Source organism: Acidobacteriota bacterium (assembly GCA_016196035.1).
In the GTDB taxonomy this organism is placed as follows: domain Bacteria; phylum Acidobacteriota; class Blastocatellia; order RBC074; family RBC074; genus JACPYM01.
In genome coordinates this window covers 1-57,671 of record JACPYM010000076.1, presented here as the reverse complement: position 1 = coordinate 57,671, position 57,671 = coordinate 1, and the positions used below count along the sequence as shown (strand labels likewise).

45 protein-coding genes (1 of these 45 running past the window's edge) are annotated in these 57,671 nt (G+C 58.5%); 29 read left to right on the top strand and 16 right to left on the bottom strand.

Annotated elements, in window-relative coordinates; all coding sequences use genetic code 11:
- Together HY011_23195 and HY011_23190 are read right to left on the bottom strand one after the other, a co-directional pair.
- The coding region annotated (locus HY011_23195) for a right-handed parallel beta-helix repeat-containing protein (protein ID MBI3425845.1) crosses the window boundary (this coding region is incomplete at its 3' end): on the bottom strand, positions 1-171 show 171 of its 1,734 nt. 1,563 nt of the annotated region lie to the left of the window's left edge.
- A 106-nt stretch (positions 172-277) separates the two neighbouring features.
- Complete coding sequence (locus HY011_23190; protein ID MBI3425844.1) at positions 278-619, bottom strand: hypothetical protein; 342 nt, start codon at positions 617-619, stop codon at positions 278-280.
- A gap of 261 nt (positions 620-880) precedes the next feature.
- Between HY011_23190 and HY011_23185 the strand changes: the two genes are divergently transcribed.
- Complete coding sequence (locus tag HY011_23185) at positions 881-1,462, top strand: sigma-70 family RNA polymerase sigma factor (GenBank protein ID MBI3425843.1); 582 nt, start codon at positions 881-883, stop codon at positions 1,460-1,462.
- Positions 1,452-4,193: a protein kinase gene (locus HY011_23180; GenBank protein ID MBI3425842.1), complete on the top strand. Its 2,742-nt coding sequence runs from the start codon at positions 1,452-1,454 to the stop codon at positions 4,191-4,193. Before HY011_23185 ends, HY011_23180 begins: the two co-directional genes overlap by 11 nt.
- A gap of 131 nt (positions 4,194-4,324) precedes the next feature.
- Here the strand turns inward: HY011_23180 and HY011_23175 are convergent, their stop codons facing one another.
- The 5 genes from HY011_23175 to HY011_23155 form a co-directional block, all read right to left on the bottom strand.
- Complete coding sequence (locus HY011_23175; protein ID MBI3425841.1) at positions 4,325-6,739, bottom strand: VCBS repeat-containing protein; 2,415 nt, start codon at positions 6,737-6,739, stop codon at positions 4,325-4,327.
- 44 nt (positions 6,740-6,783) lie between these two features.
- On the bottom strand, positions 6,784-7,302 hold the full coding sequence (locus HY011_23170; GenBank protein MBI3425840.1) for a hypothetical protein: 519 nt from the start codon (positions 7,300-7,302) through the stop codon (positions 6,784-6,786).
- Positions 7,303-7,483: 181 nt separating this feature from the next.
- Positions 7,484-10,612, bottom strand: coding sequence for a hypothetical protein (locus tag HY011_23165; protein ID MBI3425839.1), 3,129 nt, complete (start codon positions 10,610-10,612; stop codon positions 7,484-7,486).
- A 104-nt stretch (positions 10,613-10,716) separates the two neighbouring features.
- Complete coding sequence (locus HY011_23160) at positions 10,717-13,419, bottom strand: hypothetical protein (GenBank protein ID MBI3425838.1); 2,703 nt, start codon at positions 13,417-13,419, stop codon at positions 10,717-10,719.
- Positions 13,420-13,501: 82 nt separating this feature from the next.
- Entirely contained in the window at positions 13,502-16,477 is a 2,976-nt protein-coding gene (locus HY011_23155; GenBank protein MBI3425837.1) for a hypothetical protein, read from the bottom strand.
- Here HY011_23155 and HY011_23150 point away from each other — a divergent pair.
- Positions 16,467-16,721, top strand: a complete 255-nt coding sequence (locus HY011_23150) for a hypothetical protein (GenBank protein ID MBI3425836.1) — start codon at positions 16,467-16,469, stop codon at positions 16,719-16,721. The genes HY011_23155 and HY011_23150 overlap by 11 nt on opposite strands.
- Positions 16,722-16,750: 29 nt before the next feature.
- Here the strand turns inward: HY011_23150 and HY011_23145 are convergent, their stop codons facing one another.
- The 4 genes from HY011_23145 to HY011_23130 all read right to left on the bottom strand — a co-directional run bounded on the left by HY011_23145 (position 16,751) and on the right by HY011_23130 (position 22,742).
- Positions 16,751-17,182, bottom strand: a complete 432-nt coding sequence (locus HY011_23145; protein MBI3425835.1) for a hypothetical protein — start codon at positions 17,180-17,182, stop codon at positions 16,751-16,753.
- Positions 17,183-17,387: 205 nt separating this feature from the next.
- Positions 17,388-18,083: a response regulator transcription factor gene (locus HY011_23140; GenBank protein ID MBI3425834.1), complete on the bottom strand. Its 696-nt coding sequence runs from the start codon at positions 18,081-18,083 to the stop codon at positions 17,388-17,390.
- Between the two features lie 126 nt (positions 18,084-18,209).
- Positions 18,210-21,512: a hypothetical protein gene (locus HY011_23135; protein ID MBI3425833.1), complete on the bottom strand. Its 3,303-nt coding sequence runs from the start codon at positions 21,510-21,512 to the stop codon at positions 18,210-18,212.
- Positions 21,513-21,791: 279 nt separating this feature from the next.
- Positions 21,792-22,742, bottom strand: coding sequence for a hypothetical protein (locus HY011_23130; GenBank protein MBI3425832.1), 951 nt, complete (start codon positions 22,740-22,742; stop codon positions 21,792-21,794).
- 423 nt (positions 22,743-23,165) lie between these two features.
- Here HY011_23130 and HY011_23125 point away from each other — a divergent pair, with 423 nt between their 5' ends.
- From HY011_23125 to HY011_23110, 4 genes are all read left to right on the top strand, one after another.
- Positions 23,166-23,366, top strand: coding sequence for a hypothetical protein (locus HY011_23125; protein ID MBI3425831.1), 201 nt, complete (start codon positions 23,166-23,168; stop codon positions 23,364-23,366).
- 209 nt (positions 23,367-23,575) lie between these two features.
- Entirely contained in the window at positions 23,576-24,544 is a 969-nt protein-coding gene (locus HY011_23120) for an ankyrin repeat domain-containing protein (protein ID MBI3425830.1), read from the top strand.
- Positions 24,545-24,583: 39 nt separating this feature from the next.
- On the top strand, positions 24,584-25,147 hold the full coding sequence (locus HY011_23115; GenBank protein ID MBI3425829.1) for a hypothetical protein: 564 nt from the start codon (positions 24,584-24,586) through the stop codon (positions 25,145-25,147).
- Between the two features lie 84 nt (positions 25,148-25,231).
- The gene (locus HY011_23110; protein ID MBI3425828.1) at positions 25,232-25,780 is read left to right on the top strand and encodes a hypothetical protein; all 549 of its coding nucleotides are present in this window, start codon (positions 25,232-25,234) and stop codon (positions 25,778-25,780) included.
- A 97-nt stretch (positions 25,781-25,877) separates the two neighbouring features.
- Here HY011_23110 and HY011_23105 read toward each other — a convergent pair whose 3' ends face one another.
- From HY011_23105 to HY011_23095, 3 genes are all read right to left on the bottom strand, one after another.
- Positions 25,878-26,942 (bottom strand): SMP-30/gluconolactonase/LRE family protein, encoded by a 1,065-nt coding sequence (locus HY011_23105; protein ID MBI3425827.1) that lies wholly within the window; start codon positions 26,940-26,942, stop codon positions 25,878-25,880.
- A gap of 81 nt (positions 26,943-27,023) precedes the next feature.
- A complete protein-coding gene (locus HY011_23100) occupies positions 27,024-27,398 on the bottom strand; it encodes a four helix bundle protein (protein MBI3425826.1) in 375 nt (124 codons plus the stop codon).
- A 69-nt stretch (positions 27,399-27,467) separates the two neighbouring features.
- Positions 27,468-29,060, bottom strand: a complete 1,593-nt coding sequence (locus tag HY011_23095; GenBank protein ID MBI3425825.1) for an acyl-CoA carboxylase subunit beta — start codon at positions 29,058-29,060, stop codon at positions 27,468-27,470.
- A 254-nt stretch (positions 29,061-29,314) separates the two neighbouring features.
- On the opposite strand from HY011_23095, the gene HY011_23090 reads away from it, so the two are divergent.
- The 3 genes from HY011_23090 to HY011_23080 all read left to right on the top strand — a co-directional run bounded on the left by HY011_23090 (position 29,315) and on the right by HY011_23080 (position 33,847).
- Entirely contained in the window at positions 29,315-31,954 is a 2,640-nt protein-coding gene (locus tag HY011_23090) for a hypothetical protein (GenBank protein ID MBI3425824.1), read from the top strand.
- Between the two features lie 239 nt (positions 31,955-32,193).
- On the top strand, positions 32,194-33,315 hold the full coding sequence (locus HY011_23085) for a Gfo/Idh/MocA family oxidoreductase (GenBank protein ID MBI3425823.1): 1,122 nt from the start codon (positions 32,194-32,196) through the stop codon (positions 33,313-33,315).
- Between the two features lie 103 nt (positions 33,316-33,418).
- Positions 33,419-33,847, top strand: a complete 429-nt coding sequence (locus tag HY011_23080; protein ID MBI3425822.1) for a nuclear transport factor 2 family protein — start codon at positions 33,419-33,421, stop codon at positions 33,845-33,847.
- On the opposite strand, the gene HY011_23075 is transcribed toward HY011_23080, so the two are convergent.
- Positions 33,811-34,872, bottom strand: coding sequence for a HupE/UreJ family protein (locus HY011_23075; protein MBI3425821.1), 1,062 nt, complete (start codon positions 34,870-34,872; stop codon positions 33,811-33,813). The two genes, HY011_23080 and HY011_23075, sit on opposite strands and share 37 nt — an antisense overlap.
- A 28-nt stretch (positions 34,873-34,900) precedes the next feature.
- Positions 34,901-35,767, bottom strand: coding sequence for an MBL fold metallo-hydrolase (locus HY011_23070; protein MBI3425820.1), 867 nt, complete (start codon positions 35,765-35,767; stop codon positions 34,901-34,903).
- A gap of 160 nt (positions 35,768-35,927) precedes the next feature.
- Here HY011_23070 and HY011_23065 point away from each other — a divergent pair, with 160 nt between their 5' ends.
- The 19 genes from HY011_23065 to HY011_22975 all read left to right on the top strand — a co-directional run.
- The gene (locus HY011_23065; GenBank protein ID MBI3425819.1) at positions 35,928-36,692 is read left to right on the top strand and encodes a crotonase/enoyl-CoA hydratase family protein; all 765 of its coding nucleotides are present in this window, start codon (positions 35,928-35,930) and stop codon (positions 36,690-36,692) included.
- Positions 36,693-36,790: 98 nt separating this feature from the next.
- Positions 36,791-37,696 (top strand): PIG-L family deacetylase, encoded by a 906-nt coding sequence (locus HY011_23060; GenBank protein MBI3425818.1) that lies wholly within the window; start codon positions 36,791-36,793, stop codon positions 37,694-37,696.
- Positions 37,696-38,202: an N-acetyltransferase gene (locus HY011_23055; GenBank protein MBI3425817.1), complete on the top strand. Its 507-nt coding sequence runs from the start codon at positions 37,696-37,698 to the stop codon at positions 38,200-38,202. Before HY011_23060 ends, HY011_23055 begins: the two co-directional genes overlap by 1 nt.
- A gap of 1 nt (position 38,203) precedes the next feature.
- Positions 38,204-38,782, top strand: coding sequence for a peroxidase-related enzyme (locus tag HY011_23050; GenBank protein MBI3425816.1), 579 nt, complete (start codon positions 38,204-38,206; stop codon positions 38,780-38,782).
- 84 nt (positions 38,783-38,866) lie between these two features.
- Positions 38,867-39,790, top strand: a complete 924-nt coding sequence (locus tag HY011_23045; protein ID MBI3425815.1) for a hypothetical protein — start codon at positions 38,867-38,869, stop codon at positions 39,788-39,790.
- A 164-nt stretch (positions 39,791-39,954) separates the two neighbouring features.
- Positions 39,955-41,940, top strand: coding sequence for a hypothetical protein (locus HY011_23040; GenBank protein ID MBI3425814.1), 1,986 nt, complete (start codon positions 39,955-39,957; stop codon positions 41,938-41,940).
- A gap of 15 nt (positions 41,941-41,955) precedes the next feature.
- Entirely contained in the window at positions 41,956-42,936 is a 981-nt protein-coding gene (locus tag HY011_23035; protein MBI3425813.1) for an ankyrin repeat domain-containing protein, read from the top strand.
- A 2-nt stretch (positions 42,937-42,938) separates the two neighbouring features.
- Entirely contained in the window at positions 42,939-44,129 is a 1,191-nt protein-coding gene (locus tag HY011_23030; GenBank protein MBI3425812.1) for a YcaQ family DNA glycosylase, read from the top strand.
- On the top strand, positions 44,126-47,044 hold the full coding sequence (gene uvrA, locus HY011_23025; GenBank protein MBI3425811.1) for an excinuclease ABC subunit UvrA: 2,919 nt from the start codon (positions 44,126-44,128) through the stop codon (positions 47,042-47,044). Before HY011_23030 ends, uvrA begins: the two co-directional genes overlap by 4 nt.
- Before the next feature lie 196 nt (positions 47,045-47,240).
- Positions 47,241-48,557, top strand: coding sequence for a methyltransferase domain-containing protein (locus tag HY011_23020; GenBank protein ID MBI3425810.1), 1,317 nt, complete (start codon positions 47,241-47,243; stop codon positions 48,555-48,557).
- A gap of 7 nt (positions 48,558-48,564) precedes the next feature.
- Positions 48,565-49,335 carry an aspartate/glutamate racemase family protein gene (locus HY011_23015; GenBank protein ID MBI3425809.1) on the top strand — a complete coding sequence of 257 codons (771 nt, stop codon included), beginning with the start codon at positions 48,565-48,567 and terminating at the stop codon, positions 49,333-49,335.
- An 18-nt stretch (positions 49,336-49,353) separates the two neighbouring features.
- Positions 49,354-49,623 (top strand): DUF2277 domain-containing protein, encoded by a 270-nt coding sequence (locus HY011_23010; GenBank protein MBI3425808.1) that lies wholly within the window; start codon positions 49,354-49,356, stop codon positions 49,621-49,623.
- Between the two features lie 46 nt (positions 49,624-49,669).
- Positions 49,670-51,184, top strand: a complete 1,515-nt coding sequence (locus HY011_23005) for a DUF1593 domain-containing protein (protein ID MBI3425807.1) — start codon at positions 49,670-49,672, stop codon at positions 51,182-51,184.
- A 137-nt stretch (positions 51,185-51,321) separates the two neighbouring features.
- Positions 51,322-51,747, top strand: coding sequence for a YciI family protein (locus HY011_23000; GenBank protein ID MBI3425806.1), 426 nt, complete (start codon positions 51,322-51,324; stop codon positions 51,745-51,747).
- Between the two features lie 73 nt (positions 51,748-51,820).
- Entirely contained in the window at positions 51,821-52,471 is a 651-nt protein-coding gene (locus HY011_22995; protein MBI3425805.1) for an SGNH/GDSL hydrolase family protein, read from the top strand.
- Between the two features lie 308 nt (positions 52,472-52,779).
- Positions 52,780-53,166 carry a response regulator transcription factor gene (locus HY011_22990; GenBank protein ID MBI3425804.1) on the top strand — a complete coding sequence of 129 codons (387 nt, stop codon included), beginning with the start codon at positions 52,780-52,782 and terminating at the stop codon, positions 53,164-53,166.
- Between the two features lie 1,116 nt (positions 53,167-54,282).
- Positions 54,283-55,080 carry a DUF4097 family beta strand repeat protein gene (locus HY011_22985; GenBank protein MBI3425803.1) on the top strand — a complete coding sequence of 266 codons (798 nt, stop codon included), beginning with the start codon at positions 54,283-54,285 and terminating at the stop codon, positions 55,078-55,080.
- A 691-nt stretch (positions 55,081-55,771) separates the two neighbouring features.
- Entirely contained in the window at positions 55,772-56,926 is a 1,155-nt protein-coding gene (locus HY011_22980; protein ID MBI3425802.1) for a hypothetical protein, read from the top strand.
- A gap of 107 nt (positions 56,927-57,033) precedes the next feature.
- Positions 57,034-57,671 (top strand): hypothetical protein (locus HY011_22975; GenBank protein ID MBI3425801.1); only part of this gene is annotated, 638 nt, incomplete at its 3' end.

Below are 57,671 nucleotides of genomic sequence, written 5' to 3'. Positions count from 1 at the left end.
CGCACCGGCTGTTTTGTTCATCTGCGGGGTGGCGGACGAGGCCGTCACGTGACGCGCTTGACTTAGATTGAAGATCGCGGCGAACAGTATTGCGCTCGCGGCCAGCCCGTGCCGCCAGCGTCTCGTCGTGTGGTTTGGGTGAATCGCTTTGCCTGCATCGTTCGGTTTCATCTCTCGCTCTCCTTGGTTGGTTCTCTTTGGGCAAAAGAAAAGGGGCGCGCCCTGGGCGTCCCCCTTTTCTTTTGCTTGTGCGGTTTCAGTGGCTGGACAGTGACGCTTATTTCAACATCCAGGCTTGGCAAGACGAGCCGGAACCCGCCGTCAACGGATAGCTGGTCAGTTGGCCCGCCGCGACTTGGCTGCTGGATTTGAAGTAGCCATTCTGGTTCTTGTTGGTGCTGTAATAGATCACCTGATTGACCGGCAAAGCTTGCTGTGTGCTGTTGGTCACGAACAGCGTTGTCGCCACATCCTTGGTGATGGCTTCGCAAGGCAGCAGCACCTTTTGCTTGACGGGCGGCGCTTTGCGCACATCAATCTGGGCGTGTCCGGTGGCCACGAATAACAACCCGATAAGCAGGCTCAAAGTGGTTAGGCCCGTAAAAATTTTGTTCGTCATGATTTGTCTCCTTGGTTGCGTGTTCAATTCATTCGTCTGAGCGATTGTTTGTCCGTGCTCTCGGCATCGAGGCCGGTCATTCTTTGCCGCTCACTAAGAGAGGCGCGAACACGACACGCCAACTATCATCACGCTGAAATAATTTTTTGAGGATTGCCGCTGCCTCGCCGCCGCACGGGTTTGCCTTTATACTGCGCGCGTTTCCAATGAATGTGTTTCCCTGCAAGAGACCTGCTTGCACACACAACGAAAGAGCGCTCGATGGATTCTTCCGCAATCAATGTGACGCGACTGCTGCTGGATTGGCGCGCTGGCGACCGGGCGGCGCTCGACCGCCTGATGCCATTGGTGTACGACGAATTGCGGCGCATCGCGCGCGCCTATTTGCGCCACGAACGGCGGGAACACACCTTGCAAACTTCGGCGCTGGTCAACGAAGCGTATCTGCGGCTGGTGGATCACGAGCAGATTTCGTGGCAGAACCGCGCGCACTTTTTCTGCGTTGCGGCGCAGGCAATGCGGCGCATCCTGGTGGATCACGCCCGTTCGCGCAATTTTGCCAAGCGCGGCGGCGCGGCGCACAAAGTCTCGCTCGACGAAGCCGCCGGCGTCGCCCTTGAACGCGCCGACGAATTGCTTGCGCTCGACGATGCCTTGCAGGACTTGGCGAAATTCGACGAGCGCAAAAGCCGCGTGGTCGAGTTGCGTTATTTCGGCGGCCTGAGCGTCGAAGAAACCGCCGAAGCGCTCGGCATCGCGGCCATCACCGTGATCCGCGATTGGAATACAGCGAAAGTCTGGCTGTTGCGGGAAATGAGCAAAGGTGCAGCCGATGACGCCTGAACGCTGGCAACGCATTGACGCTATCCTGCCCGAAGCGCTGGAACGCCCGCCTGCCGAGCGCGCGGCTTTTCTCGCCGCAGCGTGCGCGGGTGATGACGATTTGCGGCATGAACTCGAATCGCTACTCGGCTTCCAACAACGCGCTGAAAATTTCATTGAAGCGCCGCCGGGGGAATTGGCCGCCGATTGGCTGGCGGGCGAAGACTCACGTACCGGTTTGACGTTGGGCCATTACCAACTCCTTCGCCAACTCGGGCGCGGCGGCATGGGCGTGGTTTATCTGGCGCACGACCGGCGTTTGCGCCGTCAAGTCGCCCTCAAACTATTGCCCGCGCGTTACACGCAGGATGCCGCGCGGCTCAGCCGCTTTCGCCAGGAAGCGCGCGCCGCCTCGGCGCTCAACCATCCGAACATTCTGACCATTTACGAAATTGGCGCAGCGGCGGGCGTCCATTTCATCGCCACCGAATTTGTCGCAGGCCAAACGCTGCGCGCCTTGCTGAAAGCGGGTCAACTGACGCTGGGCGCGGCGCTCGAAATCGTGCGGCAAACCGCCCAGGCGCTCGCCGCCGCGCATCGCGCGGGCATCGTGCACCGCGACATCAAACCCGAAAACCTCATGCAACGCGCCGATGGTTACGTCAAAGTTCTCGACTTCGGCCTGGCAAAACTGACCGACACGACTGCCGCTGGCCCGAGCTATGACACGACCACTTCTTCGGCCCTGCGCACGCAACCCGGTGCCGTGCTGGGAACCTTGACATACATGTCGCCCGAACAGGCGCGCGGGCTGGAAGTAGATGGTGGCGCGGACTTGTTCAGCCTTGGCGTAGTGCTTTACGAACTGCTGACCGGTCGCGTGCCGTTTGCGGGCGAGACGCCCAGTGACGCCCTCGCCGCCCTGCTCACCCAAGAACCCGCGCCGCTGGCCGCGCATTTGCCCGGCTTGCCCGCCGGGTTGCAACCCATCGTGCAACGCGCCCTGCAAAAGCGCCGCGCCGACCGTTATCGAGACGCCGACGAATTCGGCGCCGCCCTGGCTGCACTCAAACAGGAATTGGCTGCGCCAGTTCAACGTCCCAGCCAAGCGGCGTATTTGGAGATGTTCGTGGGCCAAGCGCAAGCGCAGGACGAGCGGCTGACTTATCAAACCACTGCGCAGCCCATTCGCCCAACGAAACAAAGTCTGATTCATCTATTCGGCGGCACGCGTCGCCGCGTCTGGGTGGTGGCGCTGGTGGTGCTGTTGTCGTTGAGCGGCTGGTTGTTTTACCGCGCGGGCGGCTGGCGCAACTGGGGAACGGCACTGCGCTGGGGCGGCGGACAGGCTGCGCAACTGCGTTGGGAGAGCGAGCAGCCTTCGGTTGCCGTCCTGCCTTTCGCCGATCAGACGCACGACGCGCAATTGCAAGACCTGCCCGACGGGTTGACCGATGGCTTGATCAATCAACTGGCGCTGCTGCCAGACCTGCGCGTGCTGTCCGGCGCGGCGGTCTTCACTTACAAAGGCCGGGCCGCCGCGCCCATGCAAGTGGGCCAAGACCTCAAGGTGCGCGCCGTCGTAAGCGGGCGTGTGCAGGCGCAGGCGGGCGAATTGCTCGTCAATGTCGAATTGACCGACACGCGCGATGGCACGCGCTTATGGGGCAAGCAATACCAGCGCCCCTTGGCTGAAGTGCAAACGTTGCCCACTGCACTCGCCCGCGACGTCGCGCAGCAATTGTCCTTGCGGCCCAATGATCCATCGCACCCGGAGTTCGCCAAGAGCTACACCACCGACCCGGCGGCTTACCGGCTCTATCTGCAAGGCAGTTACCAGTGGAACAAACGCACGCCAGATGGCCTGCGCCAGGCGCTGGCGCTCTTTCAGCAAGCCGTCGAAAAAGACCCGGCTTACGCGCTGGCGTATGTCGGTTTGGCTGACGCTTACATCACGCTCGGCACCTACCACGTGCGCCCGCCCGGCGAAGTTTACCCGGCGGCCCGCGAGGCCGTGACCCAGGCCCTGCGTATTGACGAAGGGCTGGCTGGGGCGCATACGGCGCTGGGCAAAATCATCAGCGACTATTACTGGGATTGGCCGCAGGCGGAAAAAGAATTTCAGCGCGCTCTCAGCTTGAATGCGAATTCAGCGACGGCACATGGCTGGTATGCAAGCTGGTTGGAAAATGTGGGACGCCTTAACGAGGCAGTGCACGAAACGCAACTCGCGCTGCAACTCGACCCGCTCTCGCCCGTGGCCAACACCGAAGCAGCCGTGGCGCTTTATCGGGCGCGCCGTTACGGCGAAGCCCAAGCCCTGTTGCAGCAGACGCTCAGCCGCGAACCGAATTACCTGACAGCCCGCATCTATCTGGGCTTTTGTTATCGTCTGCTCGGTCAGTACGAAGCCTCGCGGAACGAATTTCAAAAGGGCCTGGCGCTGGCGCCGCAGAGCGCGAGCCTGATCGGGCTGTATGGCAGCGCCTGCGGGCTGGCGGGCCATCGTGACGACGCGCTCCAAGCGCTGGCGCAATTGAATAAAATGGCTCAGCACACCTACGTGCCTCCAATTGCCCAAGCCGGCGTGACGGTGGGGCTGGGCGATGTGGATGCCACCTTCGATTGGTTGGCCAAGTGCCTGGCCGAACGCAGTCCGGTGCTCGGCGGGTTGAAAACAGATCCGATGTTCGACCCGGTGCGTGCGGACGCGCGTTTCGCCGCCCTCTTGCAGCAAGTGGGGTTTCAATAAGGTGGCGGCAAACCAAAGTAAAGAACTGTCGGTCGGCACGAAAGCTGCGGCTTCTCACTTAGCAATGGCGCGAGAGGCCGCAGCTTTTCGATTGAATGGCCCAAGTCTTAGTCAATGGTGCCAGACAAACATCATCTCACCCCATAGGCGGGCACAGGTACATCGCCGCTTTGCCCTTGGTTTTGAATCAGAAATGAACCATTGCTGCTGCGTTTGACGAACCACGTGCCACTGCGCCGCCACACTGCAATATCCGCCTTGCCGTCTCCGTCGTAATCGCCCGGCGTCGGAATATCAAAGTACGGCGCATAATTCGCCCCCCACAAATCCAAGATAGGCAGCCCGTCCGAGGACTTGCGGATGTACCAGATCGAATCCGCCCCGCGCCAGATCGCCAAATCCGCTTTGCCGTCGCCGTCATAATCCGCCGGCACCGGCGTGTCGAAATACGGCGCATAGCCTGCGCCCCATTGAATGCTGGTCACGGTGTTGGTCGAACTGTTCAGGATGATCCAATTGGGCGCAGGCGCAATCGCTCCAGGTCGGAAAACAGCCAGGTCGGTCTTGCCATCGCCATCGTAATCAGCGGGCACCGGGATGTCGTCTTGTTGCCCGTGCGTGACGATCATGTTCTGCCCATCGCTGCTGCGCCGCACGAACCAGGTGCCACTGCGCCGGAAGACCGCGATGTCGGTCTTACCGTCGCCGTCGTAATCGCCGGGCGTCGGGATGTCGAAATACGGCGCGTAGTTCGCGCCCCAGAATTGCAGGATGGCTTGGCCGTCGCTGCTCTTGCGGATGTACCAGATCGAATCCGCGCCGCGCCAGATGGCGTGATCGGCTTTGCCATCGCCATCGTAATCGCCCGGCACGATGTCATCGAAGTAAGGCGCATAACCCGCGCCCCATTGCTGCGTGACGGTCAGGCCATTGCTGCTGTTGATGACGCTCCAATTCGTCAGCGGCGGCGCGGCGCTGGGACTGAAAATGCTCAGATCGGTTTTACCGTCGCCGTCGAAATCGGCTTTTTTGGCTTTAGCCAGTACCGCTTGATTGATCGTCAGCGGATATGTGTGGGCGCTCAGGCAAATGTTGGCATCAGTGGCTGTGATCGTGAAGTTGAAGAGGCCCGCTGTGGTCGGCGTGCCTGCCAAGACGCCTGCGCCAGAGAGCGTCAAGCCGTTCGGCAAGGCCCCCATACTGACGCTGAAACTGTACGGTGCCACGCCGCCGCTGGCCATAAACGTCTGATTTGGATAAACCGCGCCGGTCGTGCCGCCGGGCAAACTGGCCGGATTGACCGTAATCGTGGGACAGCCCACATTGAGCGTAAACGAAGCATCGGTCGTCGCGCCGCAATTGTCCGTCGCACGAATGATGAGCGTGTGAATGGTCGCTGGCGCGGCGTTGGTGATAACGACGACGCCCGCTCCGGTCACAGTTGGCGCAGTGATTAGCGCAGGCGTCACACTGACCAGCGCGAAGCCGGTGATGCTGCCGTTGTCAATGGCGCTTGCAGGGGAAACGTTGAGCGCCCCGCCCGCACTGACTGCTTGATTGCCATAGCTCAGCGACGGTGCGCTGTTGGCCGTGACGGTGATATTGAGAGTTGCGTTGACCGAAGCTGCCGCATTGTCGGTGACGGTCAGCGTGAAGTTGGCGTTGGTCGCTGTGCAAGCGGCGCTCACGTTGGCGCTGACAACACCTGCCGCGTTGATGCTGAGGCCCGACACCGCCACGCCGTTGACGGTCGCGGTTGTGCCGCCGTTGACCGTGACGGCGAGCGTGCTGGCCGTTTGATCGGCATCGTTGACATTGGCGATGCTGGAATTGGAAAGCGCGCTGCCTTGCTGCCGGGTTGTTGCAACCGTGCTGATGGTTGGTAGCGTGTTGATCGTGAGCGCGTAGGCTTGCGTGCCCGTGCAACTGCCGGCATCGGTGGCCGTGATTGTGAAGTTGAAGGTGCCGCCTGCATTGGGCAAACCGCTCAAGACCCCAGCGCTGCTTAAACTCAAACCGCCGGGCAACGCGCCCGCCGTGAGCGTGAAGGTGTAAGGCGCGCCACCGCCGCTGGCCAGCAGTGTTTGGTTGTAGCTCGTGCCAACTGTGCCGCCGGGCAATGTCGCCGGTGAGATGGTGATGGTCGTGCACCCGCCGCTCGCGGTTCCGCCCCAGAAGCCGCCAGAGATTGAGTAACTGCCGGCGCTCGACGCGCCCAACGTGCTCTGGCCGGCAGTGCCGGTTAATTCATTGCTGCCGCCCGTGCTCGTGCCGCCGCCGCCTGGCAGGACGGCTTGCGTCAGGTTGTAACTGCCGCCGGATTGCACCGGCTCAAACGCCGTTTCAATGGGCTGGCTGGCTGCCAGTTCAGCAGCCTTAGTTGGTTTTCTGGCTGTATTGACGCCCACGTGCTGGCCGAGCGCTGCGGACAGGCTGGCCGCACGACGCGTGCTCTCCAGCATCCGGTGCGCGTAAATGGTCAAGCCGGACAGCGCCAGCAGCGCGCAGAGCAGGGCGATTCGATAACGTCTGGTTGGGAGCTTCATAACTTTGTCCTTTGGATCAAGTGCGATGATTGATCGCCTGCGGATCAGGCGGCGTCCCGCGACCGGCGCGCCAGCCGATCACTCTGGGCGGGGCCTGCGACCAGGCGCATCACGGCGTACCCCAGGGCGACTATGCCGACATACGTCGCGGCGTCGGCCAGTACGGGTGCGACGCCCGGTGCGAAGACCATCCACTCCGGGAACGCCGCCACGATCAGGTAATCACGCGGCGGGCCGATGACTGCCACCGCGCCCAGAAACACTGCCAGCCCGCGCCACCCGAACCGTCGGACCACCCGCCAGATGATCAGGTAGGTTGGGGTCATCGAGATGGCAAGCCCAAGGTACAACTGCAGCCGGAAGTACGGCACCGAGCCGGACGGCACCCGCCACCAACCTTGCGCCTCGCCGAACACAATCGCACCCAGCGCCAGCAACCCCGCCGCCGCTCCGCCGGCCAGTGCCCCCACGATGCGCCACGCCGTCGCACGCGTGAAGTAGATGACTGCGCCTAGCAAGGCCAGATACAGGCAATCCATTAAGAGAATCTGCTGCGTTGTCATACGAGGCTACCTCCACCGCCCAACTTTGTCGGTTGGGCGGAAGCTGTCCGACAAGCTGCCAGCTTGTCGCAGGTTTGGCCGTCAAACCCATTGATTCCGTAGTCGAGACCACGACAAGCTGGCAGCTTGTCGGACACTCGGCGAATTCGCCAGCAGGATTTTTGATCGCCTGCGCAGCAGCTTACTGGTTATTGGGCCGCGCGGCTGGCGCAGCGGCTTTGTTGGTTTGTTCCCGCTGTCGGCCTTCGCGCTCTTCCTTCAATCGCTTCATCAGCACGGGATCGTCCGCCCATGAAAGTCCTTTTTCTTCGGGCTGACCAAAGAGTTCGGGATGCTGATAGGTGCCCCGCTCTTTCTCCGGCTTGTCTTGCTCGACGACCATTGGGTGGGCCTTCATATACGCATCCTGCCGGATGCCGGTGACTTGCCACGAAACCTTCACACCCGGCTTGTCTGTCTTGATAGTGAATTGGTTATGCGCAATCTCACTGGCGACGATGGCCTGCGCGAACTGGCCGAGTACGGTCAACTGGTAACGGAAGTCGCGATTCAGCGCTTCAAAGTAGCTCGGCAAGGTGACAGTCGCGGTGCCGTTGGAATCGGTGGTGATGGTGCCGTCGTATAGGTTCTTCACATCCGACGACTCGATAGCCGCGTGGACCAGGTATTTATTGGCCGGGTCGAGCGGGTGATCAATTTTGAAATTCTTTGTGCCATACACATATAGCTCGGTTGTCACAATTACGGTCCCGTCGAAATAACCGGCATAATATAGCGTTGCAACGCCATGCACGCCCCTTTCGCCAACGCCAGTTACTCCGTATGCAACGCCGCCGGAATAATTTTGACCATACACACCAGAACTGTTACCGGCGTTTGTAGTGCCATAAATGCCATGATTGTTGGTGCTTTGCCCAAAAACTCCGTAGCCGCTGCTGCTGGCGCCGTATACGCCGTTACCGTTCGTGCTGTTGCCGGAGACACCGGTTGCCGCTCCTCTCCCATACACGCCCGTGCCTCCACTTGGGTCAGCGATTCCAGCCACGCCCGCACCATTCGTATTCGAAGCATTTCCCACGACACCCGTACCAGCAAAGGCTGAGTTTTCTCCCCAGACCCCGGCGATGGTCGGGCTTCCGGTTGCAGACCCACCATAAACTCCGCGGCCGGTGGTGCTGTTGCCGGAGACACCCGTTGCTGCCCCTCTCCCATAGACGCCTGTGCCCCCACTTGGGTCGGCGATTCCAGCCACGCCCGCGCTGTTCGTATTCAACGCGTTGCCCACGACTCCCGTGCCGTTACTGGCACTGTTCTCTCCCCATACTCCCGCTTGCGTCGAAGACCCCGATGAGGTTCCACCATAGACGCCGCGCCCGCTGGTGCTATTGCCGGAGACGCCGTTTACCGCTCCTCTTCCGTACACGCCCGTGCCTCCACTTGGGTCGGCGACTCCAGCCACGCCCGCGCTGTTCGTGTTCAACGCGTTGCCCACGACGCCAGTGCCGCCACTGGCGGTGTTCTCACCAAAGATCCCGGCGGTCGTCGGGCTCGCACCGCCGCTCTTGCCATAGACTCCTTTGCCAAGTGGGCTAGAGCCGATGACACTGGTAGCCGAGAGCGTCCCGCCTGCAGTGCCATTGCCGCTGATGTTGAAATCGCTAAGGGCCTGCGATGTGGTCGTGTTCTGAATGTAATTCGTACTGCTCGCGGGCACGGCCGCCACCGGAATCGTGCCGGTAATTTTGCTGCCCGCGACGGTGGCAATCTTGGCATCGGTCACGCTGCCATCGGCCAGTTTGGCGGTCGTCACTGCATTTGTGGCTAGCTCGGTAACGCTGACGCCGCCGGGTGTGAGGCCGACCGTCACGGTCCCGCTCGTGCCGCCACCGCTCAAGCCCGTGCCAGCGGTCACGCCGGTGAGCGTGCCACCAGAATTGGCATCCGCCACCAATTCAAAACTCGCTGGGTTGACGCCGTCATTCTTGTAGCGCAAGACCTTGCCGTTATCGGCCAGCACCGGCGTTGGCAACGGCAGATTCCGCAGCTTCGCCACCGTGGTCGTGCCTTGATTGCCGGTCACATCCCCAGCCAGTGCGCCGCTGAAGTTCTGGGCTGTGGTGGCGTTCGTCGCGTTGGTTGCATTCGTGGCGTTGGTTGCATTCGCGCTATTGACGGCGTTCGTGGCATTGGCTACCGCGCCGGTGATCTTGCCACCGCTCACCGCAACGATCTTCGCATCAGTGATGCCATTGTCAGCCAATTGCGCCGTACCGACGCCGCCGCTCGCAATGTTCAGGGTGACGTTGCCGCTCGCCCCGCCCCCGCTCAAGCCCGTGCCCGGCGTGACCCCCGTGATCGTGCCGCCCCCGCCCCCGCCAGAAACGTTGTCGGTATCCGGCTCCCATTGGTTGGTCGTGCTGTTGAATTTGAGCACCTGCCCGCCGAGCGGAGCCGTGCTGGCCACTGTTTGCCCTCGCAGCTTGCCGACAGTCGTTGCGCCCTGCGTGCCCGTCACATCCCCGGCCAGCGCACCGCTGAAGTTGACGGCGGTCGTAGCGTTGGTAGCGTTGGTGGCATTTATCGCGGTCGTAGCGGTCGTAGCGGTCGTCGCATTGACGGCATTGGTGGCATTGGCGACTGCGCCCGTGACATTCGCACCGGGCATCGTGGCCGTGGTGAGCACACCAGTGATTTTGCTTCCCGCAACATCCACAATCTTCGCGTTACTGACGCTGCCATCGGCTAGCTTCGGGTTGGTCACGCTGCCATCAGCCAACTTGGGCGTTGTCACCGCGTTGTTGGCGATGACCGTCGCGCTTTGCGTTCCCATCACCTCGCCCGCCAAACTCCCGCTGAAATTGACGGCTGTGGTCGCATTGCTCGCGCTCGCCGCATTCAAACTCTGCATGGCATAGGGTGTCGAGGTAATGGATTGGCATGGTGTGAGTATCGTGAATGCGCCAGTGCTCACCCCTGGACGCACACCGATTTCCAGCCAGCGATTCGCGCCGGGAAAGGCCGCCGCGCCGAAATCGAGCGTCACGCTGAAGATGCCAGTGCTCACCGCGACATCTTCGAGTGTGACGGTCGAGTTGATTTGCGCGCCGCCGGAGAGCGCATTGTAGAGTTTGAATTGCAGGTCATACGTGCCCGTAGCCGGGCCGCCGCCATCGGTCAGCCGGCCTTGATAAGTGAAGGCAGTGCTTTGCGCCAAGGCAGAGGCAGCCAGCAGCGCGAGCGTAAGCAGCAGCGTCCAGAGGCGTGAGCTGGGTTTAGTGTGGCTGTGTTTGGGTAATGCGCTTCTCAACATAATCAGTCTCCTGACTCAGTACCTTGCCGCGCTTGGCGCTTCAGTCGGCGGTCTGAGTCATCATCTTTCCGTGGCCCAATGCCGCACGTAGGCGAAAAGCCGAGCTAAGGCTTGCCGATATTTACTGTGCCGCCTTCACTCCTGACAGTGACGGCTTTGTTAAACGAAATAATCTCAGGATAATTGCCAGCGCGAATGATGATCGTGTCGCCCGCTACGGCCGCCGCATACCCCCCCGCAACAGTGCGATAAGGATGAGCAGGCGAGCCGTCTTCATTTCCAGTCGTATTCGCCAAGTCCACATAGATCGCGTTGATGGTCAACTCAAAGGCACTGCGACCGTATGTGCCAATGCGTAGCAGCATTGAGCCAGCGGTGGAGTCAAGTGCCAGCGTGGTACAGACCACGATAGGAAGGCCCGTGCCGAGGACCTGCCATGTTGCGCCAAGGTCCGCCGTGCGCAATACCCCGGCATCACTCGCCACAATGATGGTGTGAGGTGATGTGCCGGGATAAATCACCACGGAACTTAACGGCAGGTCAGGCAAATTAGTTAATTGGTTGCCGCCGTCTGTTCCGCTGATGTCATTCCACGTGCTCCCGCCATTAGTTGTCATAAAGGCGTGCTTGGTGCGATTGGTCGGGTTGATATTACTGAAGCCGGGATAGACTACGACGACTTGGGAAGTATTGGTGGGGTCAATGGTGAGCGCACCGACACTAACCGGGCCAAGACTAGTAATTGGCGCACCGGTCACGGTATGTGCTGTCCAGGTCGGGGTCGGGGCTAGAGCATTGGATGTGCTTTGTACTGTACCGTCGGCCAGCCCCACCCACAGGGTATTGGAGTCGCTCTTCACCGTCGCGATAGCGTATGGGACGACGTTCGCTGGAAATGCGCGAATGCGGGTGAAGTTTGCGCCCGAGTCCGTGCTACGCCACAGTTGATTGTTGTTGTTTGGATTGCTTGGAGTGCCGCCACTTGTTAATAGAGTTGCGCCGTTGTTTGGATCCACAATGAGTTCGAATGTCCCATTCGGCGGGCCAGTTAAAGCTTGTATAGGAGCCCAATTGGTACCCCCATTGGTTGTCATCACGGTTGTGCTGTTATAGCGACCGTAAGCCTTCTTCGCATCGAAAGGGTCAACCGCCACAGCAAAACCGTCACCACCTGTATTGAGGTGCCACTCGGTGCCGGTGTGTATCAACGGGTTGTGCTCGGATACTCCCATGTCCTGTGCTGCTCCGTAGGTGAATCCGTTATTGGCGGCACTCCCGCGACCAATATCCATGTTGAGGAAAAGAATGGTCGCGATTCCGTCATTGATATTCATCCAGTTCCCATCATTTCCATTTTGACTTTTGGCAATGCCGCCGTCCGTCCCGACGTACAGCATGGTTGGCGCGGGGCCCGCCCAATGCGAACTCGGGCTAAACACGAGCGCGTGATGATCATCGTGTATATCGTTGCCGCCGATCGGCGTAAAGTTGGCACCTCCATCGGTGGAGCGGGACATGTTCACAAACCCGAGATAGACACGCATCGCGTCTTGGGGGTCAACACCGACCGTCAAGTCGTAGGCACAATTATTACTGCCGCAACTGAACACATTGTAAGGCTGAATTTGCGACCAAGTTCCGCCTAGGTCAGTCGTTTTATAGAGACCGTTGAACTTCGAATCATTGTTCTCAACGCTCGCGTAGATCGTTTGGTTGTTCACTGCCCCGCCAACCATAGTGGACTGTGAGATAGCGATCCTCTGGTAGTTCGTTGGCGTGTTAGGCTTGGGAGAGTTCCCAGACATAAATAGATTATTTATGCTTGGGAACGTCCTGCCGCCATCCGTAGATTTGAAAATCCCTTGACCTGATACCGCCGCATAAACAGTCGAGGCGGAGGCGGTGTCCAGCTTGAGGTCTGAGATGAACACGCCGTTTGCTCCAAGGACAGGCTGATTGTTGTTGAAGAATGGCGCAATGCCGAAGTTTTGCCCACCATCTACGGAGCAAAAAAGCCCATTGCCCGTCGCCACCAGCACCACATTGGAAGCAGGCACCACGATGCGGTTGATTCCCACCCCTGTGAATATACCGCGGGGATTGGGGGGATTGATTAGGGGATTGAGGGGGGCCGACCACGTCTCTCCCGCATCGAGCGATTTGTAGAGGCCGACAGCCTTGATATTGACGGAGGCTCCATATCGCCCGGAGCCTTCAAAGATGTCTCCCGTTCCCGCGTAGACAATGGACGGGTTGCTGGGGTCAAGCGCTACTGCACCCATAGAAAGCGAGGTCTGGAAGTCCGTTTTGGGGTTCCAACTCGCGCCGCCATTCGTAGACTTCCAGATACCACCATCATTAGTCGCAATATAGATTACTTGGTCGGTCGAGCCGCGCGGGTCAATCGCGATGTCAACCACTTCGCCGGAGTTGGGACCACTTCCCATCACGTTCTGATTGCCCGCGTCGATCTTTAGTCCGGCGGGTCCAATCTGCGTCCAGCGCGTGCCAATACCATCGCCAGGTACTGCTTGGGGAGCGGCCTTCATACGCTTGAAGTGCTCGATGCCTTGCTGCCATAGATCCGGTCGTACACGACCAGATGGATCAGTGTGTTTGCGCTGGAATTCTTGTTGGTACTTCTCCCGATCCTCTTGATCATTATCGAGTGACTGTTCGCGCTTTTGCATAGCCTGCAGTACAGCCGAGGCTGTCGAAGTCCCCACAAGCACAAGCGCACTCACACCAGGCAACAGCAGCACGCCGAGCACCAAGAGCAACTGCTTAAATTTGCGTCGTGAATTCATGGCCTTCCCCTTTTCTGATCGTGACCCCGGCTATCAATAGTGTCGCTTCGTCAGCGGACGCCAGCGGCACGCCATCGTTGAGCTATTGCAGCGTGACAAGCACGAGCACTAAGCCGCGGCCAGCCTTCAGGCCAGTCATTGCTTTGCCGATGATCGCGCCTTGCGCTTTGGCGTGATTGGTGACCTTCATCGCGTGGCCGGGGATGTTGGAGGTGGTCAGTAAATCACCGGGCTGAATGGCAGCTCGAGTGGCATCGCAATAAACCCAGACGCGGCCACTGAGCGCCACGGGCAGGGAGTTTTTCGAGCCCGACAGATCAGCTAACACCATGCCCGCCTCAAGCTTGTTTGCGCCACTGATGACGCCAGCCACGCGGCGGTTGTAGGCGCGGCGGGCAATGGCGAGTTGGCCGGGGCGGTCGGGGTCAATGGTGACCACCAAGCCTGGCTTTGCCTCTGCAACGGCATCGAAGCGCTCCGCCACATCCGAGCCAGCGACCTGGAGGACATTCATCCGACCAATTCCTTCGACAAAGAGGGCGATTTCTCCCGGAGCTACGTTTTTGAAGTAACCGCCCCAGCCTCCGGTATGTCCAAAGCCGGACACACCGACCCTTCCTGTGCCGAGCACGCCGGTGCCATTCTGGCTGCTATTGCCATACACGCCGACGACTGAGTCGGCATTGCCGGTGACATTGAAGTATCCGCCTGTGCCATCGGTGCTGCTGCCCTTTACACCGATGGAGCCGCCCTCGCCTAGCACACCAATATTGCCGCTGCTGATACCATTCACACCATAGCCACTGGTGCCGCCGTCACCATACACACCGGTACCGCCGATGCCCCACACCCCGACGCCGATGCCGTTGAGGGCGGTGCCACGCACGGCGTGGACGAAGACGCCGCTATTGACATCCAGCTTCACAAATTGAGATACGTCGGTGGTCCCAATGCCGACCCCACCGTTGGTCGTATTCATTGTTAGTCCAAAGCCCGCCCCTGTGTTGCCAAACAATCCTATGTGCGTGTCATCTGCCATTCCCACGAAAGCCCGGTCATTGGCCGGGGTCGTCTGATAGAACCAAATTCCGGCGGAGTTGCTCCCGCCTTGCCTTACCCTCATCCTGTCAGCCACGTCAAGTTTATATCCAGGCGTCGGCGTCCCGATGCCGACGTTGCCGGCACTTTGTATTACCACCCGGTCAGTCCCCCCGGATTGGAAGCGGAATGCATTGGTGGATGGTGTGTAGATATTATTAAATACCGACTCCCCGATACTGTTGATGTATTTAATGTCCAACCCTTCCAATACCGCTGATCCACTTTCGGTTGATCCCAGTTCAATAGACGGATCTACTCCAGCGGTGCCGCGCACCAGCACTTGTGCAGCGGCATTGGATGTCCCTTCTACATGAAGCCTCGCAAGAGGTGGACTCACCGTCCCGATGCCGACACCGCCGCCCGCATTCAGCCGCATCACTTCCGCCCCATTGATCCTGAAAGCCAACGGTTGGTTGTCGGTCGTTCCGAGGAAGTTGAGACTCGGAGTGCTGCCGGCGTTACCAGTCAGCGACCAGTTGTTGGCCGCGCCCCCCGTGGCAATCGTCAGCGTATTGCCGGATGGTGCAAGCGTGATGTTCGACCCCGCCGCCAGTGTCACCACGTCAAAGAGTCCGTTGAGACTCTTGACCACTTGCCCGGTGGCGATCTTCGCTCCGGTCACGGCGTTGTTGGCCAATTGCGTTGTGCCCACGCCGCTGGCGACAATCTTTGTGCTTGTCACGGCGTTGTCGGCCAACTGCGCTGTGCCCACGCCGTTCGCGGCAATCACCAGCGGGGTGCCGCTGGTGCCGTTGCCGCTCAAACTGGCATCGTGCGCGACGGCGGATAAGGCACTATTGCTGGCGGTGATCTGCGTCGTACCATCGGGAAACCGCAACCCGCCAGTCGTTGTCTCGATCACACCCGCGACGGTTAGTTTCGACCCTGGGGTGATGGTTCCGAGGCCCAGGTTGCCACTGGCGCTGAGCCGCATCAGTTCCACCGCATTGGCCTTGAAGACCAGCGGCTGATTGTCGGTGGTGCCAAGGAAGTTGGTGCCCGGCGTTGTACCCGCGTTGCCGCTCAGCGACCAATTATTGGCAGCACTGGCCGCGCTGATCGTCAGTGTGTTGCCCGCTGGTGTCAGGGTGATGTTTGAGCCGGCAGCCAGTGTGACGGAGTCAAAGAGGCCGTTGAGGCTCTTGACCACTTGCCCGGCGGCGATCCTTACACCCGTGACACAACCGTTACACGCCGCCGACAACGCATCGGCGCTGGCGGCAGTGGTCGCGTTGGTTGCGCTCGTGGCAGTTGTCGCAGTGACGGCAGCGGCGGCAGTGGTGGCATTGGCCACCACACCCGTGACATTCGCTCCGGGAATGGTGGCGGTGGTGAGCGAACCGGTGATCTTGCTGCCCGCGACATCGGCAATCTTCACATTGGTGATGCTGCCATCCGCCAGCTTCGTGTTGATCACACTACCATCGGCCAGCTTCGCCGTTGTCACCGCATTGTTGGCCAGCGCTGTAGTGTTTTGCGTGCCGGTCACCGCGCCCGCCAAGGTCCCGCTGAAATTAACGGCGGTGGCGGCATTCGTCGCATTAAGCGCCGTTGCCGCGTTCAGACTCTGCAAGGTGTACGGTGTTGACGTGATGGGTTGGCGCGGCGTGAGTAACGTAAAGGCGCCGGTGCTCACGCCCGGTCGCACGGCGATTTCCAGCCAGCGGCTCGCGCCCGGGAAGGCTGCTGCGCCGAAGTCGAGCGTCACGTTGAAACTGCCCGTGCTCACCGCGACATCTTCGAGCGTGGCCGAGGTGCCGACCTGCGTGCCGCCGCTCAGTGCATCGAAGAGTTTGAATTGCAGGTCATACGCGCCCGTAGCCGGGCCGCTGCCATCAATCAAGCGACCCTGGTAGGTAAACGAAGTGGTTTGCGCGAGCGTCACACTACTGCCAAGCAGTAATAACAGCGGCAGCATGACGAATTGAGCAAAACGAGTATTAGCGATGAAGTTCATTGAACGTGACTCCTTGAGTTGCCAAGTAATCGAAGCGTCCTGGGCACGCGAGAAATTAGGCGATATTCCGCAGCGCGTGCTTTTCAGCCTTTGGTGCGCGGAGAGGATCAAGCTGAGGATGGCCGCAGACTTGAGCGCCTTTGGCGGCGGTGCATTGGTTGAGCGTCGCTTTGAACCCGGCGATTTGATTCTTCAACCAACGATCTGGCGCTGGGCGGCACGAATGTTCGTACCGCCCGCTTAGGTGCGAGTTATACCCCTGCTCCATGCCGGTTAGGCAATGGGGTGAGGAATGGGGCTAGGGATTTCGACGCAAATGATCTGCCCGCGGAAGCGGATGCAGTAGCGCCGAGCGGACTGAATCGCCTCGGCCACGTTGGCGACGTGGTCATGTTCTCCGGCGTGTTCCGTGACGTGAATCCCCAGCGCTGCCAATCGCTCTCCCGCGACCTGCGCATCCACGCTCTTGAGCGGGAACTGTTTCTGCATCGGCGCGAGCATTTGATGTAGTGCGCCTTTCGCCTTTTCGTTTAATGCTTCGGAGAGCACGGCGATAGCGTGCAAGGCGGCGCCTTCTTGTAGTTCAGTCGCCACCAACCCTTCCTTGGGCGCGGGGTCGCCGCCGTGGATCGCCAGATACAAGGCGATCAGCCACGCCGCGTCGCGCTCGTGTGTCAGACGGATGTTCTTGATGTTTGCATTCATTGTTGTTCCTCCTCCGGCTGCGCCGGATGTAAAAGTAAGGTCATTTCATTCTTCCGACTAGCTTTCAGTTCTCACACAGAACGAACCGCTCTTCGTCACGTCTTCGTCACGCCACTACAGATACTCCAAAGAGCGCTCAGCGGTCGCCACATGAATTGGTGGTAATCTTTTTTCAGGAGGCGTGAGTCAGGAGGAGAAGGACAGTCTAAGTCAGTCGCTGACGTATGGCTTTGACGACCGCCTCAGATTTGGAGTGGACTTGCAGCTTCTCGTAGATGTGCCGGATGTGAAAGCAGATGGTGTTGAAACTGACGCCCAGGTGGATTGCGGCTGTTTTGTAGTTGTGGCCTTCGACCAGCAACTTCAAGAGCCGCGTCTCGTGCGGCGTCAGGTGATAATCGGCGTGCGCGGGCGGGTGAACCTGGCGGAACAACGTGACGACGCGGCGCGCGATTTCGGGCGTCATGGGCGCGCCGCCTGCGGTCGCTTCCGTGAGACTTTCCAGCAAACGCGTAGGTGGCGTCTTTTTCAATAAATAACCGCAAGCCCCAGCGCAGAGCGCCTCGAAGATGCGGTCGTCATCGTCGTAGACCGTGAGCATCAACAGCAGCAACGTGGGATAGCGTTCTTTCAGAATACGGACGCCTTCGATGCCGGACATGCCCGGCAGGCCGATGTCTACCAGCGCGATATCCGGCAGCGCCGCGCCAATCTTGGCGAGCGTCTCTTCCATTGTCCGAAAGCTGCCTGTGCAGTGGTAGCCGGCGGTGCCGCCAATCAAGCTGGCGAAGCCTTCGCGCAACGCGCGCACGTCTTCGATGATCGCCACCCGAATGACAGTGGGGATGATCGCGGGCGATGGCGATCCGTCATTCTTCAAGGTCAGAGTTTCTTCGGCCATATTGGTTACTGCTTGTTTACGGCGTTCCGCGCGCGCCAGCCTACGCCAGCAACGCGCGTGCGTCACCGCATGAATATGTGGGAGGTGGAAAGAAAGCGAAGGACAGCAAGTGTGTGCGTCACCCTTTCAGCGGCGGCCCAATGGCGCGTTGAGCTTAACTGTGGCGCCCGCCCCCTGAGACGAGCTTATCTCCAATCTGCCGCCCAGCTTGAGCGCCCGCTGGCGCATGTTCGTCAAGCCATTGCCGTCGCTCGCCTGTTCAGGGTCGAACCCCTGCCCGTTGTCACTCACCCGTAATATCAATTGGCGGGCTTCGACTATGAACTCGATTTCGACTTTCGTACAGGCAGCATGGCGGAGCAGATTGTTGACGCTCTCTTTGAAGATCAGAAATACTTCGCGGCGCGTGTCGGCTCCCAGCTTGATGTCTGCTGGCGGGCCAGGAGCGCTAAAGTCGAAGGCGATGTCGCGCGCGGTGAAGACATCGCTGGCGAAACGGCGCATACGGTAGGTCAAATCGCTGAGACGATCGCGGGTGGGATTGATCGCCCAGACGATGTCGTTCAGCGAATCCACCAGGCCGCGCGCCAGTTCGGCAATCAGCGTGAGCGGCTCGGTCACACGCAAGTCCTGGCCGAGCCGTTGGTGGATTACTTCGCTCAGCACGGAAATTTGCGAGAGGCTCGACCCGATGTCATCGTGCAGATCAGTGGCAATGCGCGTCCGCACGCGTTCGAGTTCAATTAACCGCGCGACACGATAACGGTAGAGCGTATAAGCGGCCAGTCCACCCAGCAGCCCCGCCAAGGTGAGAAACCACCAGCGTTGCCAGAGCGGTGGCAGAATCTGGAATTGCAGCGAGGCCGGCGCAGGACTCAACCCGCCTTCCTGATTGATCGCTCGTGCTAGAAAGCGATAAGCGCCTGGTGCCAGCCGCGCATAATTGACTGAGCGCACTTCACTGGGGGCGCTCCAATCTGTATCCACACCCTCCAGCTTGTATTGGTAACGGAGCTTCTGCTCGCCTTGAAAACTCAAGGCGACATACTCGATCAGCAGATTGTTGTGCGCCGCCGGCAACGTGAACTCCGGCACGCGCAACGCTCCGGTTTCTGACAACGGCTGCTCTTCGCCAGCGACTTGCACGCGGCTGAGATAAATGGGCGGCGGGAGATTTAGGTGGCGTTCGGCGCGCGGGTCGAATTTCGACAGCCCCAGCGAGTTCGCCACCCAGATATTCCCCTTGTGATCTTTGAAGCAATGATTGATGAGATCGCTGGCCAAGCCGTCTTTGGTGTTGAAGTGGTGGATGCGCCCGGTCACCGGGTCGAGTTGATCGAGCCCCTTGCCGGTTCCCAGGTAGATGCGGCCAAAATCATCCTCGGCGATTGACCAGACCGTGTCGCTGACCAGCCCATTCGCGGTTGAGTAATTGACAAACTTCGGCGTCTCGGCGCTCGGGTCTTTGGTCATTGAGACGCCCTTGTACCGCAGCCCGATCCAAAGCCAGCCCCGGCTGTCCAGGAAGAAGGCGCGCGGGTCGGTTTCAGGCAGTCCGGCGGTCGGCTGAAGGGCCTCGATTTGCCCTTTCACAATTCTCCCGATTCCACCGTAATGCACGCCCAGCCAGAGCGCTTGCGACCGGTCGCTCGTCAACAACAATGTTTCGTTGAAGGGCGGAATAAGGCGCACGGGCAGATGCTCAAACACGGCGCGCCCTTGCCGCGCTAAATCCAACCGATAGAGATTGCCATCTGTCGTGTAGGCCCACAACTTTCCGGCCTGAACTTCATGAAGCACAACGTAAGCCTTGAAACTGGCGGCGGAGACGCCAGCCGGTGGAGCGAGTGGGGTGCCGTGGCGCAGTTGCAGATCGGCCCCCCGGAAGCACAACCAACCCTCGGTGGTGGCGATCCACCAGTCGCCGGGGCTTTCCGGAAACAAAAAGCTATTCTTGAATGGCGGGGCTTGCGAGCCGGCAAGCGGCACCGCTTTCTCTGCCCTGATCTCCACCAGACCGCCATACGAGACGCTCGCATAGATGCGTCCTTGCTGATCCTCGACGACCTGGAGGACACGGTTATTAGGCAATCCTTCGGTTTTGGTGTAGCTGACGATTAGTTCACCTGCCAGTTTGCAAACCCCGCCCCCCTCCGAGCCAATCCATAGATTGCCGTCACGATCTTCAGCCAAAGCCCGGATGAAGTTATCGCTCAGCCCCTGTGCGGTCGTGTAGACCGTTTGCCGGCCATCCTGGCACTTGACCAGCCCGTTCAAGGTGCCGATCCAGAGCGCCCCGGCGGAATCAATGTGCAGCGCAAAAATTCCATCTTCAGGCTTGAACGCTAGCGGCAGCCGCTGCCAACGCCCACGGCTCTGGCCATCTGTGGGCGCGCTGAATTCGAACACCGCGCTCTTATTGGCGACCAGCAAACGTCCCTGGCGATCCTCAATGACACATTGAATCTGATAGTGGCCGACCTCATCGGCTGGGCCATATTTGATGAGCTGATTCTGGACGACCTCGATCAACTCGGTTTCGATCCCGAACCAGAGCCGCCCGTGACTGTCAGCGTAAGCCGCCATCTCAGTAGCGACGGTCCGGTGAGGCACGACGATCTCGAACTTGAGATCGCCGGAGTTGCTCGGCATCCCGCGATAAAGCCCACCATCAGTGACGCACCAAAGATTATTGCTGGCATCAAAGACCAGCGCATTGACACGGTTTGACGCCGGCGAATCGCCAACTTGATAGCTGACAAATTTCCGTTTTGAGGGCGTCGGCGCTAGGGACAGCCCGAAGCTTTCTTGCGGCTCGTCAAGCAGGCGGGCCACCCCGCCGCCATTGGTGCCAATCCAGAGATGACCTTGCCGATCCTCGGCCAGCGCATTAATCACCGGATTTCCCAAGCCCTCGCGCGTGCTGTAATTGATGAACCGATAGCCATCAAACCGGCTCAACCCTTCGCGCGTGCCAAACCAGAGATAGCCTTTCGCGTCTTGCTGAATAGCGCTCACGTGGCTATTGGCCAGTCCGTCAGAGGCATCATAGTGACGCACAGAAAGCTGTTGGGCGTAAGCTGGAAGGAGGGCAAGCAGCAGCGCCGTTCCGCACCGTATAACGGTCAGAGTGGTGTGATTGATGAATTGCCGCAAGCAACTTTGGTTGGTTGTTCCCACGCACGGCATCATACTGTGCCAGTCATAGAGTGAGAAGGTGAGCTTGGCTACTGCGCCGCTGGCGGAGCTGACGACGAGGCGTTCGTGCGCGGTTGTCCGCATTGTCGTTTGCAAGCGTTTCGGCAGGCGTTCTATCGCCGCGGCAAAGCGCGCCTTGCTGACCGGTTTGACCAGATAGTCGAGCGCTTCGGCTGCAAAGGAGCGGAGGGCGAATTGATCGTAGGCGGTGAGAAAAATAACCTCTGGCATGCGCTCCACGCGTTCGCGCGCTTCGATGAAATAGCGAAGCGCGTGCTCAATGCCGGCGACATAGTGATAAACGGCCACTCCGAAGGGCAGGGTAGTGGAAATCCAGCCCAGCCATTGCGTGCCGGATTTTTATGACGCTGGATCATGTGCGGTACCCATATTTTACCAACGTGCCATTGGTTCGCAGGCGTCAAACAGCGCCGCAAAGATTGGTGGCTCCGATACCTTTGAATAGCTGCGGCGCAAGCCCCTCAACTTGCAACTGAATTGAAATCCGAGCTAAGGCGCGTTCACCTCAAAAACATAAAGCGTCGAGTTTTGATCTTCAGGGAGAAAGTAGGCCCGCAGCCCGCGCGCCGCCGGTTCCAGCCAAAATGGATTTTGCGTCATCGGCAAACCGCTTTCCGTCCACAACTCAAGCGGCAATTGATGGAGGGCGCGCTGGGTCGTCAGGTCAATCAACTCCAAGCCGCCCAGACTGAAGCGTAGGCCGTCTGGGCTGCGTTGGTAACTGCTCAGCCCGCCGCACAGCATTTCACTGCGCCCCAGGTATTTGCAATCCTGGTAATCAATGTAAAACGACGGATTCAAGTGGCGCTGCGCGGCGGAGTTGGTGACACGGCTTTGGGCGTCGAGCGTCCAGCGATAGAAAAACCGCGAACCCCAAGTGACAGCGTGTAAGCTGTGCGTGTCGGTGTTGTGTACGAGGCCGCCCAGGTGGTCGGCGAAGCGCAAGTCTTCGGTCGCTTTCAGCGTCGTGGGGTCAACGCGGTAGACGATGGCGCGGCTGTTAGGCCGGTATTCGGCGACGGGCACCCAAATGAATTTGCCGTCGTAATCAATGCCGCCGGGATGATAAATCGTGCCTTCGCCCAGGGTCAGATCGGCGAGCAGCTCGCCTTGCCGGTCGAATTTGAAGAGGTGCCCGACGCCTGCGCCCGTGTCGCGGTCAAAGCCATTTTGCGGACGGGCGAAGCGCTTGGTCGGTTGGGTGACTTCGACGGATGAGACATAAAAGACGTCACCAATTTTGACCAGCCCTTGCGGGTGATGGGTGTTGAAATTGATTGGCAGGGAAGCGGTCAATTGCCATTGCGAGGCGCGCGTCAACTGCTTGAAATGCGTGCTGACCAAGCGTCCCGGCAGAGTTGTTTGCGCGATAGCAAACAGGGTGAGGGAACAGCATGACAGCAGTACGCAACCAAGCCAGCGGGGCGAAATCTGATGCATAATTTCACCGGCAAAAATAAAGGGGCTAGACCAGAAGTGTTCGGCACAGTTGACTCGCGCCGCGGCGATCAAAACAGACCCGCTGCCTTTTGACAAGTGTTACGCAGGCGAAGAATTGCAAGAAAGGTTGACACCCTCTGTGTGCCGGAGGCACAGCGGATTTTAGCCGGTGGTGGAGGCCTCGCCGCAACCACCGGAAGCAGGCGCACACGCCCCGCGCCCCGGGAGGGGCGCAGGACAAGCCTCCCCAATCAACAGCCACACAACAGTGTCTAACCTTGCTCCCGTGTCCGCGCGGAAGTTGCGATAGCGTAGCGGGCAAGCTCAGTCCTGCGCCCCATCCGGGGCGCGCGTGGCTGGCGTGCCGGGTTCCGGTGGTTGTCCACCACCGGCGAATCTCCCGCGCGCCTCCGGCGCAAAGAATTGTCAAATCCGAGCCGAACTTTCTTACTGCGTAACATCAGTTACCAGAAGTTTTTCAGCGGCGTCACGCAATGGGCCGCTCCGGCATTACCGCTGACGAGCGTGTATGCCATTGCTTATCAGATTGGCCTGGGCGTATTGGATGCGTTGCACCTTGTCTGCCCCGGCGTTGAGGTCGCACGCCATCGCAAACCGCTATAAGTCAGCGTCCTCTACCGCCTTTCTTGTTTCATTTTGCTTTGTCACACCCACACGGCTGAACTTTATTTTTGCGAGCTGATTCAAACGCGCCACAGAATTCGCGTTAAGAGATGGCAGCAATAATGACGCCTGCGCTTGGCGATGGTCCTGGCGCGCGGCTGTGTCGGCAGAGATTGCTGTGTGAGAAACGTCTTTCAGAGGAATTGCTTATGAAAATACGTTGGTTAAGTGTTGCAAAAGCATCTGTGTGCCTGGTTTGGCTGAGCGGAATGGCCTGGAGCCAAACCAGCCAACCCGTAGCGGAGGCTACGGCGTTGCGCGCAGGCAATTTGACCGAAAGCAAAAGTCTGACCCGCAAGGGCGAAAACTTGAACGCCAAAGACGAAAACGGCTGGGCCCCGTTGCACGAAGCTGTGTTGAACGGTGATGCCGCCAGCGTCCGGTATCTGTTGAAAAAGGGCGCGGACCCCAATGTTAGCAATCGCGCGGGGCTGACGCCGTTGATGCTGGCGGTGGGTGATCCGGAGAAGTTGGCGCTGTTGCTGGAAAGTGGCGCGAAGGTTAACGCCGTCAGTGCGGAAGGGAAGTCGGCGTTGTTGTTGGCCGCCGCGCAAAAGCGGGCGTTGCCGGCGGTCAAGCTGTTGTTGCGCAAGGGCGCGCAGGTGAATCAGCAAGACAAGCGTGGTGGCACGGCGTTGTTGATGGCTGCGCGCAATGGCGATGTCGAAACCTTGCAGTTGTTGCTCGAACGCGGGGCTGACACGCAGGCCATCTGGAAAGAAGGTTCGGTTCCCCCTGAAAACGGCACGAACGCGCTCGATCTGGCGTGTTACAGCCAAAACGCCGCGGCGGTGAAATTGTTACTGGCACGCGGGGTGAACATGGATAAGCGCGGGCGTCCGCTGATTTTTGCGACGATGCATGGCTCGCTGGACATTGCGCAATTGCTGCTGGCGGCGGGCATGCCGGTCAATGTGGCTGACCCGTTGGTGTATACGCCGCTGATTTACGCGACGCAGACGGAAAACGGCAATCTGGAATTGCTCAAGCTGTTGTTGTCAAAAGGCGCTGATCCACAGGCGAAAGCGCGGGATGGCAATACGGCGCTCAGCTTTGCCAAGCGCAAAGGGTGGACGGAAGCGATTGCGCTGTTGCAACAAGCGGGCGCCAGCGAATAGGCAGCGCCGCAAAACAGGAATCAAGCAAGGAGAAAGAAAATGAAACGCATGGTTTTTGTGATCGCACTCTGCGCCCCGGCGGCGCTTTACACGATGGATCACCAGGCAAGTCACGCCCAGCAACCGCCTTCTACAAAAGAAGTCGTTGAGAAAAGTGTCGGGTTGTTACAGACGTTGGGCACCCCCTTCATCGAACAAACCGGCTGTGTCTCGTGCCACAACAATTCCTTGCCCGCGATGGCTACGGCGGTTGCACGGGCGAAAGGCATCAAAATCAACCAACAAGCCGTTGCTGAAGAGAATCGCCAGGCGCTGGCAATGTGGGAGGGGCGGCGTGACCGCGTGTTGCAGGGCGATTCGTTCCCCGGGGCCACTGATACGGCCAGCTATATTTTGGTCGGTTTAGCGGCAGGGCGGCAGCCGTCGAATGCGACGACAGATGCGTTGGTCAACTATTTGCTGAGCCAACAAGAACGCTCTGGCAAATGGAACATTTTTATCAAGAGCCGCCCACCCATTGAATCAAGCGATTTCAATGCGACCGCATTCAGCTTGCGGGCGGGCTTTGCACAAAAAGTCCCGTTTGCACAAAAAGTTGAGTGATTGCGTAGAAGCGCGCGCAAATCCAAATGACTTATCGCCGCTTTTTTTCAACCTGCACAAAAAGTCCGTCATTTTTAGAGGTTTTTGTGCAAAGCCTTGCGGGCGATTCAGCTTTACGCGCCCAAGGGCCGTCAGGCCGAGGTCAAACAGCGTGTCGCCGAAGCCCGCAAGTGGTTGCTCAAAAAGGAAGCGCGCACGAATGAGGATCGCGTCTTCCAATTACTAGGCTTGCATTGGAGCGGCGAGCAGCCTGCGGCGTTACAGAAATTCGCCGCGCAGTTGCGCGCTGAACAGCACGCGGATGGCGGTTGGTCACAGTTGCCGACGATGGAAAGCGATGCCTATGCAACCGGGCAGGCGTTGGTAGCGTTGCAGCGGGCGGGCGGGATGCCGGTCAATGATCCGGTTTATCAGCGCGGCGTGGAATATCTGCGCAAGACTTGGCGGCCAGATGGTTCGTGGCAGGTGCGATCACGTTCTTTCCCGTTTCAGAAACAGTTCGCCAGTGGGTTTCCGTATGAACGCGATCAGTGGATTTCGGCTGCCGCTACCAGTTGGGCGGTGATGGCCTTGAGCCTGTCGCTTGATCCACCCGCGCTGGAAATTCAAGCGGACTTGGGCCGTCCGCTGTAGTAGCCAAGCAATGAATGTTCACCACGAAGCAACGAAGCGCACGAAGAGGAGTTTGGCTAAGCCCTCTTCGTACTCTTCGTTGCTTCGTGATTTCAGCTCAAGGTGTCGGCACGCGCGCGACCGCTTTCATCAAAATGCTGCCCAGGTACAAATGACCACCGAATTCGTTGGCGCTGGTCACGCTGGCATACGCGCCGGAGGTGTCACGCAAACTGTGGCGCACTTGTCCTTGTTCATCCAAGCCCAGTACCCAGGCAACGGGCGGCGGTTGAATTTGCACCCAGCGTTCGGGCAGCCGGAACAGCAACTTGCGCAGGAAGGGGTGGCCCGCCATTGCTTCGAGCGGGGCGCTGCGTGGCGCAGGCAGCGCGACCCAAAAGGTGCCGCTTTTGTTGAAGGAAAGATTGTCAGGATATCCGGGCAGCCCGTCGCAAAAGATTTCGCGTTGTCCGGCCTTAGGCCCTTTCAGCCAGAGCCGCCAGATGCGCGCGGCGATAGTTTCATTGACCAGCACGAAGGCGTCATCGGGACCAAGGGCGACGCCATTGGCAAAACGCAGGTCGCTCATCCGCACGGTCGTTTGTTTGGTCTGCGGATCGTAACTCAGCAAGCGACCCGTAGGTCGGGCTTCCCAGAAATCGTTGATCCAGTGATGCTGATCGAAGCGTTGCGAGGCGTCGGTAAACCAGATTGTCCCGTCCGCCGCGATGTCCAGATCATCGGGGAAGACCATGCGCTGGCCATTGATGCTGTCGGCCAATACCGTGATGTTGGCATTCGGCGCGATGGCGAGCAGTCCCTTGAAGGCATCGGCGACGATCAAATTGCCTTGCGCGTCGAATTGTATGCCCAGCGGACGCCCTCCCGTATTGACGAATTCTTCGCTCGTGTTGCCTTCGACGGGAAAACGTAAGATACGACCATCTTGCAAGCCAGTGTAAAAGCGCCCGTCCGGCCCGCGCGTGACATCTTCTGGCCCCAGCCCGGCATTGGTGAGCAACGTTGTCAATCCAAGCAGCGCACTGCTTTGCGCATACGGCCCGGTCAGGCCGGGATTGGGCGCGGGCGTCCAGACGACGGGATCAATCGCCACGGGCCAGAGCAGCAGATAGAACCCGAGCGTGAGGACAGCAAAAAGCAGCAGATTCGTCAGTCGTTTCATAAGTTGATTCCCCAATCATCTTGGTGGTTCCATGGTTCTTTGATCCGCGAGTTTCATTGTTCAGGAGTCAGGAGCCGGGAATCAGGAATCAGGTCTGCCGCCGCGCAGGCTTCTCATTAGGCCGTTTAGCATCTTGCCGAGTTCGGCGCTTTGTTGCAGCAACGGCTGGATTTCTGACAGTGGCAGCAGCCCAAGCTGATTGACTGTGTGCAAATCGGTTTCCAGCGCCATCAGTGTGCCGTGCGCAAACGACAAGCGGGACAAATACTCGCCTGAGTTGCCGCGCCCGTGCCCATCCGCAATCGAAGCGGGAACCTGCCGCACGCGGCGGCGAATATCCGCTGTCAACCCAAATGCTTCCGATTCTGGCAAACGCTGCGTAAAGGCATAACAAGCGGCGACCAATTCCATCCCCTTCTGCCAGACTTTCAAATCCCGATAAGATTGAATTGCCATCAGCACTCCTTTCCTCAACTGACTCCTGATTCCCGATTCCTGACTCCTGACAAACAAACCCTCTTCCGCTTAATGCCGGAACACCCCCCACTCCATCGTCCCTTCAAACGGCTTCTGATGCGCCGCCCACAACGCAATCGCCAACACTGTGCGCGTCTCGCGCGGATCAATGATGCCGTCATCCCACAACCGCGCCGTGGCGAAATACGGGTCAGATTCTTTCTCAATCTGCTCTTCCAACAGCTTTTTCATCACGGCCTGTTTGGTTTCGTCAATCGCTTGTCCCGCACGTACCGCCGCGTCGCGTTTGATGATGTCCATCACGCCCGCGAGTTGTTGGCCGCCCATCACGGCGATGCGGTGGTTGGGCCAGGTAAAGACAAAGCGTGGATCATAGGCCCGCCCGCACATCGCATAATTGCCAGCGCCATACGAACTGCCGATCATCACCGTCAACGCAGGCACGGTCGAATTGGAAACCGCATTGATCAATTTCGCGCCGTTGCGAATGATGCCTTGTTCCTCGTAGCTGCGCCCGACCATAAAGCCGGTGATGTTTTGCAGGAAGAGCAGCGGGATGTTTTGTTGATTGCAGAGTTGGATGAACTGCGCGCCCTTGTTGGCCGATTCGGAAAGCAGTACGCCGTTATTACCCAAGATGCCAATAGGGAAGCCGTGCAGGTAGGCAAAGCCAGTCACCAGCGTCGTACCGTAATTGGCTTTGAATTCCTCAAAGCGCGAACCGTCCACCAGCCGCGCGATGACTTCGCGCACGTCGAAGGGCACGCGCACGTCCGCCGAAGCGATGCCGAGCAATTCATCGGCGGGATACAGCGGGGCTTCGACCGGGCGGCGTTGCGGCAACGGGCGCGGTTGCAAATGGCTGACGATTTCGCGGGCAATGCGCAACCCATCGAGTTCGTCTTCGGCGAGGTAATCCGAGAGGCCGGAAAGCTTGCTGTGCATCTCGGCCCCGCCCAGCGTCTCTTCGTCCACAATCTCGCCGGTCGCCATCTTGACCAGCGGCGGGCCGCCCAAGAAGACCTTGGCCTGGTGTTTGATCATCACGACGTAATCGGACATGCCGGGCAGATACGCGCCGCCCGCTGTCGAATTGCCGAGGACAACTGAGATGGATGGGATGCGCGCCTTTGAGCGCCGCGTGATTTCTTTGAAGCCCGCGCCGCCTGGCACAAAGATTTTGTGCTGCACGGGCAAGTCCGCGCCCGCCGATTCTACCAGCGTGATCGAAGGCAAATGATTGGTCGCCACGATCTCGGCCAGCCGCGCGTTTTTGCGTTGGCCGATTTCGCTAACCGCGCCGCCCTTGACCGTGGCTTCGTTGGCGATGATGAAACATTGGCGGCCTTCGACGAGGCCCACGCCGCCGACGACGCCCGCGCCAACGAATTCGTTTTCCATCCCGTGCCCGGCCAGCGGCGCGATTTCGAGAAAGTAAGAGCCTTCATCCAACAGCATCTCGATGCGTTCGCGGGGCAGCAACTTGCCGCGTTTGAGATGGCGCTGGTTGTACTGGTCGCCGCCGCCGCGTGTGGATTTGGCGAGTTCCTGCTTGAGCCGTTCGACGCTGGCAGCGTTGGCGGCGTAATTGGCGCGGTAGCTTTCGTCGTTGGTGTCAATGAGGGATTTGATTGGGCGCATTGTTTGTCGAGTGAAAGGATCACGCGGGTTGTTCGACAAGCTGCCAGCTTGTCGAAGTCTCGGCGGCTTATCCATTGGGCTAACGGCCACGCCACGACAAGCTGGCAGCTTGTCGAACAATCCCGCTGGCGCCGCATCGTTGGTTGACAGCTTTTTAGGTTTTCGGTGACAGTATGGACGCGGGTCGGTGAGCAGGCAAGATCGCACCGCCCAACATTCCGCTCGAATCATTCACGCACAACGTCACCGCAAAAATGAAACAACATATTGCTGCCAGTTTGCTCGCCGTATTGCTTGCCTTGGTCAACCAAGCGCAGGCACAAGCGCCGCCGCCGACCACTGGCAACGCGCAGAAAAAAGAAGAAGAAGCTGACGCCAAACCTGCCGACGCGAACAAGCGCGTCGAACTGAACATGCTCGGCAAGACCGATGCGAGTTCGGGCGAAAGCCGCCGCAACGAAAACATCCAGTTCAATCTCGTAGACAACAATGCCCTCAAAGAACTGAACATCCGCCTGGGTACGACCGCGACCATCGTGCGCGAGTTTTCGCCCGTCAGCGGCTACTTTGGCGCGGAGTTCGGCAATGCGCCGCGTGCCGCGCTCACGGTGCCCGCCGCGTTGAAAGCGGGTTTTCACGGGCGGTTGTTCGAGAATCATTTGAACAGCTTGTTCAGCGCGCGTTCATTCTTTCAGGTCGGCGCGGTCAAACCGGCGCGCGAGAACGAGTACGGTTTCAACTTCGGCGTGAATGCCTGGCGCAACGCCAAGTTGTTTGTTGATGCCAGCCAGCAAAAGATTCGCGGCGTCGTCAACGGCAACGTGCTGGTGCCGCGACCGGATGAACGCACGCCGCTGGCAACCGACGCAGCCACGCGCGCTATTGTCGCGAAGTTTCTCGCTGCTTACCCGAAGGAATTGCCGAACCGCACCGACATCAATGCGCGGGCGCTGAACACAAATGCGCCACAGGCGATTGAGAACAATCAGGCGAATTTGCGGCTGGATCAGCAATTGACCAAACAGGATCAACTGGCGTTGCAATATCAGTTCACCGCGCAAACCGTAGACGCTTTTCAATTGGTCGCGGGGCAGAATCCCGACACCACCACCAAATCGCATCTGGCGCGTCTGGCCTGGACGCGCAGTTGGAATGCGCGGACGGTCAGCAGTCTGGTGTTCACGTATGACCGATTGACTTCGTTGTTGTTGCCGGAGCCGAATGCGGTGGGCAATTTCGTTTCGCCCGCCGGGCTGACCAGTTTGGGGCCGGACGGCACGATCCCGCTGAATCGCGCACAAAATCAAATGCGCGCCGCCGGGCAATTGCGCCACAGCGTTGGACATCACGAATGGTTGTTGGGCGCGACGTTGTTGCGGCGGCAGGTCAACGGCACCGAGACGGACGTGCATCGCGGCTACTTTTCGTTCAGCAATGATTTCGGCAACGACGCGATCACCAATCTACGTTTGGGGCGGCCTTCCCAACACATCGTTTCGATTGGCAACAGCTATCGCGCCTTTCGCAATTGGGAAGCGCAGCTATATGGCGGCGACAAATGGCAATTCAATGCGCGCCTGACGTTGCAAGCCGGGCTGCGTTGGCAACCCGTCACCAAACCCGTCGAGGTGCACCAACTCACGCAGGTTCCATATGACAGCGATTGGAACAATCTGGCGCCGTCGCTGGGCTTTGCCTACCGATTGCCACAACGGCACGGCGTATTGCGAGGCGCCTATGGCACGCATTTCGGCGAAGTCTTTTTTGTGACCTATCAGCAGTTGCGCTTCAGTCCGCCGGGCAATAACAAAATCGTGATCGTCGCACCATCGCTGGTCAATCCGCTAAGTACGGCGGGGCAAGGCGGGCCTGTGCGACCAGTGATTTATACGCTTGATCCCGCGCTGGCCACGCCCTATTCACATCAATACAACTTGAGTTGGGAGCCTGAATGGAACAAAACCTGGCGTTTGCAATTGGGTTACGTCGGCAGCCGGTCACACAAACTGCTTTCCATGTGGTATCTCAACCGCGCCAAACCTGTGCCGGGCGTTGAACAGATCACGGCCACCATCAACCAGCGCCGGGCCGATCAAACCATCACCGATTACCGCTTGGTCATCAATGGCTCACGTGGGTATTTCGATGCGGCGCGCGTTTCGCTGGTGTTGCCGAATTGGCGCGGCCTGATGGTGGATGTGTCGTACTGGTTCAGTAAGGCGCTGGATTTGGGCAGCACTTACACCAACACCGCTAACGAAAACGATTCGCGCTTGGGGCGCAGCCAGAGCGACACCGATGTGCACCGCGATATGAAGGCGTTGAGCGTCTTTGACCAAACGCATTCCTTTCTGTGGCGCGTGAGTTACGCGCTGCCCAAGCTCAAAGCCGCGCAACCATTTAGCGCGGCGCTGGCGGCGGTGGCGGGCGGCTGGAATCTGTCGAGCGTGGTCTTGGTCAAGACGGGCTTGCCCTTCAACGTGGTCAGCGGTTCCGACGGGCCGGGTTTCGGCAACGTAGACGGCAACGGCGCGGATCGTCCGAACCTGCTGGATACTTCGATCCTGGGGCGGACGATTTCAAACCCCGATACGTCGAAGCAATTGCTGCCGCGCGCCGCGTTCGCTTACATCAAACCGACCGATGCGCGCGGCAATCTGGGGCGCAACGTCTTTCGCAAAGGGCCGATTCACAATGTCAACGCCGCGCTGACGCGAGCCTGGGGTTTCAAACACGATTTGCGGCTGACGCTGCGCGCCGAATCCATCAATCTGTTCAACACGCCGCAATTCGCCGAGCCGGGTTTTGAACTGGCGAATGCCAATTTCGGCGCGATCACGAACACGTTGAATGAGGGGCGCACGTTTCGCTTTGGCTTGCAGTTGGGATGGTAGCCGAATCAATTGACAGCGCTGCGAAATTCAACGACCATCCCCGCCGCATTCAGGTAAATTTCTCTGCATTTTATAGATTTCAAGCATAAGACTTTCACCACGAAGCAACGAAGAGCGCGAAGAAGTCAGGAAGAAACGCTCGGATAGTTTGCTTGCTCTTCGTCATCTTCGTCGCTTCGTGGTTTCACTTTCTTGAAGTTGCTAGCACCAATAAATCCGAAAGGGCTTTCAGCACAACTATGGCAAAACGAAAGATCAACGTAGCCATGATCGGCTACCAATTTATGGGCCGCGCGCACAGCAATGCCTGGCGGCAGGTCTCACACTTTTTTGACTGTCCCGTCGAACCCGTGATGAAAGTGGTCGTTGGGCGCAACGCGGCGGCGGTCACAGACGCGGCGGGCAAACTGGGCTGGGAAGAAGCCGCGACTTCGTGGGAAGAGGTCATCAATCGCCCCGACATTGATTTGATTGACATCTGCTCGCCCGGCGCAGCGCACAGGCCGCAGGCCATTGCGGCGGCCAACGCCAGGAAGATTGTCTTTTGCGAAAAGCCGCTGGCGAATACGTTGGTCGAAGCGGAAGCAGTGCTGGACGCCGCCAAAAAGAACAAAGTCATTCACATGCTTTGCCATAACTATCGCCGCGCGCCCGCCGTGACGCTGGCGCAACAGATGATCGCCGCCGGGGAACTCGGCGAGATTTATCATTATCGCGGGACATATTTGCAGGATTGGCCGGTCAGCCCGGAGATGCCGCTCTATTGGCGCTTCGATAAAAAGATCGCCGGTTCGGGCGCGCTCGGCGACATCGCTTCGCACTCGATTGATTTGGCGCATTACCTCGTCGGCGAAATCACCGAGGTTTCGGGCTTGCTCAAAACCTTCATTAAAGAGCGTCCTTTGCCCAACGACCCGGCCAAGAAAGGCAAAGTTACCGTAGACGACGCCGCGCTCTCGCTCGTCAAATTCAAGAACGGCGCGATTGGTTCGATTGAAGGCACGCGCTTCGCGCTCGGGCGCAAGAATTACAATCGCTTCGAAATCAACGGCAGCAAAGGCTCGCTCGTCTTCGATCTCGAACGCATGAACGAACTCGAACACTACGACGACAAAGGTGTCAGCAGCGGCTTCAAAACGATTCTCGCGACTGATCCGGCGCATCCGTATTTCAAAGCGTGGTGGCCCGCTGGGCACATCATTGGCTACGAGCACACCTTCACGCACACGGTCTATGACTTGCTGCAAGCTGTGGCGAGTAACAAAGTGCCGACGCCGAATTTTGAGGACGGTGTGCGTAATCAAAAGGTGCTGGATGCCGTCGAGCGTTCGGCAAAATCACGAAGTTGGGAAAAAGTGTAGGGGGCAACCGCTTTTGTGGCAGTAGCCCGCGCGTGGGCAAGAGCTTGCATTGGCGAGTAAAGCCATTGCTCACGCGCGGGCTACTGCCAGGAAATTGAATCCGATGACCAGCTCAGAATTCAAAACGATGTTGCAAGCCTTAGCCGCTGGTTGGCAGCAGCGCGATTACGCCACAGTCGTGAGTTACTTTGCCGAAGATGTGCGTTATGCCGACCCGTTGCGTTATTCATTCGAGAATCGTCAGGACTTGCAAGCCTTCTTTGAGCACGACGAGGGCTTGGAGCAAAGCACGGTTTGGCACAACGTGATCTTTGATGAAGCCCAGCAGGTGGGCGTGGTCGAATACACCTACGACGGCGCTTGGTGCTATCACGGCACGGTTTGGATTCGCGTGCAGGACGGCCCTGATGGGTGGCGAAGATTACGCATTGGCGCGAGTATCAGCACACCGACCCGCGCGAATGGGAAGACTTTGCTTGTGGCACCGCCTTCTGATTACCCGCCAAAAAAGACGCGCCGAATAAACCAGTAACTGCCTGCCGCAATCACGCCAATTGAACCGCATACAACCACACGCTTCGCCAGCGCCGGATAGCGTTGGCGCAAGGACGCCAGCAGCGCTGCCACAATCACGACAAGGCAGACTTGCCCAATCTCAACGCCAACGTTGAAGGCAAACAGCGACCAGCCCAAGGCGCCGCGCGGCAAGCCGAAGTCGCGCAAAACATTGGCAAAGCCGAAGCCGTGCACCAAGCCGAAAAAGCAGGCGATCCAGGCGCGCACATCGCGGCCCGTTGCGCCGACCAGCAAGTTGTCTACGCCAACGTAAACGATGCTCAGTGCAATGGCTGCTTCGATCACGCGCGCCGGAGGATTGACGACATTCAACATCGCCAGCGTCAACGTCACGCTGTGGGCCAAGGTGAAGGCCGTCACGATGAACAGCAAGCGACGCAGGCTACCGCCTAATAACAACAAGCCCACCAAAAACAGAATGTGATCGAGGCCAGCAAAGATGTGATAGACGCCGTTGCTGATGAAGCGTTTGATGGCGGCCAGCGTGCCTTGCCGCGAGCCGGTGAAATGTTCAATCGTCCCGCGGTTGGGGCTAAAAACTTCTTGGCGCACCAGCGCGCCTGCTTCATAGACATTCAAAAACGTTTGGTGCTGCGGGTCGTAGGGAAAGAGCGCGCAGTGAACTCTAAGCAGTCCTGGCGCAGCTGAAGTCGCCCAGCGTAACTGCAACGTCAGCGCCTGCCGCTCCGGCGCTGGCTCCACACGCAACACTTCCAATGCGGGCGCGCGGCCATCCACGAGCAGCGACAAGCGGGCACGCAACAGGTTCAAGAGGTCTGCCTGTTTCGACGCGGCCAGCGCCGGATCGAGCAAAGCCTCGGCGGGCGTGACATTTAATTCATGCGCGAGGTCAAGCGTGTGGGCGGTCAGCGTGGCCTCGATGGCGTATTGGCCGACGCGCAAATCAAGGTAGCTATATGGGGCGGGGTGCGCGAAAAGTGGCGTTGTTGATTGTGTGAGCAACACAATCAACAACGCCATCTGGAATCTGTTTGCTTTGCGCACGGCGCTATTTCAGTTCGCCGTAAACAGCAGTCACATTGGCCTTCAACCGCGACATGCCGTAATCCTTGTATTTCTCAGACAGCTTGATTTCAGCGGCGGCCTGGTCAACGGTTTTGCCGGCCTGATTGGCTTGCTTGATGGCGGCCACCAGTTCGCGCATGAAATCGCCGTATTCTTTGAAATCATTCCACGTCATCACCGGCGCATGGCCGGGGATGACGGTTTCAACGCCTTTGATGCCCGCCGCGGCTTTCGCCAGCGTCTTCGGATATTCCAGCCCACTGCCGCCATTGCTGGTGTCCATAATCGGTGTGACTTTGCCGGAAAACAGGTCGCCGCTGTGCATTGTTTTCAGCAAAGGAAAGACGACCAGCGCATCGCCGCTGGTGTGGCCGGGGCCGAAGTAATGCAACTCAAGCTGGTCTTTCCCGCTCAACAAGCTGACCGTGTCTTTGAAGGTCTTGCCGGGCAGGAATTTTTTGCCTTCCTCACTTTGAAAGGCGGACATCCTCTCCATATTCGCCTTGGTGTTTTCCTGCGCGACGAATTCGACCGCGCCGGTGAAAGCACTGTTGCTGCCGACGTGATCGCCGTGCGTGTGCGTATTGATCACCATCATCACTGGTTTGGAGGTGACGGATTTGATCTTTTCCAGAATGCCTGGGCCGTTGTTGGGCAACTTGGTGTCAATCACGACCACGCCCTTTTCAGCCAGGTACGCCGCCGTGTTGCCGCCGCCGCCGCTGATCATATAAAGGTTCTCTTTGACCTTTTGTATCTCCAGCGCCGCCGGAGCAGGTTGTTGTTGCGTGGCCAGCAACGAGATGGCACCAGTCAGCAAAAGGCCGAACAAAACCGCGATGCGTTTCATGTAATTTCTCCTTGATTGGGGTTATGTGCGCGGCATCATAGACGCGGTTGCGAAGTGGCACAAGCGCCGCCGCCGTTTTTCTCGGACAATGACCGCAGAGGCTTGGCTGCTTTTGCTAGCATCTGTTAAAACAATTGGAACAAGAGGGGGGAGAATGCCAATGTCCATCCAAATCGAACAGCAAGGTAGCGTCACGATCATCAGTCTGAGCCGCCCGCAGGCACGCAATGCCGTAGACCGCGCGACGGCGCAGGCTTTGGCCGAGGCGTTTCGCGCTTTCGACGCTGACGAGACCGCCAGCGTCGGCGTGTTGTATGGCGACCACGGCACGTTTTGTGCCGGTGCCGATTTGAAAGCTATCGCCGCCGGGCAGGGCAATCGTGTCGAACCAGAAGGCGACGGGCCGATGGGGCCTTCGCGCATGCTGCTCGGCAAACCGGTCATCGCGGCTATCAGCGGTTATGCCGTCGCGGGCGGTTTGGAATTGGCACTCTGGTGCGACTTGCGCGTGGCCGAAGCGGACGCCGTGCTGGGCGTGTTTTGCCGCCGCTGGGGTGTGCCGCTGATTGATGGTGGGACGGTGCGGCTGCCGCGCTTGATCGGCTTGAGTCGCGCGCTCGATTTAATTTTGACCGGCAGGCCGGTGGGCGCGGAGGAAGCCTTGGAAATGGGCCTGGTCAATCGCGTTGTGCCGAAGGGTGAAGCACGAGTGGCGGCGCTTGCTTTAGCGCAAGAGTTGGCGCGCTTGCCGCAGGCGTGTTTGCGCAACGACCGGCTGTCGGCGTATGAGCAGTTCGATTTGCGTTTGGATGAGGCCATGACAAATGAGTTCCAACATGGCCTGGACTCGCTCGCAGCGGGCGCGCAGGCAGGCGCGGCGCGCTTTGCCACTGGGGCAGGGCGGCACGGCAGTTTTCACGATTGAATACTTTACCCCCTCAAGCCACACGAAAGATCACAGAGAACGGTTTTGCTTTTCGTGGTTTTTCGTGTGGCTTTGTGGGCGACTTCTTCGGAGGCAAGATGAAACGCACGATCATTGCTACGTTGTTGCTGTGTGTGTTGGGCAGTTTGAATTGGCCGCCGCCTCACTCGACGGCGGCGCAAGAGCGCAAGTTGCGCATCATCAGTTTTGGCGCGCATCCCGATGACGCCGAGATTGGTTCGTCGGGCACGGCGGCGTTGTGGGCGGCCAAAGGCCACGCGGTCAAACTCGTCGCCGTCACCAACGGCGACATCGGCCATTTCAAAGAAGGCGGTGGCGAACTGTATCGCCGCCGCAAAGCCGAAGTTGAACGCGCCGCTAAGCTGCTGGGTTACACCGTCGAATTGCTCGACAACCACGATGGCGAACTCGAAGTCACGCTCGAAAATCGCAAGAAGATCACGCGCCTCATTCGCGGTTGGAACGCCGACATTGTGATCAGCCATCGGCCCAACGATTATCACCCTGATCATCGCTACACTGGCGTTTTGGTGCAGGACGCGGCTTATATGGTCACGGTGCCGAATTTCTGCCCCGACACGCCGCACCTGACAAAAAATCCGGTCTTTCTGTATTCGTGGGATCGTTTCGACAAACCCAATCCCTTTACGGCTGACGTAGTGGTTGACATAGACAGCGTGATGGAAAAGAAACTCGACGGCCTGCTCGGCATGGTTTCGCAGTTTTACGAGGGCGGCGCGAATGGCGATGAATCGCTGCTGAACAAAGACCCGCAATTCGTTAAACAACGCTGGCAAACCGTGCGCGATGGTTGGGTCAATCGTCAAAAGGGCATCGCCAACAGATACCGCGCGCAACTTAACGAATGGTACGGCGCGGCGCGCGGCGGCAAGGTGCAACACGCCGAGGCGTTCGAGATTTGCGAATACGGGCGGCGGCCCGACAAGGCGGAACTCAAAAGACTCTTTCCGTTTTACGACTGATGACCATTCGCCCCGAACAACCTGAAGATGTCGCGGCCATTCGCCAGGTCATAGAGGCTGCGTTTGGCCGCGCTGCTGAAGCCGATTTGGTGGACAGCCTGCGCGCCAATGACAAAGCCGTCGTTGCGCTAGTGGCCGAATCCGATGGGCAAATCGTCGGGTACATTCTGTTCAGCGAGGTGACGCTTGAGACCAATCCGCCAGCCATCCGCATCATCGGCTTGGCTCCGCTGGCGGTGGCTCCGGCCTGGCAAAAACGTGGCATTGGTTCACAACTGACTGAAACCGGTCTGACGGCCTGTCGCGCTGCGGGCTACGACGCGGCGATTGTGCTGGGGCATCCCGCCTACTATCCGCGTTTTGGATTCGTACCCGCCAGCCGCTTCGGACTTCGCAGCGAATACGACGTGCGCGACGAAGTGTTCATGGCAATGGAACTGCGGACGGGCGCTTTGGCAGGCTGTTGCGGCCTGGCCAAATATCAACCCGAATTCAACGAGGTGTGAGATGGCAATCGAGAATCCAGAGCAAATCAGTTGGTTCCCCGTGCCTGCCGAAGATGAAGTGCACGAGAGTTTGCGCGGTCTGTTCCGCAAGGCCAAAGAGACGCTCGGCTTCGTGCCCAACGTCTTTCGCGTATACAGCTATCGGCCCGAACGGCTGATTGGCTGGTTCGGACATTACAAGCAATTGCATGTGCCGTCCGCGAACCTCAACGCCGCTGAGCGCGAAATGATCGCGGTGGCGGTTTCGATGGCGAATGGTTGCCTCTATTGCCTCGTCGCCCACGGCGCGGCCTTGCGTCAGACGCTCGGCGATCCGATTCAGGCTGACCGCATCACGCTGGATTACAAACGCGCCGGTGTCGGCCCCAAAATGGAAGCCGTGCTCGATTATGCGACCAAGCTGACGCTGTCGCCGCTCGACTGTTTGCAGGACGACCTTGAGCATTTGAAAAGCGTTGGCCTGACGCAGGCAGAGGTTTGGGATGTGGTTGAGATCGCGGCGATGTATAACTTCACGAACCGCATGGCGGCGGCGACGGGGATGATTCCGAACCGGGAATATCACGGGCTGGTCAGGTGACGCGCGCGATTACTGCTGACGATCAGGTATAAACGCCGCCATCGTCATGCCAAATTTCCATGCCAATTTCCCATGCCAATTCCCATGAAAGACCTATCCATACAGCAACAATTCAACGCCGCGCTCGCCCCCCTGGTCGAGCAGGTGAAAGCCGACCGTTCCATTCTCGCCGCGATCCTGTGCGGCAGCCTGTCGCACGACGCGGTTTGGGCCAAATCGGACGTAGACCTCGTGTTCATCACGCTCGACGATAAGAAGGCGGAAGGCGGCGGCTTGCCGCTCTATGCTGACGGCGTGAATGTGCACGCTTTGCTCATCTCGCGCACCGAGTTTCGCCAGACGGTCGAAGGCGCGTTGGGGCATTCGTTCATGCATTCGTTCCTGGCGAAGGGGCGCTTGTTGTATACGCACGACCCGACGATTGCCACGCTGTTTGAACGCCTGCGCGAAATCGGCGCGCGCGATGCCGAAGTGCAATTGCTGCGGGCCGCGACGCATGTGTTGGCGTGCCTTTACAAGGCGCACAAATTCTTTATCACGCGCGGCGACTTGGATTACACCGCGCTGTGGATTCTGGCCGCCGCCACGCCGCTCGCCCAGATCGAGGTCATCAGCGCGCGCCTGCTCGCCGACCGCGAAGTGATCCCGCAAGCGCTGAAATTGAACCCGGCCTTTTTCAAAACGATTTATGGCGACTTGCTCAACACCAGGAAGACCAAAAAGAATGTGCAGGCTGCGCTCGCGGTGATTGACGCCTATGTCGCCGCCCGCGCCGACTCGTTATTTGCGCTCGTGCTCGAACACCTGCGCGAAGTCGGCGAAGCGCGTTCGTGCACTGAGATCGAAAACCATTTCAAACGTAACTACAACATCGAACACGTCACGACGGCCTGCGAATATCTGGCCGACCAAGGGCTAATCGGCAAGGCCGGCTTGCCCGTCAAGCTGACGAAAAAGAGCAACGTTGAGGTACAGGAACTCGCTTTTTTTTATCACGATTCTGTTTAGCCACGTATTGCCCAACAAGAGTCGAGGTGCTATGGTGCGCCGCGCGTGCAGGACGCCTCTAGTCCGCGGAGAGGGCCGAGCCCACCTGAAACATCTGACCGAAACAACTTCGATCTTCTTTCAGCCCGGCGTGCGGACACGGGCACATCTGAAAGGAGATTCGTATGTCTGATTCCACTTTGCGCCTGCCCGCGCACCCTTCGCTCGAACAACTCCGCAAACAAGCCAAAGAATTGCTAAAAGATTACCGCGCTGATGCCCTCGCCACGGAACGCATTTGCGCCAGCAACCCGCGTTTGGCTGCTTCGACCCCAACCGCAAACCTGCTGACGTTGGCTTACGCGCAATTCGTGTTGGCGCGTGAATATGGGTTTGAGAGCTGGGCCAAGTTGGTACGCCACGTTGAAACCATCAATCCGACCGAATACCAGGCGCGCTATGAAAAGCTGGCACAGGATATTGTCGCGACCTATCACGGGGATGCCGCCGCCCAGCAACGTCTGGATGAGCAACTGCCCGGCAAGGCGACGATAGAGCGCTTTCAGGGAATGGTGCAGCAACGCATGCGCGCCCTGCTGGGCGTGGCCGAATGGAATGGGGAATTTACTTTGGCCGATGCGCAATTGATTCTGGCCCGACAGCATGGCTTCGAAGATTGGGCTGGGTTTTTGGAAAGCTTTGCCCAACCGCCAAGCGACTTACGCGCTGCCCCCATCGGACGAAGTTCGACGCCGCCGTTTTATAAGATTGACTGGGAGCGACACGCGATTGAGCCAGGGCCGACAATGTCCAGCCAGGATTGGGACACGTTGTTTGCCGTGATGGAAGAGCAACAGCTCACCAGTCTAAACGCCAATGGATTGCTGACGGACGCCGCGCTGGCACAGTTGGCGCAACTCGATTTTGTGACGAACCTGAATTTTGGCGGCACCAAACGCATCACCGACGATGGGTTGCGTCACTTGGCCCGCATGCCACAACTGCAAGAGATAGATTTGAGCGAATATCCCGGCGGGCAGATTACGGATCGTGGGTTGGAATGTTTGCGTCATCTGCCTGAACTCAGACGCTTCCAGATGTGTTGGCAAAGCGGCATTTCGGACGCGGGCGTCGCCAACTTGGCCTTTTGTGATCAGTTGGAAAGTGTGGATTTGCTAGGCACACACACGGGTGATGGCGCAATCCGGGTGTTGACGGGCAAGCGTAATTTGCGCCGTTTCAAGACGGGACGCTTGGTCACCGATGCCGGAATCCCGCTGCTTCATCAGTTGCCCGTCTTCAAAACCTGGCAAGGCGGGCAGATGAAATACGAACTGATGTCGCCCGACGCCGAGCCGAATCATTTGTTGTTGGACGGCCCTTTTACCGACAAAGGTTTTGCCAGCATCGCCGGACTTGATGGCTTATTCGGCCTGACTTTTTTCTGGCATGTCTCGGCTTTGACTGCTGCCGGACTCAAGCCGCTCGCGGATTTGCCCAAGTTAGGTTTTCTGGGTTGCCAGGATGCGCTTTGCAGTGACGAAGCGATGCGCCACATTGCCGCCATTCCACAGTTACGCATGTTGATGGGGCAGGGAACAGTGGCAAGCGACGACGGCTTTACGGCACTGAGCCGTTCACAAACCATCGAATACATCTGGGGACGCGAATGCCCGAACCTCGGTTCACGTGGCTTCACTGCGCTGGCAGAGATGCCCGCGCTCAAAGGCTTGGCGGTGAGTTGCAAGAACGTAGATGATGCAGCCCTCTCCACGCTGCCGCGCTTTCCGGCGTTGCGTGGCCTGATGCCGATGGATGTGACTGACGCTGGATTCCGCCACGTGGGCCGTTGCGAACAACTGGAAAACCTCTGGTGCATGTATTGCCACGACACCGGCGACGCGGCGACCGAACACCTCACGGGCTTGTCCAAGCTTAAAACGTATTACGCAGGCAAGACCAAAATCACCGACCGCAGTCTGGAATTGTTGGGCCGAATGCATTCGCTCGAAACCTTGGAGTTTTGGGAGTGCGGAGGGATCAGCAATGCGGGCTTGGCCTATTTGGCAAGCATGCCACACTTGCGAGAAATCACGGTTGGCGGCTCGCCCAATGTCACACGCGCAGGAATGGGGGTATTCCCAACCACTGTTCGCGCAAATTATTGGTAAAGGAAGGAGGAAACGATGATTCAACCCAATGAACTGAAGAAAACGCGCCCGCTGGAGCTTCACAACGGCATCGTCTCGACCACCACCGATGTCTGGAATATGCTGGTTGCCAGCCAGAACGGCGATTTGGCGCGGGTGAAAGAATTGGCGCAGCATTGCCCGGAGCTGCTCACTTGCCAATATGACTACACCTCACCATTGCACTTGGCGGTACGCGAAGGACATCTTGAACTTGTCCGCTACCTAATCGCGCAAGCCGGGATTGATCCGAACTATAAAACCCATCCTTTCCTGGAACTGCTCGTGACAGTTGCTGCTGACCGAGAATACGCCGAGATTTTGGCATTTCTGGAACAGAGTATCGCTGACTCCACACTGTTACGCACGTGGGAAGACATCGGGAAAATTGAGCGCGGCAAAGATGAAACGGTGCGGCGCTTCCAAGCAGCGGTGGATCATAACCGGCTCACCGAGGTCGAAGCCCTATTGAAGGATCGCCCTGAACTCGCGCTGGATGAAGATACGTTTTGGGGCGAAGGCATATTGGCAATGCCCGCAAAAGCTGAAGCCTTCGAAATGCTTGAATTGTTGATGCGCTACGGCGCGCGCGTTCCCGACATCTCCAAATGGGCGAAGGAGTACTATTTCAAGAAATACGAGAGTGCGGTCTTTCTGCTGGAACACGGCATGAATCCTAATCACATGAACTGGCGGCACGTCACGTTGCTGCACGATTTGGCGTTTAAGGGAGAAGTTCGCAAGGCCGGCTTACTGCTCGACTACGGCGCGGACATTAATCCGATTGATGAGGAGAACCGATCCACACCACTGGGCTATGCCGCACACTGGGGCCAGCAAGAGATGGTCACCCTTTTGTTGGAACGTGGCGCGGATGTGAACAAAGCGGGTGCGACGTGGGCGATGCCGCTGGCTTGGGCGCGGAAGAAGGGGCACGCCGAGATTGCAGCTTTGCTGCAACAACACGGAGCGAGTTAAAGATGAAGCCTCCACTAATCTCCACCGAAGCCGCGCGCCGTTTGTTTCTCGGCGCGCAGGGCTTGCTCGCCGATCCCGCACGCAAAGCGACGCACACGACGCTCGCCAAACTGATCGAGCAAATAGGCTTCGTGCAACTCGATTCGATTAACTATATTGAGCGCGCGCATCATCTGACGCTCGGCAGCCGGTTGGACGGCTACCGGCACGAACACTTCACACGCTTGCTCGAACAAGACCGGCATCTGTTTGAGCATTGGACGCACGATGCAGCGGCGATTCCAACGGCGTGGTTTGTGCATTGGAAGCCGCGCTTTGCCCGTTATGAAACGCGGCTGCGAAACCGCTGGTGGGGGCCGCGCATGGGTGAGCAACCGGAACGAACCTTGGCGCACGTGCGCGAGCGTATTGCGCGCGAAGGGCCGTTGCGTTCGCAGGATTTCGAGCATGACCGCCAAGGAAAAGCCGCTGGCTGGTGGGACTGGAAACCGCAAAAAACGGCGCTCGAATATCTCTGGTTTACTGGCGAATTGCTGGTGACGCGGCGGGACAAGTTTCAGAAGGTTTATGACCTGACCGAGCGCGTCTTGCCCGCCGTTACCATGCTCGGCGCGCCAACCGAAGCCGAGCATCTCGAATGGGCCTGCCGCACGTCGTTCGAGCGATTGGTAATCGCCACACCCAAAGAAATCGCCGAGTTCTGGCACGCCATCCCGCTTGTCCAAGCACGGCAATGGTGCACCCAAGCGGCAAAATCTGGCGAGATCGTGGCGGTGCTGATCGAATCCGGCCATGGCGAACCACCGCGCGCCGCCTTTGCGCTGCACGACTGGCAGGCGCGGTTGCGCAACTTACCCGACGCCCCCGACCGCATGCGCTTGCTCTCGCCGTTTGACCCTGTCATGCGTGATCGCGCCCGTGTGACAAGGTTGTTCGGCTTTGATTACCGCTTTGAAGCTTTTGTGCCCGCACCGAAACGTCAATATGGTTATTACGTGTTGCCGCTGCTCGAAGGCGCGCAATTGGTTGGGCGTATTGATTCCAAATTTCAGCGTGAACACGACACCCTGGCTGTGCGTCAGGTGTTTTGGGAACCGCAGCTCAAAGTAACCAAAGCACGCCGGAAGAAATTGGACGCAGCATTGGCGCGACTGGCGCACCTGATCGGCGCGTCACAAGTGGAATGGCAATGAAAAAGCAACAAACCAACTCAAGCAACAGCACCCCGCGTGGCACCGCCCGCACCACCATTGCTATACAAGGCGCGCGCGTCCACAACCTCAAGAACATCACGCTCGAAATCCCGCGTGATCAGTTGATCGTCGTGACCGGCTTAAGCGGCTCTGGTAAGTCCTCGTTGGCTTTCGATACGATTTATGCCGAAGGGCAGCGGCGCTATATGGAATCGCTGTCGAGCTTCGCCAAACGGTTCATCGCCCAAGTTTCCAAGCCTGACGTAGATTTCATCTTCGGCCTCTCGCCCGTCATTTCGATTGAACAGAAAACGCTCGCCAACAATCCGCGTTCAACCGTCGGTACGATGACCGATATTGCGAGCTATTTGAATTTGCTCTTTGCCACGATTGCCGAACCGCATTGCCCACGCACGGGCGAGCCGACGCCGAGCCGTTCGGCCAACCAGATTCTCGAAGCCATTCTTTCCTTGCCCGCAGGCGCCGAGATCGAATTGCGCGCGCCGGTGTTTAAGGTTTATGGCGAAGAACTGGATTTCGTCTTCACTGAGTTGCGCAAGAAAGGCTGCCGCCGGTTGATCGTGGATGGCCAGCCCCTCGATATCTCCGAACAAATCGAACTTGACGAAGCGGCGGTCAAAGAGATGGAGGCCGTGGTGGATCGTTTCGTCGTCAACCGCAAACACGAAAAAGCCCTCAAGGCGGGCATCGCGGCTACGTTGCTGGTAGGCGATGGGCTGATGCAGGTTCATATCCTGAAAGGCGCAAGCAAGGCCGAAGCCGAAAAGTTTTATCGCGCGACGACCAGCGCCAAACATCATTTCGTTTACGGCGACATCCAGCCGGACTATTTCATGTTCAATAACCCCGAAAGCGCGTGCCGGACGTGCGGCGGGCTGGGGGTTTACAAACTGACGCACCCGGAATTGCTGATTCCTGATCCGCGCCGTTCGATTCGCGGCGGCTGCTTTGTGCGCGAAGCGTTCAATTACAAGCCGGACACCTGGGACGGACGATTGATCTACAGCTTGTCACAGGCGTTGAAGTTTTCGCTTGATACGCCGTGGGCGGCGTTGCCGGACAAGGCGCACAACGCGATCCTTTACGGCGTCGAGACGAAGTTCAAAGTAATGACGCCGCCCGATGCGAAAGAGAAAGACAAACGCGCCGATTGGGAAGGCCGGGAGATAGGCTTTCACGGCATCGCACGTCGCATCGAACGTCATTACCGCCGTTACCGCCAGCGCGGCGAAGCGAGTTCTGGCATGGAGGCCTGGCTCGACAAAGTGATGGTCGAACACACCTGCCCCGACTGCAACGGCGCGCGCCTTCGCGCCACGCGGCTGCTGTTCACCATCGCGGACAAGAGCCTGTACGAATTCGGCCAGATGAATTTCGACGAATTGCACGCCTTCCTCGGCACGCTCAAACCCGCCGGACGCGGCGCGGACGCCGGCCGTCAAGTGCTCAATGAAATTCGCGGGCGCGTCGAATTGCTGCTGGGCATCGGGCTGGATTATCTGAACTTCAACCGGCGTTCGGGCACGCTGTCGGGTGGCGAATCGCAGCGCATTCGCTTGTCTACGCAAATCGGTTCGGGGCTGATGGGGATGCTTTATGTGCTGGATGAACCGAGCATCGGGCTGCATCCGAAAGACAACGTGAAGATGATCGCCACGCTCGAACGGCTGCGCGACATCGGCAACACGGTCATCGTCGTCGAACACGACGAAGACACCATTCGCGCCGCCGATCACGTCATCGAGATGGGCATCGGCGCGGGCATTCACGGCGGCGAAGTCGTCGCGCAAGGCACGCTCAAAGATGTGCTCGCCTGCAAGGCTTCGCCGACAGGGCAATTTCTTTCGGGGCGTCGTAGCATTGAGACACCCACCGAGCGGCGCAAAGGCAACGGTAAGACGCTCACGATTCGCGGCGCGCGCGAAAACAATCTGAAAAGCATTGACGTAACCATCCCGCTCGGCCAACTCATCGCCGTCACGGGCGCGTCGGGTTCGGGCAAGAGCACGCTCATCAACGAAATCCTGTTCAAAGCCCTTTGGAAAAACCTCGAAGACACGCGCACGTTGCCCGGCGCGCACGCTGGCGTAGAAGGCCTCGAACACGTCCACAAAGTCGTCAACATTGACCAATCGCCGATTGGCCGCAGCAGCCGCTCGAACCCGGCGACGTACATCGGTTTTTACGACACGATTCGTGACCTGTTCACGCGCGCGCCGCTCGCCGTCGAACGTGAATACAAGCCGGGGCGGTTTAGCTTCAACGTCAAAGGCGGGCGTTGCGAAGAGTGCCAGGGCGAAGGCTCCATCACCACGCAGCTTTATTTCATGCCCGATGTCGAAGTCACGTGCGGCGCGTGCAAAGGCGCGCGCTTCAACGCCGAGACGCTCGAAGTCACGCTGCGCGGCAAGACGATTGACGACGTGCTGAATATGTCCGTCGAAGAAGGCGTGACTTTCTTTGCCAGCGAACCCACCATCGGCAAAAAAGTCGAAGTGCTGAATGATTTAGGCTTGGGCTATCTCACGCTGGGGCAATCAGCGACGACGCTCTCAGGCGGCGAGGCCCAACGCATCAAAATCGCGACGGAACTGAGCAAACTGCAACGCGCGAAACATACGCTGTATATTCTGGATGAACCGACGACGGGCTTGCACTTGGCTGATATTGAAAAGCTGCTCGAATCGTTGAATCGGTTGGTCAACGCCGGGCATTCGGTGCTGTTGATTGAACATCACCTGGATGTGATCAAGACCGCTGACCACGTAATTGATCTGGGGCCGGAAGGCGGACACGCGGGCGGCGCAGTGGTGGTGACGGGGACGCCGGAAGAGGTGGCGGCGTGCAAGCGGTCGCACACAGGGCGCTTTCTCAAAGGACATTTGCGAGCTTAGATCGGTTTTCACTACGGTGTACGGGAAACCCGCGCAGCGGGGCAGTACCGCGCGCGTGAGCAAGCGGTGCTTTGGCAATTCAGCTAAGGGGGCAAGCTTGACGCGCCGCTTGTTCACGCGCGCGGTACTGCCCCAATATGTCAACTGACTCCCGTAAACGTAACTGCAAACCGCTCTAGGCTACACAATCGCAGCCATGTCAACGAATCAAGTCATCCTCATTATCTACACCACGCTGTACCGCAAAGGCGGGCAGCAGTTTCCTATCGTCGCCAGGACACTGGCGCGCGAGAAACGGATGAGTGGCTTCGCGGGCGAAATCCGCTGTTGTGCGGTCGAAAGCAAGCGCGACGTGTTGCGGCAGTTTGCTGAAATCAAAGCGGCGGGTCAGTGCATCCGGGAGTTTCATTTCGTTGGGCATTCCGGGATGTACGGGCCGATGTTTGGGACGGTGGCGTTTCCCGAACAGTTCAGCCCATACGAATGGGAGACGCTGGAACTCCCCTTTGCCGATGGGGCTGCGGCGCATTTTCATTGCTGCCGTTCGGCGCGTTGGTTTGCGCCGTTTTTTGCGCGCACGTTCAAGGTGCAGGCGTTCGGGTTCTTTTGGTACACAACCTTTTCGCGCAGCAAGACGCGCTATCAATACGCCGGGGCGGACACGACGACAGACACGCTGTATACGATTGGCTGCAAGGGCCGCAAGTCGCATGGCTTGGGCGCCTCGGTGCTGAAGTTCGCCGGGTTGATGCCCGCCGAAGAGTTGAAGCGCTTTGCGCCTGAAGCGCCTGCGGGCGATCCGACTTATAACCAAGTGGCGGTGTTGTATGACGCGGCGTTTGCGGACATCAAGGTGCGGCAGGATGAATGGCAATGGCTGAATCGGCATTTGCTGTCCGCGAATGATTTGACAGTGCTCGACATCGGTTGCGGTAACGGCGCGCTATTGTCGGCGTTGAGCGGCAGGATCAAGCAGGGCGTGGGCGTAGACGAATCCGCCGGGATGATCGAGCGCGCCCAGGCCAGAGCGGCAGCGCACAAGAATCTCAGCTTTACCACGATCAACACGCCAGCCTTGCCGTTTGCGGACGACAGTTTCGATGTGGTGATTTCGTTGATGTCGTTTCGTTATCTGGATTGGGACCCGCTGCTGGGTGAAATCAAACGGGTGGTGAAACCCGGCGGCAAATTGCTGATCGTGGATATGGTGACGGTGCCGGTGAAGCTGTCGGAATATCCGCACTTCCTGGCTGACAAATTGCGCACGCTGCTCAGGCAGCAAAGCAATGCGACTTTCAAGGCGAACCTGCAAAAACTGGTGACGCACCCGGCGTGGAAGAAGATGCTGGAATACAACCCGATTCGTTCCGAGCACGAGATGAAATGGTATCTCGAAAGCCGCTTTCCCGGGCAGCGCATGGAAATTCTCAACCTCGGTTGGAATGCGCGCATCGTGGCCTTTGACTCCGGCCCGGTCGAACGCGGCGTCGAGGTCAAACTGACTTACCCGTAAAAGCGCTATGCAGAACAAACCTCGTTTGGCGATGCTGGATTGGGGCATCGGCGGCATTAGCGTGCTGCAACAGATCAAAGCGCGACTCGGCGACGTCCCAGTGCTGTACCTGTCCGACACGGGCGTCACGCCTTACGGCAAGATGTCGCGCGGCGCATTAGTCGAACGGTTGCACAGCGTCAGCGCGTTTTTACAAACGCAAGGCGCGACGCATCTGGTCATCGGTTGCAACGCGGCGAGCACGGCGCTTCCTTTGCTGAAGGTCACCGATTTCCCGATAGAGGGCGTGATCGAAAGCGCAGTGCGAATGACTGCGCGACTGCAACCCGCACGGCTCGCGTTGATCGGTGGCAGGCGCACGGTGTTGTCCGGCGTGTATCGAACAGCATTTGCAGCGCAGGGCATTGAAGTGACTCAACGCATCGCACAACCACTGTCCGGGCTGATCGAAAGCGGCGCTGTGTCTTCGGCTGAATTGCGCGCGCAATGCCGCCGTATCCTGGCTCCCATCAGAAACTGCTCGCACCTGTTGCTGGCTTGCACGCATTACCCCGCGATCACGCCGGTGTTGCGCGAATTCGTGTCGGCAAAGACCGTCTTTATCAATCCCGCCAGCGCGTTGGTGGATCAACTTAAAGGCTGGCAATTGCCAAAGAGTGGCGCGGATGTTTTTCTTACCACGGGCGACGCCGGGCAGATGAAACAAGCGGCATGGCGCGCCTTTAGGTATAAGATTGCGACTGTCGCCCGCATCACAATCAAAACCGTGTCGAAGTAACAAACCGCAGTAACGCTTATGTGTAGAAACATCAAAACGCTTTTTAATTTCGAGCCGCCAGTTACCGATGAGGAAATCCGCGCGGCTTCGTTGCAATTTGTGCGCAAACTGAGCGGCTTTACCAAACCTTCGAAAGCCAACGAAGCCGCCTTCGCCGCGGCGGTTGACGAAGTTGCCGTAGTGGCGAGCAAGCTCTTACATTCGCTGGAAACGAACACGCCGCCCAGAAATCGCGCAGAGGAAGCGGCCAAAGCGCGCGCCCGCTCAGCCCAGCGTTTTGCTGGCTGAGCGTTGGAATCCATCAGCAATTGTGACCAACTTCGGGAGAAACTTTATGAACAGAAAGATGCGCCAACTGCTCCTGGCGCTCACCCTGGGTTTTGGGTTCATCAGTGCCGAACGCGTTGCCGCGCAAGCATTGCCGCCCGATCACGTAGACGATTTCACCGGCAAACCGCGCGTCATCGTGCTCAGCGATATGGGCAACGAACCGGACGATCAAATGTCGTTCGTGCGCTTGCTGCTTTATTCCAACGAGATGGATTTGGAAGCGTTGATCGCGACGACTTCGACGTGGCAGAAAACCAAAGTCCAGCCCGAGACGATGCGCCAGATCATCGTGGCCTACGGCGAAGTGCGCGCCAACCTGCTCAAACACGCGCCGGGCTGGCCGGAGGCGGCGCAACTCGATGCGTTGGTTTCAGCCGGGCAAACGGCGTATGGCATGGCCGCAGCGGGCGCGGACAAAATGACGCCGGGCGCTGAGGCGATCATTCGCGTGGCGGACAAAGCTGATGCGCGCCCGTTGTGGGTCACGGTGTGGGGCGGGGCGAATACGCTGGCGCAGGCGTTGCAGCACGTGCGCGCGACGCGAACGGCGGCTGATGTAGACAAGTTCGTCGCCAAGCTCAGGGTTTATTCGATCTCCGATCAAGATGACGCTGGGCCGTGGATTCGACGTGAATTTCCCAGCCTGCATTACATCGTTAAACCGAGCAGCCCCGATAGCGGCGAATATCTTTATGCGACGTGGACGGGCATCAGCGGCGATGAGTATTACCGCAACGGCGCGGGCGCGGACACTAACGTCGTCACCAACGAATGGCTTGATGCCAACATTCGCGGCAAGGGGCCTTTGGGCAAGTGGTATCCGAAATATGCTTTCATTATGGAAGGCGATACACCGGCGTTTCTCGGCCTGACGAACAATGGCCTCAACAGCTATCGCAATCCGAGTTGGGGCGGATGGGGCGGGCGTTATGTCTGGCGGCAACCTTACGGCGAGACGCATCCGATCTGGACACAGGGCGGCGACATGTTCGGGCGTGTCAGTTCGGCGGATAGCGTCGTGGGCATTGACGGCAAGACTTATATCTCAGATCAAGCGACGATCTGGCGTTGGCGCAAAGCGTTTCAGCACGACTTTACGGCGCGGATGGATTGGACGATCAAACCGTTTGCCGCAGCTAACCATAACCCGGCCGTCGTTGTGAATGGCAATGATGGCACTGCGCCCCTCACGATTGACGCGACTGTCGGCCAGCCCATTACGCTGGATGCCAGCGCCACGCGTGACCCGGATGGCAACAAACTCGGCTACCAATGGTTCCATTACGAAGAGGCAGGCTTTGTGTCACGTGTGACTGCTCTGGCGGGCGTGACCATTGCGCAAGGTAATACGGCCAAGGCCACAGTGACGGCGACCACCACGTGCCGGCCAATGTGGTTGCCGATGAACCGGTCGTGCCCGACGGGCGTCGCGCATATCATCCTAACGGTCACAGATAACGGCGCGCCTGCGCTGACTTCTTACCGGCGCGTGATCTTGAATGTGCGCGCTGCAAAATAAGTGCGTTCCCAAAAAAATAATCAGCCGGTCTGTCGAATTCTCGCTACGCCATTCGACACACTGGCAGAACGAGGGAAAGCCAAAGGCGTTTTGCTTGGCGGTCTCGTTCCAACTAAAAAAAGCAGAAGGAGAACACGATGAAATTTGTAGTTTTGATCAAAGCGAATGAAAAAACCGAGGCGGGCGTGATGCCGAGTCAGCAACTGCTCACCGAGATGGGCCAGTTTAACGAAGCGTTGGTGAAGGCGGGCGTGATGCTGGCGGGCGAAGGTTTGCATCCAAGCTCGAAAGGCGCGCGGGTGAAATGCGCGAGCGGAAAATATCTCGTGACGGATGGCCCTTTCATCGAGACGCGGGAGCTGATCTGCGGATTCTGGATTTGGCAGACGAAGTCGCTGGACGAAGCGATTGAATGGGCCAAACGCATTCCCAACCCGGACAACGAAGATGGCGAAGTCGAGATTCGCCAGATTTTTGATGCGGCGGATTTTGGCGATGAATTCACGCCCGAACTTCGTGAGCAAGAGGCGCAGTTGCGCGCGCGGCTCGAAGCGAAGCAGTAATCAACGACAGCGCACGGCGGTGCGTGGTTTTTATACGCGCCGCCGTTGGTTCGCGCCGCGCATGGAAAAGACGATGGCGAAACATTCACAGACGAAACCGGTCAAGGCTTTATTTATCGGCAACAGCTTTACGGGGCGCAATGATGTGCCTGGGTTGATTGCACAGTTGGCCGCCGCGCGCGGCCAGCAGTTTGAACACCGGTTGATTCAGGCAGGCGGCGCTTCGTTGCGCATGCATTGGAACAAGGGCGCGGCGCAAAACGAAATTCAGCAAGCGCGTTACGATTACGTCGTCTTGCAGGAGCAAAGCACCTTGCCCGTCAAAAATCCGAGCCGTATGCACGAGAACATCCGGCTCTTTGATCAAGTGATCAAAGACTCCGGCGCTAAAACCGCGCTGTATTTAACGTGGGCGCGGCAGAACGCGCCGGGGATGCAAGCGGCAATCACTGCTGCTTACACAACCATTGGTGAGGAACTGAGAGCCACCATCATCCCGGTTGGCACGGCATGGCAAAGCTTCCTCCGCGACCAGGCGCAACCTGTCTTGCACGACAAAGATCAAAGCCATCCCACACTGGCGGGTTCATATCTCGCCGCCTGCGTTTTCTTCGCCATACTGTTCAGTCAAGCGCCCGTGGGCATTGCCAGCGAATTGAAAGGCTTGACGCCCGCCGAGATTGAACTGCTGCAAGCAACAGCCTGGGCGGCGGTTAAACAGTAAACGCGCAGCCCACGCCATTTTCGCAAGAAAACCAGTATTTCTACGTATAGGCAAGCTTGTGCTGAATCCCTATGATGCGCCGTGTTTGGCAGTGCGAACACCAAACAAACAGACGCGCAGAGTTGAAGCCGACTTTGCCGACTGCTTTGCTGAACGGCTTCAGCAGGAGTGCAGGTAGGGGACGACCGGCACTGCTGTTCAACGGGAGAAGAGCGTTGGGGAGCGCTCTTGTAACCCAAGTCTGAGGGGAGTTCGCCAAACGGTGAACTCCCCTTGGCATTTGTGCCAACCTATTCAGGCGGTGGTTTATGGCTAAAGCGAGCGTCTCGGTGTTATTGGTAGACGACAATCCAACCTTTCGCCGCGTGGCGGACAAATTTTTAAGAACATTGCCGGGCTTGGTGGTGGCGGGGACGGCTGTGGGCGGTTTGGATGGTTTGGCGCAAGCCGAAACTTTGCAGCCGGATGTGATCCTGGTGGATTTGCATATGCGCGACCTGGATGGCTTGCGGTTGATTCCGCAATTGCGCGCCCTGTTACCCCAAACCAACATCATTGCCTTGACCTTGCTCGAAGCCAGCGCTTTTCGCGGCGTGACCTTGGCGGCGGGCGCGGATGAGTTTGTGGACAAGGCGAATATGTTCGCCGAACTTTGGCCAGCCATTGAACGCGTGCGCCAACGCAGTGGACATTGAACTTTTGTCCGGCCTTAAAACAGGGCGCGTTTCTCTTTGGCAGGCGGGAGCGTTTAACCAGCCTGTTGCCTGCCGAGGCGCGGAAAGAGAAACGCGCCCTGTTTTAAGGCCGCATTTTTGGCTTACTCCCCCAGACGGTTCAGGCTCCTTGACTGGCCCCTCGGTTTCCGCTCGTTGTTACGCCGGACAGCGCTGTTCGTCAGCCTTGTTTGGCTGCGAAACCGGCGGGCCAGTCTGCCTGGCCGTCAATTTTATTCTCCCTGTAAAAAATTCGGGGCTGCCCCCTGGGAGCGCAGGCATCCTTGCCTGCTGAAAAGACGCCGCGCAGCCTCCTTTTACCAGCACCGAAATATTTACAACAAGATTTCATTCACAGTCAGCCGCCGTTCTTTGAACGGGCGTAAACGGGTTGAAATCAGGTAAGTCTACGTATAGACGCTGAACGCATCAGCCCGTACCTTATACCTGTCAACACGATTGTTTCACTGTGGGAAGAAGGCCAGGGTGATGGATGGGAACAGCGTTGACGCTGGCGTTTAACCTGCGGTGGCAATAGTTTTAATTGTCTCTGCACTGGAGCGGGTTCACTGGGGATTTGGCCCGCTTCGGCAGAGGGTGGGGCTCAATGTGGGGTGAGCCCCACCACATTTTTTTGCCGCAACCGGTTCCACTTCATGCAACGTTAAAAATCCTGGCAAATTTTTTGGGTGGGTGCGGCTTTGGGAATAACAGTCAGTGCATTGGGGAAACCGCGTGGCAATGCATCTTGGCTGTGGTCGTTGCGAGCTTCGCGGGTTCGCCCTGCCTACTTAAGCCGTGCCCTTTCTGGCCCGGTGTAGCTGTCACGCGTGGCTACGCTTGGAGGACAGTTATGCTGGGCTGGATAAGGGATGCCTCTTGCGCCTGAGTTGAAACCCAACGCCCTGCAACGCCCGTCACCGCTGCTGTGACCTTACCCGCACACGTTGAGTGCTTTCTAGCCGCGTCAGTAATTTTCAGCCTGCCCTTGAAACCTTTCCTGCCCGTCACACACTTACCCGACGCAAGCAGCAAACACGATCAACTTTGACCAAGACTTTGACCCTGGCTTTAACCAGGATGGAAAGGAATTTGTTTATGAAATTTACCCCTTTGCGTTTCGTTGCGCTCGCCGCCTTCTGGCTCGCCGCACTCACACTGGCCGCCAGCGCGCAGGACTTTCAACAGACCTATCAACTCGGGCCGGAAGGCGTGGTCAATATCCGCGCGGTTTCCGGCAACGTCACGGTGCTGGGCTATGACGGTGAAGTGATCGTCGTCACCGCCACCAAAAAAGGCCGCGACCGTGACCTCGTCACCATCGAGGACAACAGCACCAGCAACCGCGTCGAAGTGCGTGACCGTTATCCCGAACGTTGCAATTGCCACGTCAGCGTGAACTTTGAAGTGAAGGTGCCGCGCCGCATCAACTATCGGTTCGACAGTTTCAGCAGCGTCAGCGGCGATGTCGAAGTCTCGAATGTCACGGGCGAACTGCGCGCCAAATCAGTCAGCGGCAGCGTCGTCATCAAAGGCGCGGTGGGCAATGTCACCGCCAATTCAGTCAGCGGCAATGTCGAAGTCGGCGAAGTCGCCGGCACGGTCAACGCCAAATCTACCAGCGGCAACGTGCAGGTCGAAATTGTGCGGCTGGAAAGCGCGGGCAATATGGATTTCGGTTCGGTCAGTGGCAATGTGACCGTGCGCGTGCCGGGTAATCTGGATGCGGATGTCGAGATGTCGGCCCTGAGCGGCGATTTGCGTAGCGACTTCCCGATTCAGATCGAAAAGAAAGAATATGGCCCGGGCCGCAGCGCGCGGGGACGCCTTGGCAACGGTTCACGGCACGTCAAGATGTCTTCGATTTCCGGCAATCTCAGCTTGTTGAAGATGTAACCAAGCTGTAGCTCCGGCGCGCCAAAGCCAACCTATTGCGCAGAACAAATCACGGACAGGATTGGACGAATGTGTGGGGCCGCTTCGCTTGCCCAGGCCCGGCATTCGTTCCACTCCTGTCCGTTTTGTTTGCAGGGGGCAAAAATGGGTTGGCTGTTCCAGGTTGGCTGTTCCAGATTGGCTAATCGCTGGCCAGCAAGAGCCATTGAACTAAACCGGCAGCGGGCGCGGGGAACGGTGCCCTGCTGCGGATGCGCTGTCCCTGACAGGAGTGATCCTCCGGCTGGTTGCGCGACAGCGTTCTATTGCGGCGCAGCGCGCAGGCGCAAGGTGGGGAATGCGGATAAGCATCCTCACGTTCGCGCGGGTGCGCCGCAAACTGGGTCTGGCGGCATGGTTGTGGTGGTGATGGGGGCTACACTCAGCCGCGAGCGCTGGTGGGGAGCGCGTAATCCGAGCTATAAAGATGCGTGGAGTTGCTTGATATTGCTGCTTGGAAAAAATACGTGACTGGCAGCAGGATGAGCGCAACGGCCGCGGATATTGGCGCGACCTGAAAAAATATTCTTCCCCCGCAATCCACACACTTGGATTATCTTGGAGGTGTTTCGCAAGCGTGAGGCGAGCATACGGCGCTTTCCAACGGCGGGAGGCAACAGCAGTAGAGAGGCGTGATAAGGCGAAGAGTTTGATGGGAGGAAAAACAGGCGCGAGTTTGGAGCATGCGCAGATGACGGAGAATGCGCAGGTCATTGACAGTGAACTTCGGCAGTGGCTCGAGGCCGCGAGCGAACCACAAGCAACGGCCATTCTTGAGCGGCTGTTGCACGAACAGGTAGAGCCGCTGATTCGCGAGATTGTCGGCTATCAGTTCCGCGTTTTTTTCGACGCGTTGGGGCGGGTTTCGTCTTCCACACAGGCGAATGAGAGCGAAGATGTTTGCAGCGAAATACGTGTCCATCTCTTGACGCGGCTGGGCGAAATGCGCGCTGCTCCAGCCAAAAAGGGGATTCGGAATTTACGCAGTTATGTCGCGGTCACGGCCTACCGCGCTTGTTATGAATACCTGCGGCGCAAGTACCCCAAACGCTATAGCCTGAAAAACAAACTGCGGTTTTTGCTCAGCCAAAAGCCCGAATTTGCCCTTTGGCAAAGTGCGCGCGGGCAGTGGCTGGCTGGTTTGGCTCCCTGGCAAGCCCAAAAAGTGCCTGCGGCTACCCGCAGTCAATCCAAATTGGCCGCGCTCCTGGATGATCCACAGGCGTTTGCGGCAACTCAGCAATTGACCTTAACGCGCGATGCCGCCGGTCTGAGCAACATTACGCAAACCGTCCTCTCGCACATTGGTCAGCCAATTGAATTGGATGAATTGGTCAGCGTGATGGCGATTCTTTGCGGCGTTAAAGACCAAACGCCGCTCAATGGTCTGCCAAACAGAGAGGCCGAGCGCGACTCTGCGGCTTGGATGCAAGAGTTGGCCGAGGCCAGCCCCGACCTGGCTGTGACGCTGGCCGAGACGCTGACCCAGCGCCATTATTTGCAGCGGCTGTGGGCGGAAATTCGCCAGATGTCGCCGCGTCATTGTGCCGCGCTGTTACTCAACCTGCGTGACGAGGGCGGCGGCAGTGCGACTGACCTGCTGGTGTTCACCGGGGTGGCCACCTTCGCGGAACTGGCCGCCGCGTTGGCCTTGGAGGAAGCGGAATTGGCGGCCTTGTGGCCGCACCTGCCGCTGGATGATTTGACGATTGCCACACGGCTGGGGCTGACGCGGCAGCAAGTGATTAATTTGCGGCGTTCCGCGCGCGAACGCTTGTGGCGCAAGTTCAACGATTTGAAGTTCTGAAACCGAGTAAAAACGCGGGCGCACAATATCGTGCCGTCCTGCCCATCTTCATTCGTTGCCAAAAGACGCACAGTAAACAGGACAGTAACGGTCGCCAACAAAATTAGATGTCCGCGCATTTATCACCACAAGAGCAAGTCTATCTAATTTCGCGCAAGCTGGCGCTAGGCAACGCGCCTCGCCCGCTAGCGCAGTTGTTTGCACATTTGGCGGAGTGCGCGGCCTGCCAGGAAGCGGTGACCAAGTTGCATAACCAAGCACTGTCATTGCCGGGCACGAATGAGTTAAACACGAATGCGCCAGACACGCATGAATGGCAGCCCGCGCACTTGGATTACGAGCGGCTGGCCGGATATGTGGCGAACAACCTGGAAAGCGTTGAGCGCGAAATCGCCGACAATCACTTGGCCGTCTGTGAGTTTTGTGCGCAGGAAATGCAGGAACTGACCGCGCTTCAACACGCGTTGGCCAACGAATTGCCAGCCAGCCGCCCGGCTAGGCCCGTCGCCTGGTGGAAACATTTTCGCATGCTTTGGCCGAAGCTGGTGTTTGAGCGCCTGGGAGCGCCAGCCTTCGCTTTCGGCATGTTACTGTTGCTGGGCGGCCTGGGTGGCTGGTGGTGGCAGCGACGTCTGACTGAAACAGACATGGCGCGGCAGTCCAACTCAACGCCCGCTGAAATCAACCCCACAGCCACAGCAGTAGCGGAAGCGAAACCGACTTCCAATCCGCAACCCCCCGCGCC

Bases quoted from the DNA above. Each gene is read 5' to 3' on its own strand.
- uvrA (MBI3425811.1), top strand. From the start codon at position 44,126: ATGAAAAAGCAACAAACCAACTCAAGCAACAGCACCCCGCGTGGCACC.
- HY011_23190 (MBI3425844.1), bottom strand. From the start codon at position 619: ATGACGAACAAAATTTTTACGGGCCTAACCACTTTGAGCCTGCTTATC.
- HY011_22980 (MBI3425802.1), top strand. From the start codon at position 55,772: ATGGGAGGAAAAACAGGCGCGAGTTTGGAGCATGCGCAGATGACGGAG.
- HY011_23080 (MBI3425822.1), top strand. From the start codon at position 33,419: ATGACCAGCTCAGAATTCAAAACGATGTTGCAAGCCTTAGCCGCTGGT.
- HY011_23135 (MBI3425833.1), bottom strand. From the start codon at position 21,512: ATGCCAGAGGTTATTTTTCTCACCGCCTACGATCAATTCGCCCTCCGC.
- HY011_22995 (MBI3425805.1), top strand. From the start codon at position 51,821: ATGGCGAAACATTCACAGACGAAACCGGTCAAGGCTTTATTTATCGGC.
- HY011_23145 (MBI3425835.1), bottom strand. From the start codon at position 17,182: ATGAATGCAAACATCAAGAACATCCGTCTGACACACGAGCGCGACGCG.
- HY011_23160 (MBI3425838.1), bottom strand. From the start codon at position 13,419: ATGAATTCACGACGCAAATTTAAGCAGTTGCTCTTGGTGCTCGGCGTG.
- HY011_23035 (MBI3425813.1), top strand. From the start codon at position 41,956: ATGATTCAACCCAATGAACTGAAGAAAACGCGCCCGCTGGAGCTTCAC.
- HY011_23155 (MBI3425837.1), bottom strand. From the start codon at position 16,477: ATGAACTTCATCGCTAATACTCGTTTTGCTCAATTCGTCATGCTGCCG.
- HY011_22985 (MBI3425803.1), top strand. From the start codon at position 54,283: ATGAAATTTACCCCTTTGCGTTTCGTTGCGCTCGCCGCCTTCTGGCTC.
- HY011_22990 (MBI3425804.1), top strand. From the start codon at position 52,780: ATGGCTAAAGCGAGCGTCTCGGTGTTATTGGTAGACGACAATCCAACC.
- HY011_23060 (MBI3425818.1), top strand. From the start codon at position 36,791: ATGAAACGCACGATCATTGCTACGTTGTTGCTGTGTGTGTTGGGCAGT.
- HY011_23150 (MBI3425836.1), top strand. From the start codon at position 16,467: ATGAAGTTCATTGAACGTGACTCCTTGAGTTGCCAAGTAATCGAAGCG.
- HY011_23185 (MBI3425843.1), top strand. From the start codon at position 881: ATGGATTCTTCCGCAATCAATGTGACGCGACTGCTGCTGGATTGGCGC.
- HY011_23055 (MBI3425817.1), top strand. From the start codon at position 37,696: ATGACCATTCGCCCCGAACAACCTGAAGATGTCGCGGCCATTCGCCAG.
- HY011_23010 (MBI3425808.1), top strand. From the start codon at position 49,354: ATGTGTAGAAACATCAAAACGCTTTTTAATTTCGAGCCGCCAGTTACC.
- HY011_23090 (MBI3425824.1), top strand. From the start codon at position 29,315: ATGAAACAACATATTGCTGCCAGTTTGCTCGCCGTATTGCTTGCCTTG.
- HY011_23115 (MBI3425829.1), top strand. From the start codon at position 24,584: ATGAAACGCATGGTTTTTGTGATCGCACTCTGCGCCCCGGCGGCGCTT.
- HY011_23020 (MBI3425810.1), top strand. From the start codon at position 47,241: ATGTCAACGAATCAAGTCATCCTCATTATCTACACCACGCTGTACCGC.
- HY011_23180 (MBI3425842.1), top strand. From the start codon at position 1,452: ATGACGCCTGAACGCTGGCAACGCATTGACGCTATCCTGCCCGAAGCG.
- HY011_23070 (MBI3425820.1), bottom strand. From the start codon at position 35,767: ATGAAACGCATCGCGGTTTTGTTCGGCCTTTTGCTGACTGGTGCCATC.
- HY011_23045 (MBI3425815.1), top strand. From the start codon at position 38,867: ATGAAAGACCTATCCATACAGCAACAATTCAACGCCGCGCTCGCCCCC.
- HY011_23100 (MBI3425826.1), bottom strand. From the start codon at position 27,398: ATGGCAATTCAATCTTATCGGGATTTGAAAGTCTGGCAGAAGGGGATG.
- HY011_23105 (MBI3425827.1), bottom strand. From the start codon at position 26,942: ATGAAACGACTGACGAATCTGCTGCTTTTTGCTGTCCTCACGCTCGGG.
- HY011_23095 (MBI3425825.1), bottom strand. From the start codon at position 29,060: ATGCGCCCAATCAAATCCCTCATTGACACCAACGACGAAAGCTACCGC.
- HY011_23175 (MBI3425841.1), bottom strand. From the start codon at position 6,739: ATGAAGCTCCCAACCAGACGTTATCGAATCGCCCTGCTCTGCGCGCTG.
- HY011_23050 (MBI3425816.1), top strand. From the start codon at position 38,204: ATGGCAATCGAGAATCCAGAGCAAATCAGTTGGTTCCCCGTGCCTGCC.
- HY011_23130 (MBI3425832.1), bottom strand. From the start codon at position 22,742: ATGCATCAGATTTCGCCCCGCTGGCTTGGTTGCGTACTGCTGTCATGC.
- HY011_23065 (MBI3425819.1), top strand. From the start codon at position 35,928: ATGTCCATCCAAATCGAACAGCAAGGTAGCGTCACGATCATCAGTCTG.
- HY011_23000 (MBI3425806.1), top strand. From the start codon at position 51,322: ATGAAATTTGTAGTTTTGATCAAAGCGAATGAAAAAACCGAGGCGGGC.
- HY011_23085 (MBI3425823.1), top strand. From the start codon at position 32,194: ATGGCAAAACGAAAGATCAACGTAGCCATGATCGGCTACCAATTTATG.
- HY011_23120 (MBI3425830.1), top strand. From the start codon at position 23,576: ATGAAAATACGTTGGTTAAGTGTTGCAAAAGCATCTGTGTGCCTGGTT.
- HY011_23165 (MBI3425839.1), bottom strand. From the start codon at position 10,612: ATGTTGAGAAGCGCATTACCCAAACACAGCCACACTAAACCCAGCTCA.
- HY011_23030 (MBI3425812.1), top strand. From the start codon at position 42,939: ATGAAGCCTCCACTAATCTCCACCGAAGCCGCGCGCCGTTTGTTTCTC.
- HY011_23005 (MBI3425807.1), top strand. From the start codon at position 49,670: ATGAACAGAAAGATGCGCCAACTGCTCCTGGCGCTCACCCTGGGTTTT.
- HY011_23140 (MBI3425834.1), bottom strand. From the start codon at position 18,083: ATGGCCGAAGAAACTCTGACCTTGAAGAATGACGGATCGCCATCGCCC.
- HY011_23170 (MBI3425840.1), bottom strand. From the start codon at position 7,302: ATGACAACGCAGCAGATTCTCTTAATGGATTGCCTGTATCTGGCCTTG.
- HY011_23075 (MBI3425821.1), bottom strand. From the start codon at position 34,872: ATGGCGTTGTTGATTGTGTTGCTCACACAATCAACAACGCCACTTTTC.
- HY011_23015 (MBI3425809.1), top strand. From the start codon at position 48,565: ATGCAGAACAAACCTCGTTTGGCGATGCTGGATTGGGGCATCGGCGGC.
- HY011_23040 (MBI3425814.1), top strand. From the start codon at position 39,955: ATGTCTGATTCCACTTTGCGCCTGCCCGCGCACCCTTCGCTCGAACAA.